Below are 54812 nucleotides of genomic sequence, written 5' to 3' on the forward strand. Positions count from 1 at the left end.
GGAGACGGACAGCACCCGGCCGGGGACGGCGTCGAAGCCCTGGAAGCCGGAGGCGGCGGTGCGGTTGACGTAGGCGATCCACTTGGCGTGGTCGGCGAAGCCGGGCACCACCCCGGCCTGTCCGCGCTCGCTGGGCACCGTCCGGGTGTAGGCGGGCTCGCCGGTCTCCGGGTGGCGGCCCCGGGAGGCCAGGTGCAGGCCGTCCTCGGTGACGGTGAGGTCGGCGTCGTCGGCGACCAGCTCGGGCGTGGCCCGGACGAAGCGCCAACGGGCGTCCGGCCCGGTGGCGGACAGGCCGTCCCGGAAGTCGTCCCGGAAGAGCACGGCGGAGCCGGCCGCGGGGGTGTCGGTCGCTGCGGTGTCCGGGGTACGGGCGGGCGGGTTCATCGCGGCTCCTCGGGTCGGGCGGTCGGTGCGGCCGGGACGAGCAGGAGGTCGACGACCTCGGCGAAGGAGCCGACGACCGGGTCCGCTCCGGCGGCGGTCAGTTCGGCGGCGGTCGCCGCGCCGTACGAGACGCCGATGACACGCATGCCGGCGGCGCGGCCCATGCCGACGTCGGCGACGCCGTCGCCGACCACCACGCAGGAGCCGGCCGGCAGGCCGAGGCGCTCGGCGGCGTACCGGGCCATCGCCGGGTGCGGCTTGCCGTGGTCGACGCTGTCGTGGCCGGCCACCACGGTGAAGGCGTCGGCGGCGCCCATCAGGGCGAGGATCTTCTCGGCGGCGCCGCGCGGCTTGGAGGTGGCGACCGCGAGCCGCAGCCCGGCCGCGGTGAGCCGGCGCAGGCCCTCGGGCACGCCCGGGTAGCAGAGGGCGGCGCCGGCGCCCGTCAGGTGGGCGCGGAAGCGGGCCTGGTAGTCGGCGGCGGCCCCGGCCACCTCGGGGCCGTCGGCCGGCCGGCCGAGCAGCCGGGCGAGGCTGGGCTCCAGCGGCAGGCCGACGGTCGCGCGCAGCTCGTCCGGGTCGGGGCGCACCCCGCGTTCGGCCAGGACGGCGGTGAGCAGGGTGGTGATGGCCCCCGGGGTGTCGGCGAGGGTGCCGTCGAGGTCGAACAGGACGCCGGCCGGCGCGCCGCCCGTCATGCCTGCTCCCCCGCCGGCCACCCGGCCCCGGCCAGGGCGGAGAGCGCGACCGACAGCTCGCCGGCCAGCGTGGCGGTGCTCAGCAGCAGGGAGCGGCCGGCCTTCGCGGTGCGGCCCTCGGTGGCCCGGGAGACCGCCTTCATCAGGAACGGGCTGACGGCGTTGCCGCTGACCCCGGCGGCGTCCGCCTCGGCGAGCGCCCGCTCGATCGCGGTCTCCACCACGACCGCGTCCAGCGCGTCCTCCTCCGCCACCGGCGTGGTGAGCAGGACCGTGCCGCCGCCGTTGACCTCCCAGTGCGCCCGGACGGTGCGCGCGGCCTGGCGGACGTCGTCCACCCGGTGGACCGGAACGTCGGTGGCGCGCGCGTAGAAGGCGGGCAGCCGGTCGGTGCCGTAGCCGAGCACCGGCACGCCGGCGGTCTCCAGGTACTCGGCGGTGAGCCGGGCGTCCAGGATGCTCTTGGCGCCGCCGCAGACGACGGTGATCCGGGTGCGGGTGAACTGGAGCAGGTCCGGCGAGATGTCGAAGGTCTGCTGCGCGCGGCGGTGCACGCCGCCGATCCCGGCGGTGGCGAAGACCGGGATTCCCGCCCGTTCGGCGATCACGATGGTGCCGGCCACCGTGGTGGCGCCGGCGCCGCCGCCGGCCAGCACCGGGCCGATGTCCCGGGCGCTGACCTTGGGCACGCCGGGGGTGGTGCGCAGCCGCTCGATCTGGTCGGCGTCGATGCCGACGAGCAGCCGGCCGTCGAGGATGCCGATGGTGGCGGGCACGGCGCCGCCGTCCCGGACCGCCTTCTCGATGGCGAGGGCGGCGTCGACGGACGGCGCGTTGGTGATGAGCGAGGACTCGAGCGCGACCACCGGCCGCCGCTCGGCCAGGGCGGTGCCGACTTCCTCGGTGATGGCGAGGAGCTGGTCCACGGCCATCGCCTCCTTTCTGGGCAGGGCTGGTCATCGTGGGTGTCCGCAGCCTGGCCGGGGCGGCTGGAGCAGTGGTCGAGCGGGCGTGGAGGGGGCGGTTCGACCGGTACTCGAGCGGGCGTGGACAGAGTGTGCGGCGCACCGCCCGCGGCCCTCTCGGCCGTTCCTCGGTGCTCAGTGATCCGATGCGCAGGGAGACGCGATGAACGGGAAAGTGAAGGCGGCGATCGGCGTCGCGATGACCGTGGCCAGCGTGGCCGGGGCCGGCGGGACCGCCGTCGCGGACACCGGCGCGGACACCGCCGACCGGCGGTCCGGTCAGGTCCTCTTCCACGACGAGTTCCGCGGCGGCTTCGACACCACCCAGACCTGGCAGCTGGGTTCGTCGAAGACCGCGACCGGCCAGACGCTGCCGCAGGGCGACGGCGTGATCACCGCGGGGCGCCGCGGCATCACCGTGGTGCCGACCGGCACCAACCCGGTGACCGGCCGGCCGGCCTTCGCCGCGACGACCGACCAGAACGCGACCGGCTTCGGCGGCGGCACCGGTGACCACCTCAAGTGGGTGGCGCAGCCGCGGCGTTCCTCCGCCAACGGTGTGCCGGTCCCGGACACCGGCGCGCTGGTCTGCTCCAGCAAGCTGTCCGTCCAGGCCGACTACGTCGACCACCATCCGTTCGGCAGCACGGTCGCCGACCCGCAGACCGATCCGCGGCTGGCCAGCGCGACGCTGATCTCGGTCGACCACACCACCCACACGGTGGCCAACCTGACGGTCACCAACGGCGAGATCCACGCGGTGTACGAGCGGCTGCCGATCCCCGGCAGCACGTACGCCGCGTACCACTTCTCCGTCCCGGTCGCCAAGCGCACCCCGGGCCGGACCGACACCCTGGAGATCAAGTTCGACCAGGGCGGACAGCGGGTCACCTGGCTGGTGAACGGCAAGGACGTGCTGTCCACCGACCGGATCGGCACGCCGGCCTTCGACCGCAAGTACCTGCGGCTGGACCACGGCGGCACGCCGGAGCAGGTCCGGGCGACCTCGGTGCAGTGCGGCCTGGGTACCGGCAACCTGCTGGACGGCGGCGGCGGCGTGAAGGACCGGGACAAGCGCGGCCTGGTCCGCCTCGACAGGGCGGAGGACTTCTACTACAAGCCGTCGCAGGGCGCGCCGGCCCAGCAGAGCTTCCTGGACGACAGCAGCCTGGAGCGCAACCGGCTCTGGGGCCAGGGCGTGACGCTGAACGTGCGCTCGTTCGACATGCGGTACGTGAAGTAGCGGGACGTGAAGTAGCCGACGGCGGCGGCCGGAAGGGGCCGCGGACCTCCTGGTCCGCGGCCCCTTCCGCGCGTCCTCGACGGTGTGCGGGCACGCGGACGGCCGGGGCCCGCCGGGAGGTACCGGCGGGCCCCGGCCGTCGGCCGGTGTGCGGTGTCAGCGCGCGGCGCTGCCGTAGAGGTCGTCGGCGACGGCGCGGCGGACCGTGGTGCGCCGGTCGTCGACGAGTTCCCACTGGTCGCCGTAGATCAGCCGGACCATCGCGGGGAAGCGCAGGAAGGCGTGCGGGAATCCGGCCGGCACCGCGCTGACCCGCTCCAGCGCGGCCAGTTGCTCGCCGTCGAGGGTCAGTTCGGCGGCGGCGAGGTTCTGCCGCAACTGCTCCTCGGAGGTGGCGCCGACCAGCGGGATCACCGTGCCGGGGCGCGAGCGCAGCCAGGCCAGCGCGACCTGCGCGGGCGGGCGGCCGACCGCCTCGGCGACGGCGAGCACCTCGCGGACGACGTCGTCGCCCTCGCCGCGGGCCCGGCCCCAGGCGACGGTGTCCAGCCGCCCGGTGCCGCCGGTCAGGTACTTCCCGGTGAGCCGGCCGTCGGCCAGCGGCCCCCAGGCGAGCACCGGGAGGTCGAAGGTGTGCGCCATCGGCAGGAGTTCGCGCTCGGCGGTGCGGTCGAGGAGGTTGTAGTGCAGCTGGAGGCCGACGAAGGCGGACCAGCCGCGCAGTTCGGCGAGGGTGTTGGCCTGGGCGACCTCCCAGGCGGGCCAGTCGGAGACACCGATGTGGAGCACCTTCCCGGCGCGGACGACGTCCTCCAGGGCGCGCATCACCTCGGGCACCGGGGTCAGGGTGTCCCGGGCGTGCACCCAGAGCAGGTCCAGGTGGTCGGTGCGCAGCCGGCGCAGGCTCGCCTCCAGCGAGGTGACGAGGTTCTTGCGGTGGTTGCCGGCCGAGTTGAGGTCCCCCGGCCGGGTCTGCATCGTGTACTTGGTGGTCAGCACGAAACGGTCGCGGCGACCGGCGAGGAGTTCGCCGAGCAGCGACTCGGCGGTGCCGTTGCCGTACTCGTTGGCGGTGTCGATCAGGTTTCCGCCGGCATCGGCGTACAGGTCGAGCAGGCGGCCGGGGACCTCGGGGGGCAGTTTCCAGTCGGTGCCGAAGGTCATGGTGCCGAGGGCGAGTTCGGAGACCCTCAGGCCCGACTTGCCGAGCAGCGTGTAGCGCATGTCAGCACGCTCCGTGGTTCGGGGGCCCCGGCCAGCCCGGGGCCCGGTCAGGATGGACGGGGCACGTCCAGCGCCGGGAGCAGGTGCTCCTCCTCGTAGGCGAAGTGCTCCTCCAGGCCGTTGATCGCCCGGTCGAGCTCCGCCCGGAGTTCGGCGACGTCGCCGCCCTCGGCCGCGAGAGCGCGCTCCAGCACCTCCTCCAGGCGGGCGAGCGCCTGCTCGACCACCTTGTGCTCCTCGCGCAGCCGGGTGATGGCGGGCGCGAGGTGCGGGAACTGCTGCTCGAAGGCGGTGAAGGAGCCGTCCTCGCGGGTGTGGTGCATCTGCAGTCCGTAGCAGAACGTGAGGCAGCGGCGGTGCAGTTGCCGGGTCAGGTCGGCGGCCGGACGGTCGGCACCCCCGCCGTCGAGCGCGGCCTCGACGGCGGCGCGGAGCTCGGCGAGCTCGGTGCGCAGCTCGTTGTGGTGGATGATCAGCTGACGGCCGATCATCTTGTTGCGCTCGTTGTCGGTGGAGAGGTCCAGCGGGTGCAGGGCGACCACCGGGATGACCCGGGTGGTCTTCTCCTGGTACTCGCGGAAGGCCGGGCTGATGGTGCTCTGCAGCTCGTACAGCCGGTCGCGCTCCTCGCCCTCCAGGACGACGGCGCGGGTGGCGAAGGGCTTCACGCGCCCCTCGTCGGTGCCGATCTCCAGGGTGACCTGGGGCGAGGCGACCAGGTTGTGGAACCAGTCGGGGTGCTCCGGGTTGCCGAGGTTGGAGGCGAACACCAGGTAGCGTCCGCCGTCGCGCAGGTAGATCGCGGGGTTGGTGTGCGGCTTGCCCGTACGGCGGCCGGCGGTGGTGAGCACCACCATCGGGGCGCCTTCGAACATGCCCCCCACCTTCCCGTTGTTCTCCCGGAACTCCTTGATGATCCGTTCGTTCCAGCTCATGAGGGCACTCCCATCGTTTGCTTTGAAAGCAAAGGTAAGCTAACGGGGCCGTCGCTGCCTGTCAACACCCGGCCGCGCCGTCACGCGTTCCCGCGCACCGTCAGCTCACGCACCCTCAACTCGGCTCCGGCCCCGAACAGTCGGCTCTCCGGGCGGCTGTGCTCGTCGACGAAGGCCTGCGCCACCGGGGCGCCGGCCCGCACGTCGGCGTAGAAGCCGGGCTCGGCGTCCAGCCGCACCAGCCCGCGCCCGTCCGGGCCCGCACCGTCCAGCAGCGTCAGAACCGCGAGCCCGGCGGCCGCCCCGCCCAGCCGCACCGGCTCGCCCGGCTCGCCACCGTGGTCCAGCAGCAGGTGCCGGCGCCCCGGCAGCCGGTGGCCGATCCGGTCCACCGCGAGCACCTCGGCGCCGTCCAGCAGCCAGGTCACCCGGCTGCCGGAACGATCCACCCGGACGGCGCAGTGGTGCCAGGACCCGGGCGTCCGCTCGGCCACCGGCACGGCGTGGCTGAACGCGGCGGGACGCGGGGCGTGCGGATCGGCGCCGGGCGGCGGCGGCAGGCACTCGTACAGCGCGTACACCCGGGTGTCGGTGAGCAGGAAGTCGAAGACCGTCCGGCTCACCGGGTCGAGAACCACCAGGCCCGCCGCCGCCAGCCGAAGGTCCGCCGCCGGGTCGGCCACCGCCGCGCCGAACGGGTGCCCCCCGGTGCCCGGGAAGCGCGCCGCCAGCACCGCCCCGACCGTCAGCGCGCCCCCGGCCGGCAGGTCGAACCCCGGCAGCGCGGAACGGGCGGTGTGCCGCACCAGGGCCGTCCACTTCAGGTGGTCGCCGCGGCCACCGCCGGGCGCGTCCGGGGCGCGGGTGGCCGTGAAGACCGGCTCGCCGGTGGCCCGGTCGGTGCCCGAGGAGCGCACCGCCAGGCCGTCCGCCGAGGCCGCGGCGACCCCGTCACCGCCGGCCTGCCAGAGCGCCCCGGTGTCGAACCCGGCGCGGAAGTCGTCGTGGAAGAGCACATCCGTCACACCGTCACCCTCGCGGCGGGGCCAGGATTCTGGCTTGAGTCCCGGTCCACCCCGGGTCAAGGCGCCCCCCGCACGCTCCCGACGACGACCAGCGGCCGACGGCCGACGACCCACCGGAGACGACCATGACCGAGCACCGCCGGACCGTGCTGCTGCTGCCCGGCCAGGGCGCCCAACGCGAACGCATGGCCGCCGGCCTGTACGGCGGCGAACCGGTCTTCACCGAGCACCTGGACCGGTCGTTCGCCGCCCTCGGCGCCCGCGGCGAGCAGCTGCGGCGGGCCTGGCTGCGGCCCGCCCCCGACCCGGCCATGGACGACGCCGCGACCGCCCAGCCGCTGCTGCTGGCCGTCGGCCACGCGCTCGGCCGGGCCGTCGAGGCCGCCGCCGGCCGGCCCGCGCTGCTGCTCGGGCACAGCGTCGGCGAGCTGGCCGCCGCGGCCCTCGCCGACGTCTTCCCCGCCGACCGGCTGTCCGTCCTCGTCGACGCCCGCAGCGGCGACCTCGGCCCGGGCACCCGCGGCGGCATGCTCGCCGTCGCCGCGGCCCCCGCCGACCTGCCGCCCCGGCTCGGCCCCGGCGTCGCCCTCGCGGCCGTCAACGGCCCCCGGCAGACCGTCCTCGCCGGCCCGTCCGCCGCCCTCGGCGCCACCGCTGAGCGGCTGCGCGCGGCCGGCCGCACCGTCCGCGCCCTGCGCTCCGCCCACGCCTTCCACTCCCCCGCCCTGGCCTCCACCGCCCACCGCTTCGGCACCGCGCTCGCCGGACTCGGCCCGCAGCCGCCGCGCACCCCCGTGCTCTCCGCGTGCACCGCCGCCGAGGTCCGCCCCGAGGAGGCCCGCGACCCGCGGTTCTGGGCCGGCCAACTCGCGCTCCCGGTCCGCTGGTGGCCCGCGCTGTCCGCCCTGCTCGACCGCTCCGGCACCAGCCCCGGTCTGCTCCTGCTGGACGCCAGCCCCGACCGCAGCCTCTCCACCCCCGCCCGTCACCACCCCGCCGTCCGCTCCGGCGCCACCGTCATCGCCCCCCTCCTCGCCGCCCCCCTGCGCACCGGCACCCCCGCCGACCTCACCGCCTTCCACGCCGCCCTCGCCCAGGTGCCCCGGACCGCCTGAGCCCGGACCGCCCGAGCCCGGGCCGGGGGCCCGCGTCCGGAGCCGGGCCGGCGACCGGTGCTCCAGCGGGGGTGGAGGGGGGCTCCAGAGCGGGGCCGGAGGGTGGGGGGTATGACAGCTGAGCCGTATCGGGAGAGCGTGCTCTGGTCGGTGGTGCTGCCGGTGCGGCCCTTCGGGGTGGCGAAGCAGCGGCTGGCCCGGCACAGCGGACGTCACCATGCCGAGCTGGCGCACGCGTTCTTCCTGGACACCCTGCGGGCCGTACGGGCCACGCCCGGGGTCGGGCTGGTCCTGGTGGTGACCGACGACCCGCTGGCCGCCCGGCAGGCGCACACACTGGGCGCGGCGGCGGCGCCCGAGGGACGGCACGCCGGGCCGGACGCGGCCGCCCTGGCGGGGGCCGCCACGCTCGCCCCGGACAGCCCGGTGGCCGTGCTCGCCTCCGACCTGCCCACCCTGCGGCCCGAGGAGCTGGCCGAGCTGCTGGCGCGGGCGCGGCGCCACCGCCGGGCCCGGGTCGCCGACCACACCGGCGCCGGCACCACCGCGGTGACCGCGCTGCGGGCCGCCGAGCTGGTCCCGTCCTTCGCCCGGGCGGCCGGCGCCGGGGAGCCGGCGCTGGCCGCCGGACCCGGTCTGCGGCTGGACGTCGACACCCCGGCCGACCTCGCCCGGGCCCGCGCCCGGGGGCTGGGGCTGTTCTCCGCCGCCGTCCTCGACACCTGGGTCCGCCCGCCGGCCGCCCGCGCCCGCCGCACGGGTGCACCGGTCTGACGCACCGCCACCGCGCCCCGGGCACGCGAACGGCCCCGGCCTTCCCCGGCCGGGGCCGTTCGCACGCGGGCGGGCGTCAGGCGTAGCACTCGGGCAGACGTCCGCCGTTGTGTTCGACCATCTCCCCGAAGATCCGCACCACGTCCAGGGCGGCGCCCTCCGCCGCTCCGGTCAGCTCGGCGAAGGCGCGGTGCAGGTTGCCGACCACCCGTTCGCCGTCCAGCCAGTGCGGGAAGGGGCCGGGGCCCGCGTCCCGGGCGGTCTCCAGCGGGGTCAGCCCGGCGGCGAGGCCCGCCTCGGCGGTGCTCAGCAGCCACTCCAGGTAGCCGGCCGTCTCGTCCAGCAGCTCCGGTCCGGCGACCGGACCGTGGCCGGGGACGACCGTCCGGGGGGCGAGTTCGCGCAGCCGGTCCAGGGTGCGCAGGGTGCCGCGCACCGAGCCCATCAGCAGGAACGGCGTGCAGCCGGAGAGCAGCACGTCCCCGGCGAACAGCACGCCGTCCTGCGGCAGCCAGACCAGGGTGTCCCCGGTGGTGTGCGCGGGCCCGAAGTGCAGGAGCTCGACGGGCCGTTCGCCGACGTGCACGGTCAGCCGGTCCCGGTAGGTGAGGTGCGGCAGCCGCACCTCGACGCGGCCCCAGTCCACGGCCGGCCACAGCCCGGTGAGGCCGAGGCCGGCCTCGGCCATCTCGCGGCGGGCGTTCTCGTGGGCGACCAGGGCCGCCTGCGGCGCCGCGACCCCGGCGCCGAAGACGTGGTCGCCGTGGAAGTGGGTGAGCACCAGCAGCCGGGGCGGCACGGCGGTCAGGCCGGTCAGGGTGGCGCGCAGCCGGCGGGCCCGCCGTTCGGTCGCGGCGGTGTCGACGAGCAGGCTCTCGCCGCCGCCGAGCACCACGCCCGCGTTGCTGAGGCACCAGCCGCCGGGGTCCTGGACGTGGGCGAAGACCCCGTCGGCGACCTCCTGGAGGCGGATCCGGTCGGCGTCCGGGACGCCGCCGTGCGGGGCGGCCGGCCCGGTCATCGGGCCGCCCCGGAGGCGGGGGCCGCGGTGCCCTCGACGAAGGAGCGCGCCCACTCCAGGGTGCGCAGGCTGTTGCCGCCGAGCGCCGCCCGCACCCGTGCGCGCACGGCCGCGAGGTCCGGGTCGGGCCCGAACAGCCGGGGCAGGGCCGCCGCGTCGAGCGCCACCCGGTGCACGGCGGTGACGGCGGTCCCGGCGCCGTGCGGGGTGAGGATCCACGCGCCGCTGTGGCCGAGCAGTCCGGCCGGCGGGGTGGTCTGCTTGTAGACGATCCGCCGGTGCGGGAAGCAGAGCCGCACCGAGCGGGTCCGGTGCTCCGAGCCGTCCTCGGCGCGGGTGTCCATGGTCAGCCGCTGGACCTCGGCCCCGCCGGTGACCGGCGTCGCGGCGGCGGTCTCCAGGTCGACGGCCGCCACGTGCGGCAGCCGGTCCGGCCACAGGTCGGCCCGGTGCAGGACGTCGTACACCGCCTCGGGCGGACCGGCCACCTCCACCCGGTCCTCGAAGGAGAACACCAGCTCCTCCAGCGGTTCCGGGCGTTCGGCCCAGGAGCGGACGGCGCCGATCTCCTGCCCGCTGTTGCCGTCCAGCGCCCGGGCGATCCGCTCGGACTGCTCGGGCGCCCCGACGGTGGCCCACTCGTGCCCGAGCACCAGCCGGGTGGTGCGCTCGCCGTCGACGCCGGGCGCGAACTCCCAGTGGCCGCCCATCCAGGTGACCGGGGGGCTCGGGGCCTCCTGGCGGAAGTCGATCCGCAGCCGTTCGCGGTCGAGGGTGCGCAGCGACGTCCAGCTGCGCACCTCCTCGCCGACGACGGCCCACAGCCGGATCCGTTCGGAGTCGAGGTCGGACTCCAGCACGTCGGCGGCGACGCAGGGCGGGAAGAGCAGCGGCCAGCGGGTGACGTCGGCGATCAGCCGGAACGCCCGGTCGGCGGGGGCCCGGAGGTCGGCGGTGTGCTCGGCGGTGCGGCGCAGCGGTGTCGCCGGTGCGGGGGGTGGTGCGGGCGGTGGCGTGGTCATGGGTCTCTCCGTCGCAGGGGTCGTTCCGTGGTCGGGGCTGCTAGTAATTACCCAGGCCGCCGCAGATGTTGAGCGCCTGGGCGGTGATCGGGGCGGCCTCGTCGCTGACCAGGTAGCCGACGAAGGCGGCGACCTCGGCGGGCTCGGTGTAGCGGCCCAGCGGGATCTTGGCGAGGAACCGCTCCAGGACCTCCTGTTCGGTGACGCCCCACAGGGCGGCGAAGCCCTGGCGCACGCCCTCCGCCATCGGGGTCTCGACGTAGCCGGGGCAGACCGCGTTGACGGTGATGCCGCTCTTGGCGAGCTCCAGGCCGAGCGCCTTGGTGAACCCGACCACGCCGTGCTTGGACGCCGAGTACGGCGCCCCGTAGAGCACGCCCTGCTTGCCGCCGGTGGAGGCGATGCTGACGATCCGCCCGCTCGCGCGCTCGCGCATCCGGCCGGTGGTGAGCACCTCCCGGGTGATGAGGAAGACGCTGTTCAGATTGGTGTCGATGACGTCGTACCAGGTCTCGTCGGGCAGGTCGGCGGTGACCCCGCCACCGCCCCGGCCGGCGTTGTTCACCAGCACCTCCACCGGGCCGTACCGCTCGACGGCGGCCGCGACCCAGCCCCGCACCTCGTCGCGCGAGCGCACGTCGCAGGCGGCGCCGTCCGCCGTCAGGCCCTGCGCACGCAGCTCCTCGACGGTGGCGGCGACCTGCTCGGCGTCCCGGGCGGCGAGGAAGACGGGGTGGCCGCGGCGGGCCAGGGTCTCGACGACGGCCCGGCCGATGCCCCGGGTGGCCCCGGTGACCAGGGCCGCTCCGCGCTGTTGCTCCGCCATGGCGGCGCTCCTCTCTCGAACTCGGATGGGTGGGCGTTCGCTCAGGCCGCTTCGGCCATCGCGCTGTTCACCAGGTCGAGCAGCTGACGCGGGGTCTCCACGGTCGCCACCACGTCGTCCGCGAGGTCGGTGCCGTAGCGGCGGGTGATCACCGCGGCCGTCTCCAGCAGGGCCAGCGAGTCGTAGCCGAGGTCGGTGAACGGCAGATCCAGGGCCTCGGGGTCGATCCGGGTCTGCTCGTCCTCGCCCGCGCACTCGGCGAGGATGCCGCGCAGGTCGTCGAAGGTCAGGCGGCTCATGGCCGGTCCTCCCGGGTGGTGTCGGGGTCGGGTTGGCGGGTCGTCCGGGGGGCGTCCGGGCCGGGGGCGGGCCGGACGGCGGGCCGGGTGTCCGGGCCGGGGGCGCGCACCACGAGGGCGGAGTTGAAGCCGCCGTGGCCGCGGGCCAGCACCAGCGCGGCCCGCACCCGGGCCGGGCGCGGTTCGCCGCGCACCAGGTCGAGCCGGTGGCCGGGCACCGGCCGGGTGATCCGCGCGGCCGGCAGCACGCCGTCGCGGATCGCCAGCAGGGCGGCGGCGGTGTCCAGCGGCGGCCCGCCCCCGGTGAGCCGCCCGGTGAGGGTCTTCGGCACGCTCACCGGGACGCCGTACGGGCCGAACAGCGCCTCGACGGCCGCCGCCTCGGCGTCGTCGCGCTCGCGGACGCCGGCCGCGTCGGCGAACACCACGTCGATGTCCCCGGCGGCGAGGCCGGCGTCGGCGAGCGCGAGCCGGGCGGCCCGTTCCAGCCCGGGCGGGCGGCCCGAGCCTGGCGCCGGGTCGAAGGTCGCCGCGTAGCCGGCGATCTCGCCGTACACCTGGCGGGCCCCGCGCGCGGCGGCGGCCGTGCCGCTCTCCACGATCAGGACGGCGCCGCCCTCGCCGGGCACGTGGCCGGCGGCCTCGGTGTCGAACGGCAGGTACGCCCGCTCCGGGTCGGCGACCAGGGAGACCCCGCCGCCGGACAGGTGGGCGACCAGCCCCCAGGGATCGAAGGCGGACTCCACCCCGCCGCTGACCACCAGCGCGCCGCCCCGGCGCAGGGTGCGCCGGGCGTGGCCGAGCGCGTCCAGGCCGCCGGCCTGGTCGGCCACCAGGACGCTGCTCGGGCCGCGCATGCCGTGCCGGATCGAGATCTGGCCGGTGTTGGCGGCGTAGAACCAGGCGAACGACTCGTAGACGCTGACGTGCTGCGGGCCCTTGGTCCACAGCTTGCGGGCCTCGCGGTGGGTGAACTCGAAACCGCCGGTGGCGTTGGAGGTCACCACGCCCATCCCGTACTCGGGCAGCGCGGCCGGGTCGGCCCCGGAGTCGGCGAGCGCCCAGTCGGCGGCGGCGACCGCGAGCCGGGTGACCCGGTCGGTCTGCGGCAGCAGCCGGCCGGGCAGGTGCGCGGCGGCGTCGAAGTCGGGGATCAGCCCGGCCAGCCGCACCGGGTACCGGGAGGCGTCGTAGCGGGTGATCGGGCGGATCCCGCTCTCGCCGCGCAGGGTCGCCGCCCACCAGGCCTCGGTGCCCAGGCCGTTGGGCGCGGCCACGCCGATGCCGGTGACCACGGCGGTGTCCGGCGTGCTCGCGCCGTCGGCCGGCCGGTCGGTCGCGACGGCCGCTCGGGTGTCGGGGCCGCTCATGCCGCGTCCGCCCGGGTCAGCACCATCGCGCTCTGGAAGCCGCCGAAGCCGCTGCCGACCGACACCACGGTGTCCAGCCGGGCCTCCCGGGCCTCGTTGGGCACGTAGTCGAGGTCGCACTCGGGGTCGCGCTCGTGCAGGTTGGCGGTGGGCGGGACGGCCCCGTACTCCATCGCCAGCGCGCAGGCGGCGATCTCGATCGAGCCGATCGCGCCCAGCGAGTGGCCGACCATCGACTTGATCGAGCTGACCGGCACCCGGTAGGCGTGGTCGCCGAGCGCCAGCTTGAAGGCCATCGTCTCGTGCCGGTCGTTCTGCTTGGTGCCGGAGCCGTGGGCGTTGACGTAGTCGACGGCCTCGGGCGCGCGGCGCGCCTCGGCCAGCGCGAACCGGACCGCCTCGGCCATCTCCCGGCCGTCCTTCTTCAGCCCGGTCATGTGGTAGGCGTTGCAGCGCGTGGCGTACCCCGACAGCAGCCCGTAGACGTGCGCGCCGCGGGCCCGGGCGTGCTCCAGCTCCTCCAGGACGAACATCGCGGCGCCCTCGGCGATCACGAACCCGTCGCGGCCGCGGTCGAAGGGGCGCGAGGCGTGGGCCGGGTCGTCGTTGCGCACCGAGGTGGCGCGCACGGCGTCGAAGCAGGCGACGGCGATCGGCGAGATCGGGGTGTCCGCGGCGCCGGCCAGCATGACGTCCGCGCTGCCCTCGGCGATCAGGTCGCGGGCGTGGCCGACGGCGTCCAGCCCCGAGGTGCAGCCGGTGGAGACCACGGTGGCCGGGCCCTCCGCGCCGGCCGTCCAGGCCACCTCGGCCGCCAGCGAGCTGGGCACGAAGGCGTCGTACAGGTGCGGCGACAGGTACGCGCCGTCGACCTCCCACTTCCGGCCGCTGTCGCTGAGGACCAGGTACTCCTGTTCCAGGGTGGTCGTGCCGCCGACGGCGCTGCCGACGCTGACCCCGACCCGGTGCGGGTCCAGGGCGGCGAACTCCAGCCCGCTGTCGGCGATGCACTCACGGGCGCTGACCACGGCGAACTGGGCCGCCCGGTCGAGCCGGCGGACCTCCCGGGGGGTCAGTCCGTGCAGCGCGGGGTCGAAGTCCACCTCGGCCGCCATCCGCGAGCGGAAGCGGCCGGGGTCGAAGAGCGAGATGGTCCTGGTGGCGGTGCGCCCGGAGACGAGCAGGTCCCAGAACGCCTTGCGGCCGATCCCGCCGGGTGCGACCACCCCGATCCCGGTGATGGCGACGCTTCGGTTCACAGCCGGTCCTCCTTCCTTCCGTCGGCCCTCGACACCGTCAGTTCGCGGCGGGGACGCGGGCGTCGACGTACGCGATGAAGGCGGCCGGCGTCTTCAGGTCGTCGAGGTCCTCGTCGGGGATGGCGACGGCGTAGTCGTCCTGGATCCGCACGGCGATCTCGTAGACCACGATGGAGTCGAAGCCGAGGTCGCCGAACTCGTTGTCGACCGAGGCCGCGTCGAGCTCGCCGCCGTCGGTGCCCTCGAAGCACTTCGCCACGATCTGCTGGAAGTCGGTGAGCGTGAAGCCAGCCATGGGGTTTCCGTTTCCTTCCGTCCGGTGAACACCGCCACCGTCGGCGCCCCGGCTGGGGCTGCGGTCGAGCCGCGCTGGACAGCACCGGGGGCGCACGGCTCCAGCCGGGTTCCAGGGGCCGCCGGGAGGCTGGCCGCGGAGTTCCGACGCGAGCGGCGTGAAGGGGAGTCGACGATGGCCGAGCAGGGGACGGGGCGGGGTGCGGGACGGCCCGGGCGGCCACGGCCGCAGGGGTTGCGGGCGGCGCCGGCGGGCCACAGCCGGCTGCTCGGGGTCGGCGGGTACCGGCCGCACCGGGTGGTCGGCAACGCCGAGCTGGGCCGGATGATCGGGCACCCGGAGGAGTGGATCACCGGCCGCAGCGGCATCGTCGAACGCCGGTTCGCCGGGCCGGACGAGACCCTGGCGGTGATGGGCGCGGCCGCCGCCGAGAAGGCGCTGGCCCGGGCCGGGGTGCGGCCCGCCGACATCGACCTGGTGCTGCTGGCGAGCACCTCCAACATGCTGATGACCCCGCCGACCGCCGTCCGGATCGCCCATGAGCTGGGCGCGCACGGCGCCACCGGGATCGACCTCTCCGCCGCCTGCGCGGGCTTCTGCCACGCGCTGGCGCTGGCCGCCGACTCGATCGGCTCCGGCAGCGCCGGGCACGTCCTGGTGGTGGGCGCCGAGCGGATGACGGACATCGTCGACCCGACGGACGACTCGATGGCCTTCCTGTTCGCCGACGGCGCCGGCGCGGCGGTGGTCGGCCCGGCGGAACGGCCCGGGATCGGGCCGGTGGCACGGGCCGCCAACGGCCGGTTCTTCGACTCGCTGCGGATGTCGCGCGGGTGGGACGCCTACGCCGGCTCGCCCGGCACGACGGAGCGGCCCTGGCTGCGGATGGACGGCCGGCGGGTGTTCCGCTGGGCGATGGAGGAGGTCTGCCCGGGGGCGCGCCGGGCGCTGGACGGCGCCGGGGTGGCGCCCGCGGAGCTGGACGTGTTCGTGCCGCACCAGTCCAACGCCCGGATGATCGACCTGATGGCGCAACGGCTGGGACTCGGCCCGGACACGGCCGTCTCCTACGACGTGGCCCGCACCGGGAACACCTCCTCGGCCTCGGTGCCGCTGGCCCTGGAGGCCCTGCTGGAGGCCGGCGCGACCGGGCCGGGCGACACCGCCCTGCTGGTCGGTTTCGGCGCCGGCCTCAACTACGCGGGCCAGGTCGTCCTGCTGCCCTGACCGCCCGTGGGGTCCGGCGGGTCAGCCTGTGCGGCGGTCCTCGGCGTCGAAGTGGGCGAGGGTGTGGGCGGCGGGGGTGAGGGCGTGGTGGAGGGCGTGGCGGGTGGTGGCGGGGAGGCCGCCGAGGGCCTCGGCGAGTTCGTCGGTGAGGTCGTGGGCGATCTCGGCGGCGACGGCGGCGGGCGGGGTGCGGGGGCCGAGTTTGCTGACGGCGGCGGCCGCCCGGGTGGGGGTGAGCAGGGCGGCGGCCCGGACCAGGAGCCAGGCGGGGACGCCGGCCGCGCCGTCCGGCGGCGGCAGGTAGGGGCGGGCGCCGTCGAAACGTTCGTCCTCGGCGAAGGCGGGCTGCTTGACCTTCAGCAGCGGTCGCGGCCCGGCCTCGGGCGGCCAGGCGCCGGCCGGTTTGAGGACGTAGCCCTCGGCGAGGTTGCCGGGCAGGCCGGGCAGGCCGAGCAGGGCGGGCAGGCGGGTGGGGAAGGTGGCGGGCAGGTCCTGGAGCGTGGTCAGGGCGCCGTGGCCGAGCGCGGGGACGCAGACGAGCCCGGCGGCGGACGCGGCCTCGCGCAGGGCGCGGTCGGCGAGCCAGCGGCGGCCGTCGGCGCCCTCGACGGTGGCGTCGAAGGGCAGCCAGTGCAGGCCGGGCGCGTACCAGACGCCGGTCTGCACCGGCTGGACCCCGTCGGCGGCGGGCACCTCGGGGTGCGGGTAGCCGCCGCCGGCGAGTTCGCCGTAGACGGTCACCACCGCGCCGGGGTCCGCCGCCCCGCGCACCGCCGCCGCGAACCGGGCCGCCGCGACCGCGAGCGCCGGCCAGATCCGGCTGACGCCGAAGAAGTCGTCGAGCGCGTCGTCGCCGAGCAGTTCGCGCCGCTTGGCGGGCCGCACGCCCTCCCGGTCGCAGACGACGGCGAAGTGCGCCCCGTGCACCTTCTCCACCGCGACCCACGCGCGGGCGCCGCAGGCCGCGACGCCTCCGCGGGCCGGGATCTTGGGGTAGGGGTGCAGGGCCCGGTCGACGGTCATGCCACGGATCATCACCGGCCCGCCGCCGCCCGCGCAACGGGATTGCGGGCGGCCCGGGCGCCGGCGCGGGTCAGCCGGCCGTCCGGTGGGCGTCGATCCAGGGGCGCAGCGCGCCGATCCGGGTGTAGACGCCGGCGTTGCCGGGCCGGCCGCAGCCCACGCCCCAGGAGATGACGCCGATCAGGACGCCGCCCTGGACGAGCGGGCCGCCGCTGTCGCCCTGGCAGGCGTCCTTGCCGCCGGCGTCCTCCCCCGCGCAGATCATGCGGTCGGTGACGACGGAGGGCCCGTACTCCTGGCGGCACCCCTCGCGCCTGATCAGCGGGACGGTGACGATGCGGGCGGCCGCGGACAGCTGGCCGTCCTCGGCCGTGGCGCCCCAGCCGGAGGCCTGGGCCCTGCCGGAGGAGGGGTCGTTGCCGGTGGCGGCGAGCGGGAGCGCGGCGATGCCGCTGCCGCCGAGCGGGGTGGCCAGGCGCAGCAGGGCGAGGTCGTTGTCGAGGGTCGCGGAGCTGTAGGAGGGGTGCAGGAGGACGGACGTGACCTTGACCCGCACCCCGCCAAAGGCGTGCTGGAGGCTGCCGGCCCGCACGGTGAGCGCGCCGGCGTCCCCGGCCGCGACGCAGTGGGCGGCGGTGAGGATCGTCGTGGGGTCGAGGACGGTGCCGCCGCAGAAGTGCGAGCCGCGGGCGAGGGAGACGAGGTAGGGGGTCTGGCCGGCGGTCGCCGCGGTGCCGCCGACGATGGCGTGCGCCGGGGCCGCGGCGGTCAGGGCCGCCGCGGCGGCGAGCAGGGTGGTGACGAGGACGACGAGGGTGTGCCTGAGGCGGGTTCGCATGGTCGGTGCTCCGTCTCTGTCGTGGTGGGCCTCCGTTCGCAGGCAAAGGGTAGTGACGGCACGTCAGGCGATGAAGGGAGAAAGAGACAGTCAGATCATCCGACCATCCTGGCGAGGTCCAGGAAGAGCGCCGCGGACCAGCCGAAGCCGGAGGTGGCGCGGGACGCGCGGGCACCGGTCAGCGGGTTCCAGTACTCGTAGAGGCCGCCCGCGTCCCGGACCATGGCGAGGGTGCGCTCGCGCAGCTCGGCGGCCGTCTCCGGGAATCCCGAGCGCTCCAGCCCCTCCACCAGCAGGTAGTTGACGTTCAGCCAGACCGGGCCGCGCCACATCGCCTCCGGGTCGAAGGCGGGGTCGTCGAAGGCCACGGTGGGCACCGGCCGCTCGCCCCAGTAGGCCGGTGAGCGCAGGGTCCGCTCCAGCGCGGCGGCGACCTCGGCGGGCAGCCGGCCGGTGAACAGGGGCATCAGGTCGAGCGCGGTGCGCACGGGCACGGGGGCGCCCGCCGCCAGGGTGGTGAAGCGGGTGCCGTCCCAGCGCCGGTCCACCAGCAGCCGGGCGTGGGCGGCGGCGCGCTCGCGCCAGCGGGCGGCCTCGGCGGGGCGGGCGAGGACGGCCGCGATGTCGGCCAGCCGGTCGGCCTCCAGGACGAGGTAGGAGTTGAGGTCGGGCGGCTCGGCGCGCGGCCCGTAGTCCCAGACCGGGCTGTCGTCGAGCCCGGAGGAGTAGGGGTGCAGGTACTCGGGCAGGCCGTCGCCGTCCGGGTCGGAGGCGGCGAACCACCACGCGTGCGCGCGCACCAGCCGCGGGTAGACGGCGGCGAGGAAGGGGATGTCCGGGTCGGTCTCGTGGACCTTCCAGACGGCCCAGGCGGCCAGGGGCGGTTTGGTGACCGGGACCGGCGCGCGCTCGGGGCGCGCGCCGTTGGCGCTGCCGACGTGCTCGGCGAGGCGGGCGTGGTCGGCGCGCGGCAGATCGGTGGTGTCGGCCAGCACGCCGTGGTCGTGCACCACGTCGGGCAGCCGGCCGTCGGGCAGCTGGTGGTCCAGGAGGAGCAGGATCTGGTCCCGGGCGAGCGCCGGGTCGCCGTGCCGCAGGGCGACGGCGTGGAACAGGGCGTCCCAGTTCCAGACGCCGACGTAGCCGTACTTGGAGGGGACCAGGCCCTCGCGCCCGGCGATCGGCAGCAGGTTGACGGCCAGGGTCCACCAGGCCGTCCGGGCCCGCCCGGCGAGGTCGGGGCGGACGGCCGGCATCCGGGCGAACCAGTCGGCCCAGCGGGCCTCGGCGGCGGCGCGCACGGCGGGGGCGGACCACTCCCCCGGCGGGCCGACCAGGACGTGGCAGCCGTCGAGCGCGAGGCCGCGCGCCGTGCCGTCCGGCAGCCGCCAGGAGGCCCGCGCGCCGTGCCCGGCGAGCACCAGGGTGGCCGGGTCGGCGAACAGCAGCGACACCCCGCCGGCGAAGGCGACCTCGACGGGCGTGGCCGCGACGACCGGCAGCGGGGTGCCGGCGGCGTCGTGCACCAGGAGCCCGGTGAGCTCGGTGGTGGCGGCGAGCGGGGTCTCGTACTCGGCCCGGGCGACGCGCAGGCCCTCGCCCCGGTCCGCTCCCGCGGTGACCAGCAGCCGGGCGCCGCGTTCGGTGAACGGCCGCTCGACGAGGTCGAGTTCCACGCCGTACGCAGGAGATCGGGACATCAGCGGCCTCCCAGGCCCGAGGAGGCCATGCTGTTGAGGATCTTGCGCTGCCCGATCAGGAAGGCGATCAGCATCGGCACCACGGTGATCGCGGAGAGCGCCGCGGTGAGGCCGTAGTCGATGCCGCCGCGCTGGGAGTTGAAGGAGTCGAGCAGCAGCGGGACGGTGAACAGCTCGGAGCTGTTGAGGAACACCAGCGGGAAGAAGTAGCTGTTCCAGCTGGCCAGGAAGACGATGATGCCGAGCGTCCACAGGCCGGGGCGGATGTTCGGCAGGACGATCCGCCAGAAGATCGTCCAGCGGCCGGCGCCGTCGATCCGGGCCGCCTCCTCCAGTTCGACCGGGACGGCCCGGATGAACTGGCGCAGCAGGAACACGGCGAAGGGGTTGGCGACGGCGGGCAGGATCAGCGCCAGGTGCGAGTCGATCAGCTGGAGCTTGGCCAGCATGATGTAGAGCGGCACGATGGTGACCTGCGCCGGGACCATCTGGGTGGCCAGGAAGAGGCCGAACAGCGGCCCGGAGCCGCGGAACGGGATGCGGGCGAAGGCGTAGGCGGCCATCGCGCCGGTGAGCAGGGTGGCGGCGACGGTGATCGCCGCGATGTACATGCTGTTCCAGTAGGCCCGGCCGATCGGCACCCCGCCCAGCACGTCGGGGTAGTTGCGCGTGCGCCAGGGCGAGGGCAGCCAGGCCAGCGGCTCGTTGATCATCTGGCTGACGCCCTTGAAGGAGGTCAGCACCATCCAGACGAACGGGAACAGCATCAGCAGGCCGCCGAGGACGAGCGCGGTGTGCAGGAGGAGCTGCCGGGGGGCGGTGGTGTGGCGGACGGTCATGGCGGCGCCTCAGGACTCGTAGTGGACGAGGCGCTTCTGCGCCTGGAACTGGACCGCCGTGACGACCAGGGTCAGCAGCAGCAGGAGCAGCGCGGCGGCGCTGGACAGGCCGAAGTGGAACTCCCGGAAACCCTGCTGGTAGACCTTGTAGACGATGGTCTGGGCGCCCTCGTTGTGGTCCGGGTTCACCAGCACGTAGACGAGGTCGAAGGCCTGGAACGAGCTGATCACCGACACCACCACGGTGAAGAAGACGGTGGGCGACAGCAGCGGCAGGGTGACCGAGCGCAGGGTCTGCCACGGCCCGGCGCCGTCGATCCGGGCGGCCTCCAGCAGGTTGACCGGGACGGTGGCCAGGCCGGCCAGGAAGATCACGACGTTGAGCCCGAGGGAGGACCAGATCGTCACGACCGCCACGGCGACCACCACCCAGTCCGGGTCCGCCAGCCAGTCGGGCAGGGTGACGCCGAACAGGTCGTGGACGGTGCCGTTGAGGATGCCGTCGGCGCCGCCGCCGAGGATCATCTGCCAGATCACCGAGACCGCGACCGAGCTGGTGACCACGGGCAGGAAGTAGACCACCCGGTAGGCGGTGCGCCCGCGCACGCCGTGCAGGGCGAGCGCGATCAGCAGGGCGAGGACCAGGCCGCCGGGCACGGTGATCAGGCCGATCTTGAGGGTGTTCCACACCGCGCGGCCGAACTCGGGGTCGGTCAGCTGGGTGCGGAAGTTGTCCAGGCCGACCCAGGTGGCGTCGCCTAGGCCGTCCCAGCGCAGGAAGGACAGGACCACGGCGAAGCCGAGCGGGCCGACCAGGAAGACCAGCAGCCCGAGCAGTTGGGGGGCGAGGAAGACCAGCGCCCAGCGGCGGTCGCGGCGGCGCCAGAGCGGCTCGCGGCCGCCGCGCGCGGCGGGGGCGGCGGGGGCGGGCCCGGCGGCGGAGCGCTTGCGCCGCCGGGCCGCCGCCTGGGTGACGGCGCTCACCCCTGCTTCCCCTTCATGCCGTCGACCAGGCTCTGGAGCTGGGTCATGCCCTCGTCGAAGCCGACCTTGCCCTCCCAGATCTTCATCAGCTGGTCGTTGATCGCCTTGGTCAGGCCGGGGACGGCGACCTCGTCGGGGTAGTTGGCGAAGCCGCGGTCGCGCACGTCCAGGAAGGTCCTGGCGTGCGGCGGGTAGGCGCCGTCGGTCACCACGTTCTCGGCGCCGCGCACGGACGGGACGCCGCTGCCGCCCTTGAGCCGCAGCTGCTGGCCCTCCTTGCCGACGAACTCGGTCAGGAAGGTGAAGGCCTCCTTCTGGTGCTTGCCGTCCTTGTTGATGGCCAGGTAGGAGGCGGCGACGGCGCCCGGGATCGGCTGCCCGGACTCGGAGGGGAACGGCACGATGTCGTAGCCGGTGCGGTCGCCGCCCTTGTCGATGCCCTCGATCACCCAGCGGCCGCCGGCGTAGAAGCCGGCCTTGTGCTTGATGAACTGGGTGGCCGCGCCGTTGCCCTCGGGCAGCAGGTCGGCGGAGGCGAAGGTCTTGGCCCGGTAGCCGTCGGCGAGGGCCTTGAGCGCCTGGCGGGTCTTCGGGTCGGTGGTCGCGACGAACTTCCCGCCGTCCCAGACCTTGCCGCCGAAGCCGTTGACCATGCTGTAGTTGGCGCCGTACCAGTTCCAGAAGATCGTGCCGGTCTTGTCCGCGGCCTTGAGCTTGGCGTTCATCTCCTGGAACTTGGCCATGGTCCACTGGCCGGCCTCGTTGAGCGCGGCCGGGTCCTCGGTGATACCGGCGGCGGCCAGTACCTTCTGGTCGAACCAGAGCACCTCGGGGTTGGTGTCGTTGGGGACGCCGTAGGTGACGCCGTCCTTCTTGGCGCCGCCGTAGATGCCCTCGAAGAAGTCGGCGGGCCTGCTGCGGCTGTCCGGTCCGGCCAACTGGGCGTCCAGCGGGGCGAGCACGCCGTCGGCGACCAGCTTGCCGATGTAGTCGTCGCCGACGTAGAAGACGTCGGGGGCGGTGCCGGAGGTGAGCTGGGTGAGCAGCTTGGGCTGGTAGTCCTCGTAGGAGGCGACCTGCTCCAGCTTGAGGGTGATGTTCGGGTGCTTCTTGGCGAACTCGTCGGTGAAGGCCTTGAAGACCGCCGTGTCCTCGGCCGAGCCCCAGGTCGACCAGCGCAGGGTGACCTTGCCGCCGTCGGCCTCGGAGCCGCCGGCGCCGCCCGCGCCGTTGGTGCCGCTGCACGCGCAGACGGTGGTGGCCAGCGCGAGCGCGGCGGCGGCCAGGGCTGTTCTTCTCGTGAAAGCGGACAACGGGTGCCTCCTGGGCCTTCGTGAGGGGATGGGGGTGTGAGCGTCGGACCTGCGGGGGTCAGGCGAGGCCGCCGCCGTCGACGACGAGGGCGGAGCCGGTCATGTAGCTGCTGGCGTCGCCGGCCAGGAACAGCACGGCGGCGGCGATCTCCTCCGGCGAGCCGGCCCGGCCCATCGGCCGGTCGGCGGCGTCCTTCTCGAAGGCCGCCCACTCCTCCTGGAGCTGGCGCGCCTCGTCGCGGAGCATCGGCGTCACGGTGTCGCCCGGGTTGACCGAGTTGACCCGGATCCCGGCGGCGGCGTGGTCGATCGCCAGGGCGCGCGTCATGTTGACGACCGCGGCCTTGGAGGCGCAGTAGGAGAGCGCGTTGGCGCCGCCCTTCAGCCCCCAGCCGGAGCCGGTGTTGATGATCGACCCGCCCTCCGTCATCGCCGGGACGGCGAAGCGGCACATCAGGTAGACCGAGCGCACGTTGACGGCCATCACCCGGTCCCATTCGTCGGCGGAGATCTCCAGCGCCGTCCGGCGGAGGATGATCCCGGCGTTGTTGAACAGGACGTGCAGGGCGCCGTAGGTCTCGACGGCGATGGTGACGATCCGTTCGCAGTCGGTCTCGGAGGAGACGTCGGCGCGCACCGCGACCGCCCGCCCTCCCGCCGCCTCGATCTCGCGGACCACCTCGCCGGCGTCCGCGAGGTCGGCCACGACCACGGCGGCGCCCTCGGCGGCGAACAGCCGGGCGGTGGCCCGGCCGATGCCGGAGGCGCCGCCGGTCACGACGGCGACCTTGTTGCGCAGGGTGGTGCCGGAGGTGGTTCCGGTGGGGTTGTTCATAGGAGCTCCTCACTCGCCGACTGGATGCGGTACAGCACGGATTCGCGGTGGCCGGTGACCACCCGGACGTGGCCGGCGAGCGCGGCGTCGGCCAGCGGGTCGCCGCTGTCCACCAGCAGCGGACGCCCGCCGAGCGCGGCGAGCTTCTGCGGGGTGGCGAGCACGACGATCTCGGCGAGCGCGTCCAGCACCCGGGGGCTGAACTGCTGGTTGCCGCGCCCGACCACGAAGCCCTGCCCGCCGATCACCGACAACACGCCATGCGTCACCTGTGACATGGCAAGGGTGAGCAGCTGCCGCTCCGTGACATCACGGCCGAGCACGGCGCCGTCCCGCACGACGTCCACGCCCAGCGGCGTCAGTTCCAGGCCGAGCGCCCGCCCGACGGCGAGCGTGGTGGCGCCGGGCCCGAGCGCGTACGCGGTGCCCGGCCGCATGGCCGCCACCACCGCCCGGGCGATGGACTCCGCCGAGCCCGGCGCCGCCGCCGAGGAGCCGGTCTTGCGCCCGCTCAGCCGGGCCCGCCCGGCCGGCACCCGCAGCGTCCCGTACAGCCGGGCGCCGAGACCGCCCGCGCGGTGGGCCTCCTCGTCGAGGTCGACGACCTCCGCCTCGGCGGTCCGCCCGTCGAAGACGGCGGCGGCCGCGCCCGCCGCGGCCGGGCTCACCGCGAAGCAGCCCGAGTAGACCTTCACCCCGGCCGGCACGCCGAGCACCGGCGGGCGCGGCCCGGCGTCCAGGACGTCGCGCGCCGTCCCGTCGCCGCCCGCGAACAGCAGCAGGTCCACCGTCCCGAGCGCCGCCACCGCCGCCCGGGTGTCGGCCGCCTCCGTGTGCGACGCGGCCGGCCGGTGGGCGAGTTCGTACCGGACGCCCGCCGCGAGCGCGCTGTCCTCCCCCATCGGCCCGGCCACCGTGCGGACCACGGCCTCCGGGCGGCGGGCGTGCAGGGCGCGCAGCGCGGCGGCGGCGCGGGCCCGGGCCCGGGGGACGGCGCCCAGTTCGAGCGCCCGGGCCTGGACGTCCAGCCCGTCGCTGCCCTTGAGGGCGACCGCCCCGCCGAGGCCCGCGACCGGGTTCACGATCAGGCCGACGATCATCCCGGCCGCTTCGCGCCGTGCTTGCGCAGGTAGGCGCGCCAGCTGGGCGACCACTGGGCCGGGTCGTCCAGCGCCGTCGGGTCGATCCGGTGCACGGTCTGCCGGTAGGGCGCGCCCCGCACGAACTCCGGGTCCTTGCGGGCCTCGTCGGCGACGTGGGCGAGGATCGCCGCGTACTCGTCGAGGTCCTCCCGGGAGTAGGACTCGGTCGGCTCCAGGGTGAACGGCTCGGGCACCACGTACGGGTGATGGCTGGTCCAGTAGTGCACGCCGAAGTCCGCCGCCCGGATGCCGATCTCCTCCGAGTGCACGCCGGTCTCCTCGGCGAGCCGCTGCCAGGAGTAGCGGACCTGCTCGACCCGGCGGCGCCGCGCCCACGGCACCGAGGCGCCGGGGATCCGCGCGACCTTGGCCAGCAGGTAGTTGTTGTTGAGCACGGCCGTCTCGGCGACCTCGCGCAGGCCCCGCGCACCGAGCGCCATCACCCAGGCGTAGGCGCGCACCACATTGGGCGTCACCCCGAGGAAGGGCCGGATCTTGCCGACCGAGCGCTCCGGGACGGTGAGCGTGAAGGAGTCGCCGGCGCGGTCGACGACCGGCCCGGGCAGGAACGGCACCAGCGCCTCGGAGACGCCGCACGCCCCGGCCGCCGGACCGCCGCAGGCGTGCGGGGTGGAGAAGGTCTTGTGCAGGTTGAAGTGGCACAGGTCGAAGCCGGCGTCCCGGGCCCGGGTGATGCCGAGGATGCCGTTGGCGTTGGCCTGGTCGTAGCAGGCCAGGCCGCCCGCCGTGTGCACCAGCTCGACGAACTCGCGGATCCGCGGGTTGAAGATCCCGGTGTCCTCCGGGTTGGTGATCATCAGGGCGGCGGTGCGCGGGCCGACGGCCGCGCGCAGCGCCTCGATGTCGGGATTGCCCTCGGCGTCCGGCATGAGGGTGATCACCTCGTACCCGGCGACCTTGGCGCAGGCCGCGTTCGAGGGGTGCGAGAACATCGTGGTGATCACCTGGTCGCGCTGCTCCCCCTCGCCGCGGGCGGCGTGGTAGGCGCGGATCATCGCGATGTTGGCGTAGATCGCGGCCGAGCCGGCGCCGGGCTGCAGCGAGACCCGGGCCATGCCGGAGATCTCCCTGAGGATCTGCTCCAGCCGCCAGTAGATCTCCAGCACGCCCTGCACGGTGTCCTCGGGCTGCAGCGGGTGCAGGGCGGCGACGCGCGGGTCCCGGGCGAAGGAGTCGTTGACCTTGGGGCTGTACTTCATGGTGCAGGTGCCCTGGCCGACGTCGATGGTGAAGTCGGCGCCGAGGGTCTCCTGGGAGAGCCGCAGGTAGTGCCGGACCACCTGGTTCTGGGAGAGCTCGGGCAGCGCGGGCGGGGTGCGCCGGGCGACGCCCTCGGGCAGCTCGACCAGGGGCGCCTCCGGGGCGGGCACGCCCACGCCGCGCCGGCCGGGCCGGGACAGCTCGAAGACGATCTCCTCGTCCCAGCGGGCCTGGTGGAAGCGGCGCAGGCCGGGCTTGGGCGCCACCGGCAGGGTCGCGAACGGTTCGGGGGCTTCGTGCGCACTCACGTGGCGGCTCCAGGGGCGGCGGGGGCGTCGGGGGCGGCGGGGGCGGCGGGGGCGGGGGCGGGGGCGGCTGCGGCGAGGGCCGTGAGGGCGTCCCGCACGGCCGCCGCGAGGGTGTCGATGTCGGCGACGGAGTGCTGTTCGGTGACGCAGACCAGCACCTCCCGGGGTCCGAGCCGCACCCCGCCGAGGATGCCGCGGCCGCGCAGCGCGGCGAGCAGCGCGTCGGCGTCCGGCACCTCGACGGCGAACTCCCGGAAGTGCACGGACTCCTGGTGGCGCACCACGGCCCCGGCGGCGGCCAGCGCGCGCATCGCGTAGCGGGTCCGGGCGAGGATCGTCTCGCCCAGCTCGCGCATGCCCTGCGGGCCCATCAGCGCGAGGTAGACGCCGGCCGTGATGCCCCACAGGGCGGCCGCGGTGCCCACCCACTCCTTGCCCTCCTCGCGCAGCGCGAAGGAGGTGCGGTCGTAGAAGACGTCGCCGAAGCCGTACTCGCCGGGGACCTCGGTCGGGGCGATGCCGAACAGCCGGGACGGGAACTCGGCGACCAGCCGCTCGTCGTCGTGGCTCGCGATGAACCCGGCCTGCCCGCCGCCGTACTGGGGGTGCATGCCGAGCGACTGGATGTCCCCGCAGACCAGGTCGGCGCCCCAGGAGGCGGGCGGGGCGAGCACGCCGAGCGAGATCGGGTCGGTGCCGACCACCAGCAGGGCGCCCACGCCGTGCGCCAGTTCGGCGAGTTCACGGCCGCGGGTCTCGACGACCCCGTGCACCGTGGGCGTCTCCAGGTAGAGGGCGGCGAAGGTGTCGTCCAGGCGGACCTCGCCCAGCTCGCCGGAGTCGGCCACCGGGGCGAGCAGCACCTCGACGTCCGGGGCGAGGTAGTCGCGGATCTTGGCCAGCTTGTCGGCCGCCGTCGCCCCGCTGACCATCACCCTGGCCCGGCCGGTGCGGCGGGCGGCCATCCGCAGCGCCGTGCCGGCGGCCTGGTAGCCGTCGTAGGTGGGCACATTGACGACGTCCATCTCCAGCAGCTCGGCCATCATCGAGACGTACTCGAAGAGCGCCTGGAAGCGGCCGTGGTCCGCGTAGGGCTCGCCCGCGTAGGCGGTGAGGAACTCGCCGCGGCCGTTGACCTCGTCGCAGACCGCCGGGACGTAGTGCGGGTAGCAGCCGTGGCCGAGGAAGCTCAGCAGCGCGGCCGGGTCGGTGTTGCGGGCCAGCAGGCCGCGCAGGTGCCGGGTCAGGCCCTGCTCGTCGGCGAACGGCTCGGGCAGGTCGAGCGGGCGGTCGAGGCGCAGGTCGGCGGGGATGTCGCGGTAGAACTCCGCGACGTCGGGGGCGCCGATCTCGGCGAGCATCGCCGCCCGTGTCTCGGGCCCCGCGTTGGGGATGTAGGGGTGGGTCACGCACGCTCCTCGGGAGTCGGTCGGGGCTTGAGGACCACGGCGTCGCGCGGTGCGACGGTCACGGGGCCGCCGGGCAGCGGACGGCCGGTCAGCAGGTCGGTGAAGCGGTCGTCCTCGGGCAGGGGCACCGTGGCGGGCGCCGTGCCGTGGTTGAGCAGGAAGAGGTAGGGGCCGCGCCGGCAGGCCTCGACGCCGACGGGCAGGCCGGGACCGGTGACGCCGGTGATCCCGGCGGCGGCCAGCAGCTCGTCCAGGAAGGGGGCCGGGTCCTCGGGCAGGCAGCTCAGGTAGGTGGCGGCGGCGCGCCGGGTGACGGCCGGGCGGCCGTCCAGCGGGCCGCCCCGGTAGCGGGCCAGCACCTCGACGGCGTCGGAGGTGTCCAGCCACTCGGTCCAGGTGCGGGCGAGCAGCACGGTCCCGTCCGCCGTGACGACCTCCTGGGTGACGCCGTCCGGCAGCGGGCGCCACTCCTCGACGCCCACCCCGAGCAGCTCGCGCAGCGGGCCGGGCGCGCCGCCGTCGTGCACCTGGTCGGCCGCGTCGACCACGCCGCTGAACGGGCCGACCACCAGCTGCCCGGGGAAGGCGGCCAGCGCGGCCGCGTGCCCGGCCGTGCACAGGTAGAGGTTGGGGGCGATCACCAGCCGGTAGCCGGAGAGGTCGCGGCCCGGCGGGGCGAGGTCCACGGCGACGCCCCGGGCGTGCAGCGGCGCGTACCAGGAGAGCAGCAGCTCGTGCAGCCGCAGCCGGTCGGTGGGCATCGACTCGGGGGCCTCAAGACCCCACCAGCTGTCCCAGTCGAGCAGCAGCGCGACCTCGGCCCGGGTGGTGCTGCCGGCCACCTCGGCCAGCCGCCGGACGTCCGCGCCGAGCGCGAGCGTCTCGCGCCACCGGCGGGTCCCGGTGCCGCCGTGCGGGAGCATCGCCGAGTGGAACTTCTCCGGGCCGTACCTGGCCTGGCGCCACTGGAAGAACATCACGCCGTCCGAGCCGTGGGCGAGGGCCTGGAGGCTGTCCAGCCGCATCACGCCCGGGTCCTTGGGGAGGTTGACCGCGCGCCAGCTGACCGCGCTCGGCGCGGACTCCAGGAGCAGCCAGGGCTGCCGCTTCAGCGAGCGCATCAGGTCGTAGCTGAGCGCGGCCTTCACCGGTGCCCGCGGGTCGGCCGGGTCCGGGTAGGCGTCGTCGGTGACGACGTCCTCGCCCTCGGCCCACGTCCAGTAGTCGAGGTCGCGCAGCACGCTCATGAAGTTGGTGGTCACCGGGACGTCCGGGGTGACCTCCTTGAGGGCGGCGCGCTCGGCCTCGAAGCAGGCGAGCAGCGCGTCGCTGGAGAACCGCCGCCAGTCCAGCAGCTGGGCCGGGTTGACCGGCCCGGGGGCCTTGCGGGGCGGTTCGACCTGCGTCCAGTCGGTGTAGTGCTGGCCCCAGCAGGACGTCCCCCAGGCGGCGTTGAGGCCGTCGAGCGAGCGGTGGCGGGCCTGGAGCCAGCGGCGGAAGTCGCGGGCGGACTCCTCGCAGAAGCACTCGGCGGTGTGGTCGGCGTACTCGTTGCTCACGTGCCACATCGCCAGCGCCGGGTGCTCGCGGTAGCGCTCGGCCATCGCCCGGGCCAGCCGGACGGTGGCGGCGCGGAACACCGGGGAGGACGGGCAGTAGCCCTGGCGCGAGCCGAACTCCAGCCGGGTGCCGGCGGCGTCGACGGGCCGGACCTCCGGGTGGGCGCGGACCAGCCAGGGCGGCGGGGTCGCGGTCGCGGTGGCGAGGTCGACGGCGATGCCGTGCGCGTGGAGCAGGTCGAGCACGCGGTCGAGCCAGCCGAACTCGTACCTGCCGGGCCCGGGTTCGAGCCGGGACCAGGAGAACACCGCGACCGTGACCAGGTTGACGCCGGCCTCGGCCATCAGCCGGACGTCCTCCTGCCACACCTCCTCGGGCCACTGCTCGGGGTTGTAGTCACCGCCGAACAGCAGACCCGGTACCCGTGTCAGGCCCATGCTGCGCCTCCCCCGGGGTCGAGGAAACCCCGTTCCGCCTCGTTTCGCATTTTGTATTCAAAATGCATAGTGCAGTACACTGGGGCGGGTCAAGAGGTGTGCTTCACTCCGGAAGTCAGGGGGACGCGATGGCGATCGAGCGCCGTCCGCTGCGCGAGCAGATCCGCGACGAGCTGATGGACCGGCTCACCCGCGGCGAGTTCGCGGCGGGAACCGATGTCAACGAGGCCGTGCTGGCCGCCGAACTCGGCGTCAGCCGCACCCCGCTGCGCGAGGCGCTGATCGCGCTCGCGGGCGAGGGCGTACTGGAGAGCAGCCAGGGCCGCGGCTTCCGCTTCGCGCCCGTCAGCCGCAAGGAGTTCCGCGAGCTGGTCGCCATCGTCGCGGCCCTGGAGGCGCTGGCGCTGGAGTCCTCCGACCCCGGGCACCTGCGGACCATCGCCCCCCGGCTGCTGGACCTCGCCCAGGGCTTCCCCGACCAGGTGGCCGCGCACGCCACGGTCGACCGGCGCGACGACGAGTGGCACGGCCTGCTGCTCAGCGGCTGCGCCAACGAGCGGCTGCTGGACCTGCTCACCCGGGTCAAGGCCGGGATGCGGCGCTACGAGAACCTGATCGTCGCCGAGGACGAACCGGTGGCCCGCGAGTCGGAGGAGCACTGCGAGATCGCCCGCCGGCTCCTGGAGGACGACCTGCCGGGCGCCATCACGGCGCTGCGGGCCAACTGGGTCGGCGGCATGGAGCGGATGCTCGCGCACCTGCCGGCGGACTGAGCCCGCACCGCGCGGCCGAGCCCGCCGCCCGGGGTGCGGGCGGCGGGCCGCGGTTCGGGCCGCGGTGTCCGGGTGTCAGGACCGCGGGACGTGCAGGCGGGCCCAGGGAGGAGGCGCCGGGCCAGCCGTCCACATCGGCGCCCGCGTAGCCGAGCTTGCGCTGCCAGCGGGCGTAGCTCCGGCGGTCGGCCTCGCTCCACTGCGGGCCCGGGCCCTGCCGGTAGGCGCCGCAGCCCTCCTCCAGCAGGCGGCGGCCCATCGCGGTGATCAGCGGGCTGCGGGGGCCGGTGCGGAACCACTCCGCCCCCGGGAACGGCGCCCAGCCGCCGTCCGCCGGCCCGGAGCCCGCGCCCGGCTCCAGCGCGCCGGAGGTGACCAGCTGGTAGAGCGGCGCCCCCGGGCAGTGCAGTCGGTGGCGTAGCCGTCCCGGTGGCCGCGGATCTCCCGGCCCGCGCCGTTGGCGCAGCGTGAGCGGCAGAGCGGGCGACGACAGCGCGGACGGCAGAGCCGATGGCAGAGCGGACGGCAGGACGGACGGCGGGGCGGGCAGAGTGGCGGGGGCCTGGGAGCCGTGCGCACTCGGGCCCCTGGAGGTCCGGTTCGACGGCGCGAGCCTGCCGATCGGCGGTACCCGGCAGCGGGCGGCGCCGGCCACCCTGCTGCTCTCCCCCGGCCGCCCGGTGCCGGTCGGGCCGCTGATCGACAACGTCTGGGGCGGGCGGGAGCCCGCGAGCGCGCTCAACACCCTGCAGAGCTACGTCTCCCGGCTGCGCACCGCCCTGGCCCGCCCGGGCGACACCGGCGGATCGGCGCCGCGCCTGCTCGGCGGCCCGTCCGGCTACCGGCTCGTCGTCCGGGACGAACAGCTCGACCACCGGCGCGCCGAACAGCTCCTCGACGCCGCCCGGGCCGTGCTCGCCGCCGACGAACCGGCCGCCGCCCGCGCCTCGGCCCGGGAGTCGCTGGCGCTCTGGCGGGGCCCGGCCCTGGGCGAGCTCCAGCGGCTGCCCGCGTTCCAGTGGGAGGCCGCCCGGCTGGACGAGGTCCGGCTCGGGGCCGAACAGCTGGTCGCCGAGGCGGACTTCGCGCTCGGCCGCACGGAGGAGGCGGTGGCCCGGCTTCGGCGACTGACCTCCGGCCAACCGCTGTGGGAGCAGCCGCAGGCCCTGCTGATGCGGGCGCTGTACCGCACCGGCCGGCAGGCGGAGGCGCTCGCGCTCTATCAGCGGACCCGCCGCCGGCTCGTCGACGAACTCGGCATCGAGCCCGGCGCGGAGCTCGCCGGCGTCCACCGTGCCGTCCTGCGCCAGGACCCGTTGCTGGGGCGGGTCTGAGACCCCGCGCCCGGCGGGCGGTCTGCCCGTTCGGGCAGTGTGGAACGGCACGGCGGGGACCGTGCGGGCGGCCCGCGTTGACACCCCAGTTGGTCTAGTCCACCGTAGTCGGAAGGCCGGGCCTCCACCCGACGGAGGCCTGGTGAACGCGCTTGTCAGCAGCGCGAATTCACCGCGCCCCGGGTCCGCGCCGCCCCGGCGGGCCCGGGACGCGGCGATGTGGGGGCGGTCCGGACCCGCCGCGGGCCGACGCCCCCTCGGGGCCCGGCGCAGCATACCCTCGGGACCCGACGACCACTCAGCTCACCCATCGGAGAAGCGGCATGAGAAGAATCTGCCTCGCCCCGCCCACCAACCGGGCGTGCGGCGGGATGATCACGGCCACCGGCGCGGAGGCCGGGTACGCCGCCGAGCGCTCCGACGTCGAGGCGCACCTGCTCGCGCCGCACTCCTCCGACCCGGCGGACCGCGCCGAACACGCCTTCCTTGCGGCCGAGTTGACGCCCGTCGAGCGCGTGGTCACGCACCACCCGGACAAGACGCGGCAGCGGGACTTCCTGAAGCCGCTGATCGACGCCCGGGCGCCACTGACGGCCGCCGCGCGGACCGAGGCGGTGCGCGGATGACGGCCGACACCGGCGCGGGCCCGCGCGTCACGGAGGCGGTCACCTTCCGCCGGCTCGCGGAGGACGACTGGGACACCGTGGTGGAGCTGGAGTCCGCCGCGTACGCCGCCGACGGCCTGTCGGAGGGGCGCGAGGCGCTGTACTCCCGGGGCCAGGCCTCGCCCGACACCTGCTACGTCGCCGAGCACGACGGCCGGGTCGTCGGCTACCTGCTGAGCCTGCCGTACCCGCTCTACCGCTGCCCGGACCTGAGCAGCCCCGAGGAGGCCGTCTTCGAGTCGACCAACCTCCATGTGCACGACCTCGTCATCACCGAGGAACTGCGCGGCCGGGACCTCGCCCTGCGGTTCATCCGGCACCTGCGGGAGGAGGCGCGTCAGCGGGGCTTCGAGCGGCTCTCGATGGTCGCGGTGCGCCGCACCGACATCCTGCTCGCCCTGCTCGGCTACCGCGCGCACCGCGAGGTGGCCGTCCCGGAGTGCTACGGCCCGCGCGCCGTCTACATGTCGATGCCGGTCGACCGGTAGTCACCGGTCCGCGCGGGGCCGGAGGCGCCCTGTTCGTACGCCTCGATGGTGCGCACGAACAGGGCGCGCTCCTCCGGCGCGAGCGGCTCGAAGGCGCGGCGCCAGGCGGCCGCGCCGTTGGCCAGCCAGCCCTCGATCGCCGCCCTGGTCTCGGGCTCCTCGGTGATGGTGACGATCGTGCGCCGCCGGTCCGCCGGGTCGACCCCGCGCTCCACCACCCCCTGCCGGGTGAGGTCGCTGACCATCAGGCTCACCGTCGTCGGGGCCACCTCCAGGCGCGCCGCCAACTGGTTCACCGGCATCGGCCCGTCGAACAGCAGGAACGAGAGCATCGACAGGTGACGGGGCGCCAGGTTCGCCGAACGGAGCCGCGCGGGCACCGGCGTGCGCTTCAGCCGCGCCGCCACCCTCGGCATGAAGAGCAGCATCGCGCGAACCGCCTCATCGGCGCTCAGACCGCCCTCGGGCCCTGTGGACATCCGCTCCGCCCCCCTCTCCTCGCCCACACCGTACCGGACCCGCCCCGCCGGCCCCGCGCCGAGGGCCGGTCACCGTCGCCGCTGGTCAGTGCGGCTAGGGGTGGGCGGTGATGTCGGGGACGGAGGTCGGCGCGGGCACCGCGTCGAAGCGGAACACCTGGCCGGACTCGGCCGGATCGCAGGCGAGTTGGACCACCGGGGTGCTCGCCGTCGTGGCGGCCCCGCCCGGTACCGTCAGACAGGAGCCGCTGTGCTGCGGCACGATCCGGAAGCCGCCGCCCGCGGCCGGCTCCAGGCGGAAGCGCTCCGAGGTGCCGCGCCCGCCGCAGTAGTCGTCCGCCGCCTGCGCGGCCGACCGGGTACTGCCCTTCTCCACTCCGAGACAGCCGTAGCCGAACACCGGGTGCAACGACCTCAGCCGGAACAGCCCGCCGTCCAGCGGCTCCAGGGAGTACACCGGGACGGCCGCGGCGCAGTCCGCCTGGTAGACGTGGCCCTTGCCCTCGTCCTCGCGTTCGGAGAAGCAGAGGCCCGAGGCGTCCGAGCGGATCCGGTAGGTGCCGGACGGCGGGGCGCCGGGGTCCGGGGCCGCCCGGTCCGCCGTCCCCTCGTCCGACGCCAGCAGGTAGGCGCCACCGCCCAGCAGGGCCGCCGCTGTGACGGTGGCGAGGGCGAGCAGCCACGGGTGGGACCGGCGCGCGGGCGAGGCCTGGTCCGGTGTCGGCGCCGGGGCCGGCGTCGGTGCCGGTGCCGGGTCTGCCGCGAGCCGGTGCCACGCCGCGAGCCAGGCGCCGGTGTCGGCGTCCTCCCCGCAGGCGCGCAGGAAGGCCAGCAGGACCTCCTGCCTCGGCAAGGTGTCGCGCCGCAGCAGATCGGCGGTCGTGCTGCGCGGCAGCACCTCGCCGCGCTCGGCCGCCCGCTCCTCCAACTGCCGGAAGGACAGCCCCGACCGCTCCTTCAGCCCGCGCAGCAGAGCGGCCAACTCCGCGGCGTCCCGGGCGTCCTGCGGCTTCGCCCCGCCCCGCCCGGGGTCCTTCCCGTGTGATCCGTCCCCGTTCTGGTCCCGCATGCGGCCGATCCTCCCCGAGCCGCGCCCGGCCCGGCAAGAGCACCGTCGGCCGGACGGCGAATCGCCGCGCACGCTGATGCGGCGGAGCGTAGTCTCGGCATCGACCGCGACCCACCCGACCCACGACGTTCTTCCGGTGATCCGATGAGCACTGTCAACGCCCATGAGACCGTCCTGGGCATCGAGTCCTTCGGTGCCGACGACGCACCACTCGTCCTGCTCGCGGGCGGGACGACCATGCTCTCCTGGCCCGACGCGCTGTGCGAGCGCCTCGCCGCCGGCGGACGCCGTGCGGTGCGCTACGACCTGCGCGACAGCGGGGAGTCGACGACGAAGGATCCGCAGGCGCCCGCTTACACCCTGCGCGGCCTCGCCGCCGACGCGGCGGCCCTCGTCGACGCGCTCGGCGGGAGGCCGGCGCACCTCGCGGGGATCGGCGTCGGCGGAATGGTCGCCCAGGTGGCCGTGCTCGACCACCCGGGCGCGTTCTCGGCACTCACCCTGGTCGGCACCCGCGCGGTTGCCCCTGGCCCACCCGACGACGACCTCCCCGACCACGACCGGGCGACGATGAGCCGGCTGTTCGCGCGCCCCCTGCCCGACTGGACCGACCGCGAGGCGGTCGCGGAGTTCGCCGCCTCCGGCGCGGAGATCCTCGGCGACGACCCCGCCGCCGCGCGCGCACTCGCCGCCCGCATCTGGGACCGCACCCCCGGCACCGCACCCCCGGTCCAGATGGCCAACCAGATGCGCCTGGTGTTCGCCCGGCTCGACTGCCAACCCCGCTGGCGCGAGCGCCTCCCCGAGATCGAGGTCCCCACACTCGTCGTCCACGGCCGCCACGACCGCTTCTTCCCCGTCGGCAACGGCGAGGCGCTCGCGCACGAGATCCCCGGCGCACGACTGCTCGTCCTCGACGACGCCGCCACCGCGATCCCCGACGCAGCGGTCGACGCGATCACCGAGGCAATGCTCACGCTCGGATAGCCCACAGCCGATGCCGCCCGGCCCCGGCCACCACACAACAGCAGAAACGCTTCCTCCCCGGAGTGGGAAGTCGGCCCACCCGACTTCCCACTCCGCACGCGCGGCTTTCGCGTTGGAGAAACGTCCCTTCTCTCGGGCGGGGCCTCCCTTGAGCGAACATCCCACCCCACCACCCCCACACCCGGCGCGCGCGAAAAGTCGGCCCGACCGACTTCCCACACCGCACGCGCGGCTTTCGCGTTGGAGAAACGTCCCTTCTCTCGGGTGGGGCCTCCGTTGAGCGAACATCCCACCCCACCACCCCCACACCCGGCAGGCGCGAAAAGTCGGCCCAGCCGACTTCCTACTCCGCGCCCACCTTGCACGCGCGGGCTTCGAGATGAGGAAACGTTTCCGCCCTGAAGTGAGGAGCCCACTGGAAGGACTCCCCCACCACCCCAACACCCGGCACGCGCCAAAAGTCGGCCCGGCCGACTTCCCACTCCACGCCCACCTCGCGCACGTGGGCTTCGAGATGAGGAAACGTCACTTCTCCTGGCTGGAGCCTCGGCTGAGCGAACACCCCGCCCAGCCACCCCAACACCCGGCGCGCGCGAAAAGTCGGCCCGGCCGACTTCCTACTCCGCCCACCTCGCACGCGCGGGCTTCGAGATGAGGAAACGTTTCCGCCCTGAAGTGAGGAGCCCACTGGGCGGACTCCCCCACCACCCCAACACCCGGCACGCGCCAAAAGTCGGCCCGGCCGACTTCCCACTCCGCACGCGCGGCTTTCGGGGTGAGGAAACGTCACTTCTCCTGGCTGGGGACTCGGTTGAGCGAACATCCCGCCCCACCACCCCAACACCCGGCGGGCGCGAGAAGTCGGCCCGGCCGACTTCCCACTCCGCGCTGACCTCGCGCGGGTGGGCTTCTTGGGGTGGGGAGTCGGCTATGGGTGGGTAAGGAGGTGGCCGGTGGGGGTGGTGGAGAGGAGGTGGCCGGTGTGGGAGGTGAGGGTGTGGGTCGGGGGGAAGGGGGTGGTGGGGGTGAAGGGGGGATCGGGGGTGGTGGTCGGGGGGCGGGTGGTGAGGCCGGTGGGGGTGGTGGCGTGGAGGCGGCCGTTGAGGACGGTGAGGGTGGTGGCGCCGGCCGCGTGGCAGAGGGGGCGCCAGGGGGCGTCCGGGTCGGTGGCGGGGCGGTGGTGCAGGGTGTCGTCGTGCGGGGTGACGGCGAAGAGGGTGCCGTCGCACATCGCGAGGGCGCACGTGCCGGGCGGGGTGCGGCCGGCGGGGGTCCAGGGGGCCGGGCCGGGGACGGGGTCGCGGACGAGGAGGCGGTCGTCCTCGGTGACGGCGAGAAGGGCGCGCGGGATCGGGCCGGCGGCCTCGCGCGGGGCGGTGAGGCAGCGGATCCGCGGCGCGGGCGCCGGGCCCGCGGCCGGCGGGCACGGCGTCCAGGAGAGGTTCTGGTCCGAGGGTTCCCGGTGCAGCAGGGTGGTGCCGTCGGCGGCCACCGCGAACAGCAGGCCCTCGCAGGCGGCGAGCGCGCGGACGCCGTCCGCCCGGCCGACGGTGTGCCAGCGCGGCGCCGGTGCGGCGCCGCCGAGGCGGTCCAGCACGTTGCGGGTGATCCGCTCGACGACCGGATCACCCAGCGCCCGGCCCCAGTTGATGGTGGCGGCGTTGAAGACGGTGCCGACGCCGAGCCGGAACACGCCCATGGTCGCCCAGCCGCCCTGCCCGTAGCGGCGCCAGTGCCGCAGGTCGGCGGTGGCGAGCACGGCGAAGGAGCGCGGTGTGCCGTCCCGCCCGGTGGCGCGCGGTACACCGGCGGACCAGTCGAGTTCGGCCGCGTCGGTCTCGTAGCCCAGCGAGCCCCGCGCGAAGCCGTCGCCGTCGGCGAGTCCGGTGCCCGCGAAGACCCAGTGGTCGGCGAAGCGGACGGTGTAGGACTCGCGGCCGATCACCGCCATGCCGTCGCCCCAGGCGCCGGCGCCGTTGCGGAAGCTGACGCCGGTCATCCCGTTCTCGGGCCGTTCCACCGGGGAGCCGGACCATTCGACGGTCGCCCGGCGCGGGTCGGTGGCGGTGACCGGGTCGGCGGCGGCATCGCGGTGGCAGACCATCGAACGGCCGCCGTCGGGCTCGTCCTCGACCCGGATCTGCCACCACGCCGTGTTGGCCGCGAAGAACGCCAGGTTCCCGCCCCGGCGGGCGAACTCCTCGACGCTGTCGCGCATGCCGGCGGACCAGTACTCGTCGTGCCCGTTGACCACCAACAGCCGGTACTGGGAGAGGGATCGGGCGAAGGAGCGGTCGTCCAGGTCGAAGCCGGAGCAGTACTCGACGGGGTACCCGGCCCGGGGCAGCCAGCGCAGCAGCGGCTCCTCCCAGCGCTCGGGCGGCGGCCCGCCGCCGGGGGCGTCGAGCCGGACCCGGGTGGCGCGGTCGGGCTGCTCGGCGTAGTAGAGGCCCCGGCCGGGCTGGCCGGCCCGGTGGTAGGCGCGCCAGGTGGCGAACGGGATCGAGACGAGGATGCCGGAGCCGGCGCCGGGGCGGGCGGCCCGCACCACGAACCACACCTCGTGCTCGGCGTCGCGCTCGGGCGCCGGCTGCTCGGGGCGCTCGTCGTGGAAGCTCGCCCGGTACAGCGAACTCGGCCAGTGCGCGGGGACGTCGAGGTCCCACCGGGTGACGCCGGTGAGGGCCGCCTTCAGCCGCACCTCCCCGCTCACCTCGTCGGTGACGACCACCCGGCCGCGCAGCGGGCGGCCGGCGGTGCCCCGGGCGCCGAGGCGGAAGCGGAGCCGGCCGCCCTGGACGCAGGAGGTCGCCTCGGCGCCGGCCAGCGGACGCGCGACGCCGTCGGGGCCGGCCGCCGTCACGACGCCGCGCCTCGGTGGTCGGCGGACCGGCGGTCGGCACACCGGTCATCGGCACACCGGTCGTCGGCGAACCGGCCCAGCAGGCCGGGCAGCGCCGCGATCCGGGGCGGGGCTCCGGCGGCGGAGGCGACCACCACCTCCTCGATCGCCCGCAGATGGGCGTGGATCGCCGCCGGCGGCAGGTGGGCGGTGTCGGCGGTGAGCGTGACGGTGAGCGCGGAGTCGTCGCCGGTGAGGTGGAGGCAGTACCGGCAGGCGACGAGCTCCTGGGTGGCCGGGAAGTCCAGCACGGTCCGCCGCCGCAGCCCGGCCAGCTCCTGCGCCGTCGGCAACTCCGCAGCCGACAACGGACGTTCGACGAGCCGCATGTCGTTGAAGCAGCAGTACGGGTGCACCTCGGTGCCGCGCTCGCGGGCGATCCGGGCGAGCAGGGCGTCCCACTCCACCGGGTCGTAGGCGGCCGCCCGGTAGCCGGCCAGCGCGGCCCGCCAGGCGGCGGGCAGCAGGTCGGTGAAGACGGCCCCACCGTCGAGGTCCACGGGCAGGTCGAGGACGACCAGGGCGTCCTGGGAGAGCGTGCCGACCAGGTCGCGGTGGTCGGCGGCGGCCCGGTTCCCGGCGATCGGCATGACGGCCGCCGACGGGTGGCCCCGGTCGGCGGCGACCAGCGCGGCCGCGGCGGCCAGCAGCACGGTGGAGCCGCTGACCCGGTGGACCGCCGCGAGCGCGTCCACCGCCCGGGGCAGCGCCGCCGACACCAGCCGGCCGGTCCAGAACCGGGGCGCGCGCGGCTCGGCGACCGGCTCGGGGAACATCGTCGGCGGCATCCGCCGCAGGTCCGCCTCCCAGCGGGCCAGCGCCGCCGCGCCCCGGCGGCGCCCGGCCGGGCCGTGCTGCCGGTGCGCGAGGTCGTACGGGGTGACGTCGACGGGACGGCCCGCCGAGCCGCGCCGCACCAGCAGCCGCAGGTCGCGCACCAGCACCTCGGCGCCGTGGCCGTCCGAGGCGAGGTGGCACAGGGCGAACACGGCGTGGGTGATCCGCCCGCCGCAGCGCACCGCGCCGAACCGCACGGGCCACTCCCCCGCGTAGTCGAAGCGCCGCCCGGTGAGGCCGGCCAGCAGCTCCTCGGCGGCCCGGTCGGCGCGCGCGGGGTCGGGCTCGTCGCGCACCTCGACGGCGATCTCCCCGGCGGCGGCGAGGAGTTGGCCGGGTTCGCCGTCCTCGTCGAGGACCAGCCGGGTGCGCAGCGCCTCGTGCCGGTCGAGCAGCGCGGCGACGGCGACGGCCAACCGCGCCTCGTCGACGGGCGCGCCGCGGTCGGCGAGCGGGAGGATCCGGCCGAGGTTGAAGTAGTGGTCGTTGGGCGCGGTGCGGCCGATGGCGTGCCAGATGGCGCGCTGGCCCCAGGTCAGCGGGGCGCGCCCGGCCCGGGCGCCGGTGAAGGGGACGGTGAGGGCCGTCGCGGGGCCCGCGACGGTGGTCGATCCGCTCATCCGGCCGGCTCCGCGACCGGGGCGGCGGGGGCGTGATCGTGCAGCCGGGCGGCGAGGGCGGTCAGGCCGCCGGCGTGCAGGGCGGGGTCGCCGAGGTCGATCAGCACCTCGAACTCCTCCTCCAGGCCGTCGGCGAGCCGCAGCAGGGCGAGGGAGGAGACCCCGAGAGCGGTCAACGACTCCTCGGAGTCCAGGAGTTCGGCGACGGTGAGCTGACCGTCGGTGGCGGCGGACACCAGCTCGGCGAGCCGGTGGCGCAGGCCGGGCGGGCGGATGTCCGGCCAGGCGCGGTCGACGTGGGCGGCGCGCTGCTCCTCGTCGTCGACGACCACCTGGTACGGGGCTTCGGCGCCCAAGGAGTCCAAGGGATCCGAGGGGGCCGAGGGGGCCGAGGGGGCCGAGGGGCCAGAGGGGTCCGAGGGCTCCAAGGGGTCCACGGTGCTCACGGGGTTCACTCCTGACGCAGATCGGTGCCGGCGGCGGCGACGCCGCGGGCGGTGGGGGTGTCGAGAAAGACGTCCAACGGGACCGCGACGCCCGGCTGTTGGCGGATCCGGGCGGCGATCGCGGAGCAGCTGGTGCCCGCCGAGGCGGCTCCGGCGTCCAGGGTCTGCCCGGTGGGCCGGATGCCGCGCCGGGCAGGACTGCGACGGATGCTCATCGGACGGCCTCGCCGCTGGTGGGGGTCCGGCCGCCAGCGGGGGGCACGACCGGGCCGTCGCCGGTCACCAGGCGGCGCAGCTCGCGCTTGAGCACCTTGCCGCCCTCGTTGCGCGGCAGCGCGTCGCGGAACAGCACGGTGGCCGGCAGTTCGTGCGCGGCGAGGTGGCCGAGCAGGAAGGCCCGCAGCGCGGCGGCGGTCGGCGGCTCGGCGCCCGGCGCGGGCACCAGCACGGCGGCGACCACCGCGCCGAGCACGGGATGCGGGACGCCGAAGGCGGCGGCGTCGGCGATCAGCGGATGGGCGTGCAGCGCGTTCTCGACCTGGAGCGTGGAGACCTTGTGGGCCCCGGACTTGACCACGTCCTTCTCCCGGTCGAGCAGGTGCAGGAAGCCCTCGGCGTCGATCCGGCCGAGGTCGCCCATCCGCACCCACGGGCCCTGGAACACCGCGCCGTCCCGCTCGCCGAGGTAGCCGCGCGGTGCGGTGGGCGAGCGCAGCCACAGCTCGCCCGCCTCGCCGGGCGGCAGCGGGCGGCCGTCGGCGTCGGTGATCCGCAGGTCGGCGAGCGAGGCGGGCCGGCCGGGCGAGTCGGGGCGCCCTGGGTCGAACAGCAGGGTGATCTGGGCGGGGGCGGCCTCGGTGGAGGTGTAGTAGTTGGCGACCTGGGCGTGCGGGAAGGCCCGGCTCAGCGCGAGCGCGACCGGCTGGGGCAGCGCGGCGGCCGTGGAGCCGACCAGTCGGACGCCGCTCACGTCGGCCTTGGCCAAGGCGGCCGAGGCGAGCAGCTCGATCGCCATGGCGGGGACCACGAAGACGCTGCCGACGCCGTGTTCGGCGATCAGCCGGACGAACCGCAGCGGGGTGAACTGCGGGGCGGCGACGCAGGTGGCGTGCGCGTTGAGCGCGTTGACCAGCATGGTCTGCCCGGCGTTGGTACCGACCGGGAAGGCGTGCAGGAAGGCCTGCGAGTGGCGCAGCGGGCGGCGGCGCTCGTCGAAGGTGCAGCCGTACGCCAGGTTGGCGTGGGTGGCGGTGACGCCCTTGGGGGTGCCGGTGGTGCCGGAGGTGTAGAGGATCTGGGCGGGCGCGCCCGGGTCGACGGGCGGCAGGTCCGGCTCGGCGGGGTGGCCGGCGGCGTCGACCTCGGTGAGCGTGCGCACGCCGGCGACGTCCGGGGCGGTTCCGGTGTGCAGCAGGAGCGCCGCGCCCGAGTCGGCGATGGCGTGCGCGGTGACGGCGGGGGCGAGCCGGTCGGAGAGCGGGACGGCGACGCCGCCCGCCCGCAGCACGGCGAGGTGGGCGACGGCGAAGGCCGTCCAGTCGGCGGTGCCGTGGCGCAGGCCGACCCGGTCGCCGGGGCGCAGGCCGGCGGCGCGCAGGGCGGCGGCGAGGGCGCCGGAGCGGGTCTGCCAGGTACCGAAGTCGAGCCGGTCGGCGCCGCTGACGACGGCGGCCCGATCGGGGTGGGCGGCGGCCCGGTGGGCGAGCAGGTGGGGCAGGCTGGTGGGGACGGCGCGGTTCACACGGCCTCCCGGGTGGCGTCCGAGCACGGGCAGGCCGCGGCGACGGTGAGGGACCGGGGGAACCGCATGGGCTGGGGGAACCGCGCGGGCTGGGGGAACCGTGCGGGCCCGGCACCCCGGCCGGGTCGGTGGGCGGACTCCTGGGCGGTCGCGGGCATGGCACTCCTAGGCACTCGCCTCACGGCGGGACGGCGGGCAACTCGGACAACGCCAGGCCACATGCCCGCAGGGTGGGAGGGAGCGGCGCGCTCGGCGGATCGGCGGCGGGCCCCCGTTCGGCCGCCGCAACGCGATCATGCTAGGAAGCCCCCGCACGGAGCGTCAATGGTATGGACCACTTTGACTCCTGGGGCCAGGGTGACCAATGGGACGAGCGGGGACGCCCCGGGACAACCGACCCGCGTCGGGGACGGCATACCTCTCGCGGAGGAGGACCGCGGGCCCGCTCTCCGCCAGCGGAACGATCATGAACACGACCTCCCGCCGATCGGACGGCCGCGACCGGACTCCTAGGCTCGAAGCCGATCACCGGGCACACCGCCGGTGACCAGCGACAACGGGCCGGCCACCGGCCGTGCGACGAGACCGGGAACGATGACCACCTACCGCCACACCCTCGCCGAACTCCGCGGGCAACTGCGCCAGCTCCTCCTCAGCGGAGCCGCCATCGCCCTCGGCGTGGCCTTCCTCATCGCCTCGGTCAGCGGCAGCGGCGCCCTGGTCGACTCCTTCAGCCAGAGCGCCGCGGCCGAGGTCGGCCCCGGCGACGTCCAGATCACCCGCCCGCTCGCCGGCGGCGGACTCGACACCGCCACCGCCGAGCGGGCCCGGCAGGTGCCCGGGGTCGCCGCGCTCGCCCCGCGCCTCACCGGCCGCGGCGGGCTGCTGACCGGCGACGGCCACCCGCTCGACGCGGACGCGGTCGTCAGCGCCGTCGCCGCCGACCCCGGCCTGCGCTGGCAGCTGCTCGAGTCGGGGCAGTGGCCCGCCGGGCCGGGCGAGGTGCTGCTCGACGCCGACACCGCGCAGCGCCTCGGCGTCCGCCCCGGCGCGGACCTCCGACTCACCGGGGCCGACGGCGCCCCCACCACCGCCCGGCTCACCGGCACCCTCGACGGCCGCGGCGCGCCCAGCCTCTCCGGACACCCCGTCATCGGCGTCCCCGAGAGCGCCGTCACCCGGTACGCCGCGGGCGCCGCCGCGGAGCGGCTCGACCTGCGCCTGGCCCCCGGCACCTCCGCGACCCGCACCGTCGACGCCCTGCGCGAGGCGCTCGGCACCGGCGGCCCCGCCCCCGAGGTGCACACCCGGGAGGCCTCCGTGCGGAACGCCACCCGGGAGAGCGGCACCCTGTACGGCGTGGTGCTGGTCGCCGCGCTCTCCTTCGTGCTGATCGCACTCGCGGTCGCCCGGATGGTCGTCGGCAACACCTTCACCGTCGTGCTCGCCCAGCGCACCCGCCGGCTGGCGCTGCTGCGCTGCGTCGGCGCCGACCGCACGCAGGTCCGCCGGATGATCCGCCGCCAGGGCCTGCTGCTCGGCGCGGGCGCCTCCACCGCCGGAGTGCTGCTCGGCCTCGGCGTCTGCGCCGCCGGCCAGGCCGTCGCGGCCACCGCCGACCTCGGCCCGGTCCACCTCTCGCTCACCCCCTCCCCGCTGGTCTGCGCCCTCGCCGCGCTGTTCGGCGTCCTGCTCACCCTGCTCGCGGTCCGCTCTCCCGCCAAGGCCGCCTCCGCCGTCCCGCCGATCGCCGCGCTCGACGCCGGCGGGCACGGCCCGGCGGGCGGCACCGGCACGCGCCTGCGCGCCACCGTGTGGGCGGTGTTCCTGCTGGTGGCGGGCACCGCCCTGGTCGTGCTCGGCGCGCTCGCCGCACCGCCGCTCTCCCTGCTCGCCGTCACCGTCGGCGCCATCGCGAGCTTCTTCGGCGTCCTGCGGCTCGCCCACCGGCTGCTGCCCGCCACCGTCGCCCTGCTCGGCGCCCCGGCCCGCCGCCTCGGCGGCACCGCCGGCCGGCTCGCCACCCAGCAGCTGCGCCGCAACCCGCTGCGCACCGGCGCCACCGGCTCCGCGCTGCTGCTCGGGGTGACCATGATGGTCGGCGCGGTCACCGCCCTGGACGTCACCTCCAACTCGCTGGTGCCCGTGGTCTCCGCCCGCCAGCCCGGCGTGTTCTCGGCGACGAGCGCCGCCGGCGGCGTCGTGCCCGCCGGGGCGCTCACGGCGCTCACCGGAGAGCGCGAACTCTCCGTCACGCCGGTCCGCTCGGCCACCGTCCGCGTCGACGGCCGCGACACCCTGGTCGCCACCGTCGACCCCGCCCGGCTCAACCCCACCGCCGACGACCTCGACCGCGCCCGCACCCTGACCGACGGCACCGCCCTCGGCGGCCTCGACGGCGGCCGCACCCTCACCGTGACCGGCGCCGCCGGCCACCCCGACACCACCCTGCGCGTCGAACCCGGCCGCAGCCCCCTCCCGTTCACCCTCCAGAGCGGTGCCACCCTGCTGGTCACCCCGGCCGCCCTCGACCGGATCGCCCCCGGCGCCCCCGCCACCACCGTCTGGGTCACCCCCGCCCCCGGCACCGACCGCCCCACCGCCCGCCGCGCAATGGACCGCGCCCTCGCCGCCCACCCGCAGCTCACCGTCACCGACACCGCCGCCCAGGCCGAGACCCTGCGCTCGCTGCTCGACCGGATGATGCTGATCTCGATGGCCCTGCTCGGCTTCTCCGTCGTCATCGCCGGCCTCGGCGTCGCCGCCGCGCTCGTCCTCGGCATCAACGAACGCGCCCGGGAGATCGGCATGCTCCGTGCCATCGGGATGACCCGCACCCAGCTGCGCCGGATGCTCACCCTGGAGGCCCTGCTGCTCTCCCTCGCCACCGCCCTGCTCGGCACCGCCCTCGGCCTCGGCTACGGCTGGGCCGGCGCCCGTTCCGTCACCGCCACCCTCGGCACCCTCGGCGGCCCGCCCGTCCTCCCCGTCCTCGGCGCCCTCGCCCTCACCGTCCTCACCGGGCTCGCCGCCGCCGTCCTCCCCGCCCGCCGCGTCGCCCGGATGACCGCCGTCGCCGCCATGCGCACGTCGTAGGACGCGGGGCCGTCGGCGGGCCGCCGCGCCGTACCGGGAGCCGGGCGACGCACGGGCGAGGCGCCGCCGGGCCGGGACGGCCGAGGCCACGGCCCCGCGCCGGGTCACCGACGCCCGCAAGGACCGCGACCTCCCCTGACGGCGGGTCCGTCAGCTGCCCTGGTAGGCGAACGCCGCCCAGACGTCGAGCGCGCCGGGGTCGCGGCGGGCCAGCGAGACGAGTTCGGGCGGCGCGCCCGGCGGCAGGCCGCGGTCAGGGTCCAGCGCCCACAGCTGGGTGCGCCGCAGCGCCTCGGCGGGCGGGTCCCCGGCGGCGAGACGGCCGTGGAAGACGTACATCAGCACGCACACCATGTCGTCCACCACCTCCCAGCGCGAGCCGACCACCCCCGTCGCCCCGGCGGCGAGGAAGGCACTGGAGAGCGTGAGCGCCTCGTCCACGTCGCCGCCGGTGTGGTCGCTGACGCAGGCGTCGAGCACGACCAGGCCGCCCGGGGAGCCCGGCGGGCGGCCCTGGGCCTGGCGCAGGATGTCGCCGACCGGCAGCCGGCCCGGCCGGTCCCCGGCGCGCGGGTCCGGCGCGAGGCCGAGGTAGGCGTCCAGCGGCGACCGCCCCGACGGCAGCGCGTGGCAGGCCAGGTGGAGGACGGACGCCCCGGCCCGTCCGGGCGCGGGCAGCGCGGCCAGCACCTCCGCCGGGGTACCCGCCCCCTCGGCGCCCTCGACGTAGCCGAGCAGCGTGCCGTGCGGATAGTGGTCGGCGTGCAGGTACTCGGCCTCGGCCTCGGCGAACATCAGCTCCCGGGTCGGGTCCCCGACGATCACCGGCCGCTCCGCGAGCGGCAGCCGGGGCCGCCGGACCACCTCGCAGAACTGCCGCGCGGAGGCCGCGTACGAGATCACCGCCCGCTCCACGGCCCGCACCGGCCGGCCGCCGTCCCGCAGCCCGCTGCTGAGCAGCGCCGCGTGCCAGGGGATGCCGCCGAGTTCGCCGAACGGCACCAGGACCAGCCGGGGCGGCGCGTCCGGCCCGCGGCGGGCGGCGGCCCGCAGGGCGGGGTGGCGCAGCAGCGGGCGCAGCGCCACCGTGCCCGCCCAGTCGCAGAGTTCGGCGAGGGTGGCCTGCCAGCGGCGCCGCGCGGCGACCCGCTCCGGGTGGCGCGGCGGCAGGGCGTCCAGGGTCGCCTGCCGGTCGCCGTGCGCCCGCCGGTAGGCGGCGAGCGGTGCGAGCGCGTCGGAGTGGACCGCGTCGGAGTGGACCAGGGTGAGCGGCAGCAGGTGGAGGGCGCCGGCGCCGTCCTCGCCGGGCGTGACCAGCACCGCCTCGCCGCTGCGCCCCGCACCGGGCGGCAGCAGGTAGACCAGGGCGTCGGCGCCGGCCGCGCGCAGGCTGCGGGCGATCTCCTCCAGCGGCAGCGGTCCCATCAGCGCCTCCCCGGCCGGGGAGGCGGCGAGGGCGGTGAGGGCACGGCGGCGCAGGTCGTCCGGGACGGGGATGTCGGCGCCGCCGGGCAGCGAGTCGAGCAGGGTGCCGGGCAGACCGAGCAGTGCGTCGAAGTCGAACGGGTCGGCGGCCGGGCCGTCCTGGGGGGTACCGCCGGACAGCCAGGCGTCGGCGAGGTCCGGGTGCCCGGCGGTGCGCAGCAGGTCCGGCACGTCGGTGGTGGCGGTGGAGGCGTGCAGCACCAGGCCCCGGCCCAGCTCCAGCGCCGCGACGGCGGCCCGCAGGTCGGGCCCGGGGACGTCCCCCGGCGCCTCGGCCCCGTCGGCGAGGCACCAGCGGGCGATGGTCAGCGCACGGGCCGCGTTCTCCCGGGCCACCACGAGGGCCGGGGCGGCCGCCGCCTGGAGCAGGGTGGCGGCGGCCGTCCCGCGCAGCGTGGCCAGCCCGGCCTCCCGGGCGGCCCGCCGGTCGCCCGGGCCGAGCCGCGCGCGGTGGGCCTCGGCGATGATCCAGGTCGCCACCGCCAGCAACTGGGTCGGTGCCCCGTGCCGCAGCCCTTCGCGAACGGCGCCCGCGGTGGCCAGCGCCTCGGCGGCGTCCTCGGACCGGCCCGCACGGCGGTAGCGCGTCAGCAGCAGGATCGCCCGCATCAGGTAGGCGCGGGACCCCTCCAGGCCGGCTGGGCCGGCACCGGTGTCGGTGAGGAAGTCATCGAGGTACCGCAGGGCGGCCGCGGCCAGGCGCTCGGAGAACGAGGCCTCCGTACGGCCGATGGCGAGCGCACCGAGGGCGGCGGCGGCCCGCAGGCTCAGGAAGGACTTGTACAGGTGCCCCGCCGGGGTCCGCTCCGCCGCCTCCGTCATCAGTCCGAGGGCCCTCGCCAACAGCTCCGACCGCCCGTGCAGCGCGAGGACGAACAGGGCCGCGCCCAGGTCGCCGAGGGCCGGCAGCCGCAGTGGGTCGTCCTCGGGCACCGCCGCGACCAGCTGCTCCAGCGCGTCCACCGCCCGGACCATCTCCGGGACGTCACCGGCCGTCACGGCCGCCTGGAACTCCAACAGCACCCGGGTCCGTTCCAAGACCGGCCGCTCGGTGGCCACGAGCCTTTCCAGGCCCGCGAGTTCGGAGACCGAGAGATAGGCGAGGACCTCCTCGGTGTAGCGGCGGCTGGCCTCCAGGTCCCGCTGGTCACCGGCGACGACGTAGCGCTGGTAGAGGTTGACGGAGAGGTTCTCCAGGTAGACCACCCGGTTGGCGTCGTCCGGGGCCGCCCGGCGGAACGCGGCGCGCTGATGGCGGATCGCGGTGTCGAGGTCGCCGACGGAGCCGGTGAGCGCGAACCGCTTGCCCATCGCCGCCGCCAGCGAGCCGTCCGGGTGGTGGCCGGGTCGGCGGCTGTCCGGCGAGGACCGGGCACGGGCGGCGTCGAGCAGGTCGATCACCCGGTCCAACTCGGCCCGGTCGGTGGAGAATTCGTCTTTCGCCAGGGTGGCGTGGGCCAGATGGTGGAGGATCTCGCTGCGTTGGAGGCCGCCCAGCTCCTCCTCCTGCATGGTGTCCAGCGCCCGGGTCAGGTGGTGCAGGGCCTCCTCCACGCGGTACGTCTGCGGCTCGTGCTGACGCATCGCGTTGACGAGCGTGCCGAGCACCCCGTGCGCGGCGGGCCGCACCCGGTCGTCCTCGGCCATGCCCGCCACGCCCTCGCGCAGCACCTCAATCCCCTCGCGGGCCTCGGCACTGGCGGTGTACCCCTTGCGCTGGGAGAGGCCGGAGAGGGTGTCGCCGAGCAGCCAGCGCACGACCCCGCCGAGCGGGTGGTCGGGCGGGACCAGCCGGCGCAGCTCGCGCAGGCGGGCGAGCCGGCGGGCGGCGTCGTCTTCGCCTCTGGAGCAGTACAGGTCGACGAGGCGCAGGGCGGAGGTCAGCCGGTGGGGGGAGTCCGGGGCGGTGGCGGCCACGACCCGCTCCAGGTGGGCGACGGCCCGGTCGGCGTCCCGCGCGTCCGCGCCCCCGTCCTGCTCGTCCAGCAGCAACCGGACAAGGCGTCCGCGAACCTCCAGCTCGATCGGTTCCGCGAAGTCCTCCGCCGCCGGGGACAGCCGGTCGAGGACGCCCTGCAGCACGGCATCCGCGGCCGCCCGTTCGGCGGGAAGGTGGTCACGCCCCGCTCGATCGGCGAGGGCGCAACCGAGGGTGGCGAGCGCCCCGGGGTCCTGCGCGTCGTACACGGCCTGCGCCTCGTCGGCCGCGTCGTTCCCTGCCACCGCCCGCCAGGGGCCGGGCGGCACCGGGACGGGGCAGGCGAGCCGCAGGGCCCCGATCGCCCGGTCCAGGTCGTCGGGGCGGGCCGCCGGGTCGGGGACGCCGGCGGTCGCACCGTCCTCGTAGCGCGCGTGCAACAGCAGCCCCAGCCGACGCGTAGCCTCGGCCCACTCCGGCGCGTCCCGGCCGTACACGGCCACGGTGATCGTCAACAGCGCGGCCGCCTCGGCGCGTTCGGCGAGGACAGCGGCGCGGATCGCGTCGTCCTCGCCGAACTCGGGCTGCCCGACGGCCTTCCAGTAACGCACCGAGAGCGTCAGCCCGACCAGGAACCGCACCTCGGCGAGCGCCCCCGCCGGCCCACCGGCGCCCGCCTCCTCCAGCAGCGTGCGCGCCGCCGAGAACGCGGTGAGCGCCCCGGACAGCGCCAGCGCGGCCCGCCGCGGATCGGCCGCCTCGTCGTGCTCCTCCAGCAGCCGCCGCCCCCGCCCGACCAGCGCCCGCGCCTCGTCCTCCACCGGCTCTCCCCTCCCCGCGTCCTCGCCGTCCCACTCCCTCGCCGCCCCTCGTTCGAGCGGACCGAAGGCCCTGACCGGTCCACGGCGGCCCCGCCGAGCCTACGGCGCCGGAGAGCGCTCCGGGACAGCAACTCCGCCACGGACGGGACCACTTCACGGCCACCGCGCCCCCGGCATCCCGCCCGAACCCCGGCCGCCCCCGAGGAGGCGGAAATCCGCTGGTCGCACCGCCTGCCGACCGCTACCGTGCACGGACGACACCGAGGGGGTGCACAGGTGAGGCCACTGCTGTTGGTGGACGTCGACGGACCGCTGAACCCGTACGCGGCGAAGCCCCACCGGCGGCCCGAGGGGTACGGCACGCACCGGCTGCTGACGCCGCATTGGGAGGCCGCCGAGCGCCGGCGGCTGACCGCGTACGGGCTGCCCGGCAGACCGGCCAAGCCCCTGCGGGTCTGGCTCAACCAGGAGCACGGGCCGGCCCTCACCGCACTGCCGTTCGACCTCGTGTGGGCGACGACGTGGGAACACGAGGCCAATGACTTCCTCGCGCCCCTGCTGGGGCTGCCCGTGCTCCCCGTCATCACCTGGTCCGAACCCCGGCCGCGGCCGGAGGGGGGTGTGTTCTGGAAGACGCCCGACATCGTCGCGTGGGCGGCCGGGCGCCCGTTCGCCTGGGTCGACGACCAGATCACCGACGCGGACCGCGCATGGGTCCGCGCGCGCCACGACGGCCCGGCGCTGCTGCACCGGGTCGACCCCCGGACCGGCCTGACCGCCGACGACTTCACCGCCCTCGCGGCCTGGGCGGCCTCGGCGGCCGCTCCCGGGACGTGAGGGCCGCCGTCAGGGCGGTGGCGGTGGCGAGGACGGCCCAGGCGGCGTAGCCGCCGGTCGTGTCGCGGAGCAGGCCGAGGGCCAAGCCGGTGCGCCCGGCGGGGCGGCCTCGGCGGGGTGGGCGACCCACGGGCCGTACCCGCCGATGCCGAAGAAGCCGAGCCGGGTGAACAGGGCAGTGGCGCCCACCGGGTGGTGGCCGAGCGGGGTGGTGAGCGCGAGGAGGCCGCCGACGGCCGCCACCATGCTCGTCAGGATGCCGCGGTAGCAGCCCGCTCGGCCCTTACGGCGAGGACGGCGTCCACCTGGCCGCCGCGCCGGCGAACCCCCGCCCGGAGAGCGCCGGAGAGCTCGTGGCCCGCTGCTGGACGCCTGGGAGGCCGTGGTCGACGCGGCGGACGGGCGCGGAGCAGCTGAGGCGGCGGCGGGAGCGGTGGCAGGGCCGATCGGATGGATCGTCAGCCGTTTCACCCGGCCCGGGCATCGGACGGCCGGTCGGCCGGACCCTCGTCGCCGACGATCGGATCAGCAGACCTCCTCCGAACCGCAGAGAGGCCCCGCACCATGAGAAGACGCTCACCGACCCGCACGCTCGCCGCGGCCGCGCTCGCCGTCGCCGCGCTCTTGCCGCTGACGCTCGGCGCCGCACCGGCCGCCGCGCCCGCGGCCACGACCACCGCCACGACCATCGCCGAGGACGCCGCCGGATCCCCCGAACTGAGCCCGGAGCTCCAGGCGCGGCTCGACGAGGCGATCCAGCAGGTGATGCAGCAGGCGGGCATCCCCGGCGTGCAGGTCGGCCTCTGGATGACCGGCCGGGGCACCTACCTCCGGGCCTTCGGCGTCGCCGACAAGGAGACCGGCGCGCCGATGACGGACCGGCTGAACATGCGGATCGGCAGCGAGACCAAGACCTTCACCGCCACCGCCGTGCTGCAGCTGGTGGACGAGGGCCTGATCGGCCTCGACGACCCGATCGCGGCGCATCTCGACGGCGTCCCCGGCGGCGAGGAGATCCGGGTGCGCGACCTGCTCGATATGCGCAGCGGCCTGTTCCCGTACAGCTCGGACACCGACTTCGTCAACGCCTTCCTCGACGACCCCGACCGGGTCTTCACGCCCGAGGAACTGCTCGCCTACGGCTACCGGCACGAGAACGAGTTCGCGCCGGGCTCGCAGTTCCAGTACTCGAACAGCAACTACATCCTGCTCGGCCTGCTGGTCGAGCATGTGAGCGGCCGGAGCCTGGAGGACTTCGTCCGCGACCGGATCACCGGGCCCAGCGGGTTGCGGCACACCCTCTTCCCGCACGGCACCGAACTCCCCGCGCCGTACGCCCACGGCTACACTGACCAAACGCCCAGCGGCGCGGTCGCCGACTCCACGCACTGGGACCCGTCCTGGGCCTGGTCGGCGGGCGCGCTGGTCTCCGACCTGCGCGACCTCCGCCACTGGGCGACGGACCTCGCCACCGGCACCCTGCTGTCGCCCGGGACCCAGGCGCAGCGGCTCGACGTCCTGCCGACCGGCATTCCCGGCGCGGGCTACGGGCTCGGCATCTTCAACATCAACGGCTGGATCGGCCACAACGGCTCACTGCCCGGCTACGAGAGCCTCACCATCTACCTGCCGGAGGAGTGCGCGACCCTGGTCGTGCTGCTCAACACCGACATCATGTCCGAGGAATCCGAGCCCAGCACCCTGCTCGGCCGGGCCATCACGAGCGTGGTCACACCCGACCACGTCTACGACATCCCGCCGGGCAAGTAGCCCGCTGACGGCCGGCGCGCCGGAGGGGGACGTCGGACGGGCCGACTTCCCCCTCCGGCCCCGCGCCGGCCGGCCGGGGCTGGCAAGCTGGGCGGATCGGGTGCCGCCGGGGCACCCGACGGGGGCGAGGGGGCGTTCATGGGGAATGGTGCCGACGGTCGGACTGCGGGCGGCCGGGCCGCGGCTCCCCCGCCGTTCGATCCGGAGCTGCGGGCCGCGCTGACGGCCGCAGGGGCGGCGGCGCGGGAGCCGGTCACGCCGGAGAACCTCGCCGCATGGCGGGAGCGGGACGCCACCACCCGCCCCAGGCCCACGGTGGAGGCGCTGCGCGACTGCGTGGCGAGCCGTTCGAAGTCGTCGGCGGCCGACCAGCCGATGTTGTCGGGAATCCCGCGCAGGCCCGGCAGTCCGTCCGGGCCGGGCACCGCAGCCTGCCCCAGGAACGTGTACTCGGCGCGCCACCGCTTGCCGTCGGGGTCGAAGCTGCCGGGGCCGGAACTGTCGCTCATGGGGGTGTCCCTGGGGGTCGGGAGTGCGGGTTCGAAAAGGGAGCCGCCGACCGTTCGCGCCGGCCGGACGACGTATGTCAGGCAGTCGATGTGCTCGCCGGACGGAACGAATCCCGCTTTGAGGAGGACGCGACCGGAGGCCGGGTTGTCAGGATGGTGCTTGGCGTGGACCTCCGGCAGGCCGAGGCGGCCGAACGCCAGGGCGAGGATGCTGTGCACCCCCTCGGTGGCGTAGCCCCGGCCCCAGGAGTCGGGGCGCAGGATGTAGCTGATGGCGGCGGCGGAGCGGTCCAGGTGGAGCTTGAGGACGCCGAGCAGGTCACCGTCCACGACCAGGCCGAGGGTGTGGAGCGTGCGCGGGCTCTGCTTCGCCGCAGCGACGGCGTCGGCCACGAACTCCTGCGCGTCGCGGAGTTCCATCGGGCCCCGCCCCAGGTACCTGACCGACTCCGGGCCGTAGATCCGCTGCACCGATTCGGCGTCATCGGGCTCCAGCTCCCGCAGCTCGATCACGCGTCCGCTGCCTTCACGAGCATGGTCAGCTCGGCAGCACTCGGCCTGTGGTCGGGGGCGGCCAGCAGGACGTGCCGCAGGCGGGCCTGGAGGGACGGCCACGGCAGGCGGGTGGTCAGCGGGACGGCGCGGTGGGCGATGGCCTTGCGCAGGGCGTCCAGCGGCGTTCCCTTGGCGAGCCCGGCCGTCTCGTAGTCCAGCGGCCAGGTGCCGGTGACGCAGGTCCACAGGGTGCCGGCGAGAGCGTAGACGTCGGCGCTCTGCGTGGTCTCGACGGGTTGGGGTCCGTTGATGATCCGGGCGGCCAGCTCGGGCGCGGTGAGGTGGATCATCGTGCCGTCGAACGTCGACCACGGCGTGATGCCGAGCCGGCGGGACCACGCGAAGTCCAGCAGCCGAACACCCTGCTCGGTGTGGATGCCGTGCTGGGGCTGGAGGTCGCCGTGCACCCATCCGGCCTCGTGCAGGTCGGTCACCGCCCGGCACAGATCGACCGCAGCGGCGAGGGCTTCGACCCGCCCGCCCTCGCCCGTGCGGACCGGGCGGAAGACGTCCCAGGTGGACGGTCCGGTCAGCCACGGGGTGACGAACCAGACCCGGCCGTCAAAGCGGCCGACGGTCACGGTGTAGCCGGGGAGCTGGTCCAGCACGGAGGCTTCGCGGGCGGTGACCTCGGCGGCCTCGCCGGTGCCGAGCTTGATGCTCACCACGCCGCGCGGCCCGCTGGCCTTCCACACCGCCGAACCCCGGCGGTCGCTGATCTCCTCCAGTTCGACCGGCCCACAGACGGCCTCCGCGGCCTTCAACGCCGCTGCGGCATCGGAAGCGAACTCGCCCATTCTCGTACTGCCTTCCATTCGCAAGGGATGTGCTCGAAGACGTCCCGGCCGTCGTCCACCGCCACGGACAGCGCCGTGGCGAGGTCGGGCGTGTCTTCCAGGAACTTCGGGTCCAGCGGCCGGACGCCCGCCCGCACCGGCAGGAACGAGAACGGCGGCGGCGGGATGCTCTGCCCGCGCCGGCCGGTCTCGACCGCCCCCTGGGCGAACTTCCCGAACATCACGCCGACCGGGGCGTAGAGGTTCTTGAGGGCCCAGTGCGGCCAGGCCATCAGCTCCCGGTGGTCCGCCCCTTCGCAGTGCCCGACCAACACCACGTTCTCGCACGCCAGGAGGCCGTACGGGCGGCCCATGAGCGGGCGAACCCACTCCGCGGCCTGGACCCCGGCGTAGAACAACTCCGCTTCCACGGCGTAGCGGTGGCTGCCCGGGGCGACCTCGTAGACTGTCCACCCGGTCATGCCCCGGCGGGCGGAGGGCCGCAGGAACGGGCAGTGCTCGGTGAGGTGGGCGAGGTAGCCGTCCACGTCCACGCTGACGGGGTTCTCCGTGCGGGCCTCGGTGAGACGGAGCGCCCCGGCGGTGAGCCGGGACGCCCCGTCGTGTGGTGCGGTGATCACAGGTAGGACGCCGCCGGGGCCACGTCGTCGCCGTCGCCGCCGGTGGGCGAGCAGTCCCACTCCGCCCAGACCTGGCCGGTGTCACGGTAGCGGGCCAGGGCCTCGGTGTTGACGGTGCCGTTGGCGTCGGTGAACCACGCCTCCGGCAGGGGGCCGTACGCTTCCTCGTAGGCGCTCACCCACGAGATGAAGCCGCTGCCCGCGCTCTCGGCGTGGGCCAGCTTGCGGCCGGCGTGCCGGAGGGTGAACGCCTCGTGCGCGGCCGGGTCCGCGACGAGGGTGTGCCACGCCGCGTCGATCGCGCCGGAGAACATCTGCGGGGCGATGTCGCCCGCGTCGATCCGGCGGGCGGTGATGGTGAAGAACTTGCCCAGCTCGTCCAGCTCCACGGTGGAGCTGGGGGTGGTGGCGGTGCTCACGTGCCTCTCCAATCGGGTTGGCTCTGCTCGCCCGGGTGCGGGCGGGCAGTCGTGCGTGGTGCCCCGGCCCGTCATGGGGTTCACGACGAGCCGGGAGTTCACGGGGCGCCCGGGGGCGTGGGTCGACGGTCAGTAGCGGCCGGAGGCGATGAGCGCGGTGGCCACGACCGCGAGCAGGACCAGCGCGACCGTCTGCGCGATGGCCACCGGCAGCGGGGTCGGGAGTCCTCGGGCGGCCCGGTCGGCGGCCTCGCGGTACTCCTCCTGTCCGTCGTCCACGGCGGCCTACGCCGGGCGCTTGTCGAGCGCGGCCCGCATCGCGGCGCGGCGGCGGGGCCGACGGGCGCGGG

The 54812-nt window shown here is 75.7% G+C and carries 52 protein-coding genes (2 of these 52 cut by a window edge); 12 read left to right on the forward strand and 40 right to left on the reverse strand.

The window, feature by feature from the left end; genetic code table 11:
• The 3 genes in view from ACFCLZ_RS05730 to ACFCLZ_RS05740 are tightly spaced (each overlapping or abutting the next) and all read right to left on the reverse strand, a layout consistent with a single transcriptional unit that may run on beyond the window.
• Window positions 1-387: the 5' portion of a DUF6081 family protein gene (locus ACFCLZ_RS05730; protein ID WP_380283599.1), read on the reverse strand. Its footprint begins 645 nt before the window's first position; the window shows 387 of its 1032 coding nt (coding positions 1-387); the start codon lies at window positions 385-387; the stop codon falls past the left edge of the window.
• Window positions 384-1085 carry an HAD family hydrolase gene (locus ACFCLZ_RS05735; RefSeq protein ID WP_380283600.1) on the reverse strand — a complete coding sequence of 234 codons (702 nt, stop codon included), beginning with the start codon at window positions 1083-1085 and terminating at the stop codon, window positions 384-386. The genes ACFCLZ_RS05730 and ACFCLZ_RS05735 overlap by 4 nt, the downstream gene beginning before the upstream one ends.
• Window positions 1082-2017, reverse strand: coding sequence for a pseudouridine-5'-phosphate glycosidase (locus tag ACFCLZ_RS05740; RefSeq protein ID WP_380283602.1), 936 nt, complete (start codon window positions 2015-2017; stop codon window positions 1082-1084). Before ACFCLZ_RS05740 ends, ACFCLZ_RS05735 begins: the two co-directional genes overlap by 4 nt.
• A gap of 196 nt (window positions 2018-2213) precedes the next feature.
• Between ACFCLZ_RS05740 and ACFCLZ_RS05745 the strand changes: the two genes are divergently transcribed.
• Window positions 2214-3293, forward strand: coding sequence for a DUF6081 family protein (locus ACFCLZ_RS05745; protein WP_380283604.1), 1080 nt, complete (start codon window positions 2214-2216; stop codon window positions 3291-3293).
• A 156-nt stretch (window positions 3294-3449) separates the two neighbouring features.
• On the opposite strand, the gene ACFCLZ_RS05750 is transcribed toward ACFCLZ_RS05745, so the two are convergent.
• From ACFCLZ_RS05750 to ACFCLZ_RS05760, 3 genes are all read right to left on the reverse strand, one after another.
• A complete protein-coding gene (locus ACFCLZ_RS05750; protein WP_380283605.1) occupies window positions 3450-4517 on the reverse strand; it encodes an aldo/keto reductase in 1068 nt (355 codons plus the stop codon).
• Between the two features lie 47 nt (window positions 4518-4564).
• Window positions 4565-5452 carry a nitroreductase/quinone reductase family protein gene (locus ACFCLZ_RS05755; RefSeq protein ID WP_380283606.1) on the reverse strand — a complete coding sequence of 296 codons (888 nt, stop codon included), beginning with the start codon at window positions 5450-5452 and terminating at the stop codon, window positions 4565-4567.
• An 80-nt stretch (window positions 5453-5532) separates the two neighbouring features.
• Window positions 5533-6477 carry a DUF6081 family protein gene (locus ACFCLZ_RS05760; RefSeq protein WP_380283607.1) on the reverse strand — a complete coding sequence of 315 codons (945 nt, stop codon included), beginning with the start codon at window positions 6475-6477 and terminating at the stop codon, window positions 5533-5535.
• A gap of 125 nt (window positions 6478-6602) precedes the next feature.
• Between ACFCLZ_RS05760 and ACFCLZ_RS05765 the strand changes: the two genes are divergently transcribed.
• Together ACFCLZ_RS05765 and ACFCLZ_RS05770 are read left to right on the forward strand one after the other, a co-directional pair.
• The gene (locus ACFCLZ_RS05765; RefSeq protein ID WP_380283608.1) at window positions 6603-7592 is read left to right on the forward strand and encodes an acyltransferase domain-containing protein; all 990 of its coding nucleotides are present in this window, start codon (window positions 6603-6605) and stop codon (window positions 7590-7592) included.
• A gap of 111 nt (window positions 7593-7703) precedes the next feature.
• The gene (locus tag ACFCLZ_RS05770) at window positions 7704-8366 is read left to right on the forward strand and encodes an NTP transferase domain-containing protein (protein ID WP_380283609.1); all 663 of its coding nucleotides are present in this window, start codon (window positions 7704-7706) and stop codon (window positions 8364-8366) included.
• Between the two features lie 76 nt (window positions 8367-8442).
• Here the strand turns inward: ACFCLZ_RS05770 and ACFCLZ_RS05775 are convergent, their stop codons facing one another.
• Genes ACFCLZ_RS05775 through ACFCLZ_RS05805 form a run of 7 tightly spaced genes read right to left on the reverse strand, consistent with a single transcriptional unit; the run spans window position 8443 to window position 14458 of the window.
• Window positions 8443-9387 carry an MBL fold metallo-hydrolase gene (locus ACFCLZ_RS05775; protein ID WP_380283610.1) on the reverse strand — a complete coding sequence of 315 codons (945 nt, stop codon included), beginning with the start codon at window positions 9385-9387 and terminating at the stop codon, window positions 8443-8445.
• Window positions 9384-10409 carry an aromatase/cyclase gene (locus ACFCLZ_RS05780; RefSeq protein ID WP_380283611.1) on the reverse strand — a complete coding sequence of 342 codons (1026 nt, stop codon included), beginning with the start codon at window positions 10407-10409 and terminating at the stop codon, window positions 9384-9386. The genes ACFCLZ_RS05775 and ACFCLZ_RS05780 overlap by 4 nt, the downstream gene beginning before the upstream one ends.
• 40 nt (window positions 10410-10449) lie before the next feature.
• The gene (locus ACFCLZ_RS05785) at window positions 10450-11235 is read right to left on the reverse strand and encodes an SDR family NAD(P)-dependent oxidoreductase (protein WP_380283612.1); all 786 of its coding nucleotides are present in this window, start codon (window positions 11233-11235) and stop codon (window positions 10450-10452) included.
• 41 nt (window positions 11236-11276) lie between these two features.
• Window positions 11277-11534, reverse strand: a complete 258-nt coding sequence (locus ACFCLZ_RS05790) for an acyl carrier protein (RefSeq protein ID WP_380283613.1) — start codon at window positions 11532-11534, stop codon at window positions 11277-11279.
• Window positions 11531-12904 (reverse strand): ketosynthase chain-length factor, encoded by a 1374-nt coding sequence (locus ACFCLZ_RS05795; protein ID WP_380283614.1) that lies wholly within the window; start codon window positions 12902-12904, stop codon window positions 11531-11533. Before ACFCLZ_RS05795 ends, ACFCLZ_RS05790 begins: the two co-directional genes overlap by 4 nt.
• The gene (locus tag ACFCLZ_RS05800) at window positions 12901-14163 is read right to left on the reverse strand and encodes a beta-ketoacyl-[acyl-carrier-protein] synthase family protein (RefSeq protein ID WP_380283615.1); all 1263 of its coding nucleotides are present in this window, start codon (window positions 14161-14163) and stop codon (window positions 12901-12903) included. Before ACFCLZ_RS05800 ends, ACFCLZ_RS05795 begins: the two co-directional genes overlap by 4 nt.
• Window positions 14164-14200: 37 nt before the next feature.
• Window positions 14201-14458: an acyl carrier protein gene (locus tag ACFCLZ_RS05805; protein WP_380283617.1), complete on the reverse strand. Its 258-nt coding sequence runs from the start codon at window positions 14456-14458 to the stop codon at window positions 14201-14203.
• 174 nt (window positions 14459-14632) lie between these two features.
• Between ACFCLZ_RS05805 and ACFCLZ_RS05810 the strand changes: the two genes are divergently transcribed.
• Window positions 14633-15685, forward strand: coding sequence for a beta-ketoacyl-ACP synthase 3 (locus ACFCLZ_RS05810; RefSeq protein WP_380283618.1), 1053 nt, complete (start codon window positions 14633-14635; stop codon window positions 15683-15685).
• A 21-nt stretch (window positions 15686-15706) separates the two neighbouring features.
• On the opposite strand, the gene ACFCLZ_RS05815 is transcribed toward ACFCLZ_RS05810, so the two are convergent.
• From ACFCLZ_RS05815 to ACFCLZ_RS05865, 11 genes are all read right to left on the reverse strand, one after another.
• Window positions 15707-16708, reverse strand: coding sequence for an RNA ligase family protein (locus ACFCLZ_RS05815; RefSeq protein ID WP_380283619.1), 1002 nt, complete (start codon window positions 16706-16708; stop codon window positions 15707-15709).
• 70 nt (window positions 16709-16778) lie between these two features.
• Window positions 16779-17546, reverse strand: coding sequence for a serine protease (locus tag ACFCLZ_RS05820; protein WP_380283620.1), 768 nt, complete (start codon window positions 17544-17546; stop codon window positions 16779-16781).
• A gap of 95 nt (window positions 17547-17641) precedes the next feature.
• Complete coding sequence (locus ACFCLZ_RS05825; protein WP_380283621.1) at window positions 17642-19246, reverse strand: amylo-alpha-1,6-glucosidase; 1605 nt, start codon at window positions 19244-19246, stop codon at window positions 17642-17644.
• Window positions 19246-20085, reverse strand: a complete 840-nt coding sequence (locus tag ACFCLZ_RS05830; protein ID WP_380283622.1) for a carbohydrate ABC transporter permease — start codon at window positions 20083-20085, stop codon at window positions 19246-19248. Before ACFCLZ_RS05830 ends, ACFCLZ_RS05825 begins: the two co-directional genes overlap by 1 nt.
• 9 nt (window positions 20086-20094) lie before the next feature.
• Window positions 20095-21069, reverse strand: coding sequence for a carbohydrate ABC transporter permease (locus ACFCLZ_RS05835; protein WP_380283623.1), 975 nt, complete (start codon window positions 21067-21069; stop codon window positions 20095-20097).
• Window positions 21066-22382, reverse strand: coding sequence for an ABC transporter substrate-binding protein (locus tag ACFCLZ_RS05840; RefSeq protein ID WP_380283624.1), 1317 nt, complete (start codon window positions 22380-22382; stop codon window positions 21066-21068). Before ACFCLZ_RS05840 ends, ACFCLZ_RS05835 begins: the two co-directional genes overlap by 4 nt.
• A 58-nt stretch (window positions 22383-22440) precedes the next feature.
• Window positions 22441-23217: an SDR family NAD(P)-dependent oxidoreductase gene (locus tag ACFCLZ_RS05845; protein WP_380283626.1), complete on the reverse strand. Its 777-nt coding sequence runs from the start codon at window positions 23215-23217 to the stop codon at window positions 22441-22443.
• Window positions 23214-24317, reverse strand: coding sequence for an ATP-NAD kinase family protein (locus ACFCLZ_RS05850; protein WP_380283628.1), 1104 nt, complete (start codon window positions 24315-24317; stop codon window positions 23214-23216). Before ACFCLZ_RS05850 ends, ACFCLZ_RS05845 begins: the two co-directional genes overlap by 4 nt.
• Entirely contained in the window at window positions 24314-25888 is a 1575-nt protein-coding gene (gene gcvPB, locus ACFCLZ_RS05855; RefSeq protein ID WP_380283629.1) for an aminomethyl-transferring glycine dehydrogenase subunit GcvPB, read from the reverse strand. The genes ACFCLZ_RS05850 and gcvPB overlap by 4 nt, the downstream gene beginning before the upstream one ends.
• Entirely contained in the window at window positions 25885-27297 is a 1413-nt protein-coding gene (gcvPA, locus tag ACFCLZ_RS05860) for an aminomethyl-transferring glycine dehydrogenase subunit GcvPA (RefSeq protein ID WP_380283630.1), read from the reverse strand. The genes gcvPB and gcvPA overlap by 4 nt, the downstream gene beginning before the upstream one ends.
• Window positions 27294-29294, reverse strand: coding sequence for a beta-galactosidase (locus ACFCLZ_RS05865; protein WP_380283631.1), 2001 nt, complete (start codon window positions 29292-29294; stop codon window positions 27294-27296). Before ACFCLZ_RS05865 ends, gcvPA begins: the two co-directional genes overlap by 4 nt.
• Window positions 29295-29422: 128 nt before the next feature.
• Here ACFCLZ_RS05865 and ACFCLZ_RS05870 point away from each other — a divergent pair, with 128 nt between their 5' ends.
• Window positions 29423-30067, forward strand: coding sequence for a GntR family transcriptional regulator (locus ACFCLZ_RS05870; protein ID WP_380283632.1), 645 nt, complete (start codon window positions 29423-29425; stop codon window positions 30065-30067).
• Here the strand turns inward: ACFCLZ_RS05870 and ACFCLZ_RS05875 are convergent.
• The gene (locus ACFCLZ_RS05875; RefSeq protein ID WP_380283633.1) at window positions 30000-30326 is read right to left on the reverse strand and encodes a peptidoglycan-binding protein; all 327 of its coding nucleotides are present in this window, start codon (window positions 30324-30326) and stop codon (window positions 30000-30002) included. The genes ACFCLZ_RS05870 and ACFCLZ_RS05875 overlap by 68 nt on opposite strands.
• A gap of 292 nt (window positions 30327-30618) precedes the next feature.
• Between ACFCLZ_RS05875 and ACFCLZ_RS05880 the strand changes: the two genes are divergently transcribed.
• The 3 genes from ACFCLZ_RS05880 to ACFCLZ_RS05890 all read left to right on the forward strand — a co-directional run bounded on the left by ACFCLZ_RS05880 (window position 30619) and on the right by ACFCLZ_RS05890 (window position 32554).
• A complete protein-coding gene (locus tag ACFCLZ_RS05880; RefSeq protein WP_380283635.1) occupies window positions 30619-31401 on the forward strand; it encodes a BTAD domain-containing putative transcriptional regulator in 783 nt (260 codons plus the stop codon).
• Between the two features lie 323 nt (window positions 31402-31724).
• Entirely contained in the window at window positions 31725-32027 is a 303-nt protein-coding gene (locus ACFCLZ_RS05885) for a DUF6271 family protein (protein ID WP_380283636.1), read from the forward strand.
• On the forward strand, window positions 32024-32554 hold the full coding sequence (locus ACFCLZ_RS05890; RefSeq protein ID WP_380283637.1) for a GNAT family N-acetyltransferase: 531 nt from the start codon (window positions 32024-32026) through the stop codon (window positions 32552-32554). The genes ACFCLZ_RS05885 and ACFCLZ_RS05890 overlap by 4 nt, the downstream gene beginning before the upstream one ends.
• Here ACFCLZ_RS05890 and ACFCLZ_RS05895 read toward each other — a convergent pair.
• Both ACFCLZ_RS05895 and ACFCLZ_RS05900 read right to left on the reverse strand, forming a co-directional pair.
• A complete protein-coding gene (locus ACFCLZ_RS05895; RefSeq protein ID WP_380283638.1) occupies window positions 32527-33033 on the reverse strand; it encodes a MarR family winged helix-turn-helix transcriptional regulator in 507 nt (168 codons plus the stop codon). The genes ACFCLZ_RS05890 and ACFCLZ_RS05895 overlap by 28 nt on opposite strands.
• A 94-nt stretch (window positions 33034-33127) precedes the next feature.
• On the reverse strand, window positions 33128-34102 hold the full coding sequence (locus ACFCLZ_RS05900) for an RICIN domain-containing protein (RefSeq protein ID WP_380283639.1): 975 nt from the start codon (window positions 34100-34102) through the stop codon (window positions 33128-33130).
• A 144-nt stretch (window positions 34103-34246) separates the two neighbouring features.
• On the opposite strand from ACFCLZ_RS05900, the gene ACFCLZ_RS05905 reads away from it, so the two are divergent.
• Window positions 34247-35089 carry an alpha/beta fold hydrolase gene (locus ACFCLZ_RS05905; RefSeq protein ID WP_380283640.1) on the forward strand — a complete coding sequence of 281 codons (843 nt, stop codon included), beginning with the start codon at window positions 34247-34249 and terminating at the stop codon, window positions 35087-35089.
• A 928-nt stretch (window positions 35090-36017) separates the two neighbouring features.
• On the opposite strand, the gene ACFCLZ_RS05910 is transcribed toward ACFCLZ_RS05905, so the two are convergent.
• From ACFCLZ_RS05910 to ACFCLZ_RS05930, 5 genes are all read right to left on the reverse strand, one after another.
• On the reverse strand, window positions 36018-37952 hold the full coding sequence (locus ACFCLZ_RS05910) for a N,N-dimethylformamidase beta subunit family domain-containing protein (RefSeq protein WP_380283641.1): 1935 nt from the start codon (window positions 37950-37952) through the stop codon (window positions 36018-36020).
• A complete protein-coding gene (locus ACFCLZ_RS05915; protein WP_380283642.1) occupies window positions 37949-39448 on the reverse strand; it encodes a condensation domain-containing protein in 1500 nt (499 codons plus the stop codon). The genes ACFCLZ_RS05910 and ACFCLZ_RS05915 overlap by 4 nt, the downstream gene beginning before the upstream one ends.
• Window positions 39445-39804 (reverse strand): acyl carrier protein, encoded by a 360-nt coding sequence (locus ACFCLZ_RS05920; RefSeq protein ID WP_380283643.1) that lies wholly within the window; start codon window positions 39802-39804, stop codon window positions 39445-39447. Before ACFCLZ_RS05920 ends, ACFCLZ_RS05915 begins: the two co-directional genes overlap by 4 nt.
• A gap of 95 nt (window positions 39805-39899) precedes the next feature.
• Window positions 39900-40109 carry a hypothetical protein gene (locus tag ACFCLZ_RS05925; protein WP_380283644.1) on the reverse strand — a complete coding sequence of 70 codons (210 nt, stop codon included), beginning with the start codon at window positions 40107-40109 and terminating at the stop codon, window positions 39900-39902.
• Window positions 40106-41635, reverse strand: coding sequence for an AMP-binding protein (locus tag ACFCLZ_RS05930; protein ID WP_380283645.1), 1530 nt, complete (start codon window positions 41633-41635; stop codon window positions 40106-40108). The genes ACFCLZ_RS05925 and ACFCLZ_RS05930 overlap by 4 nt, the downstream gene beginning before the upstream one ends.
• A gap of 594 nt (window positions 41636-42229) precedes the next feature.
• Between ACFCLZ_RS05930 and ACFCLZ_RS05935 the strand changes: the two genes are divergently transcribed.
• Window positions 42230-44731 (forward strand): ABC transporter permease, encoded by a 2502-nt coding sequence (locus ACFCLZ_RS05935; RefSeq protein ID WP_380283646.1) that lies wholly within the window; start codon window positions 42230-42232, stop codon window positions 44729-44731.
• A 150-nt stretch (window positions 44732-44881) separates the two neighbouring features.
• Here ACFCLZ_RS05935 and ACFCLZ_RS05940 read toward each other — a convergent pair whose 3' ends face one another.
• Window positions 44882-48955 carry a CHAT domain-containing protein gene (locus tag ACFCLZ_RS05940; protein ID WP_380283647.1) on the reverse strand — a complete coding sequence of 1358 codons (4074 nt, stop codon included), beginning with the start codon at window positions 48953-48955 and terminating at the stop codon, window positions 44882-44884.
• 285 nt (window positions 48956-49240) lie between these two features.
• Between ACFCLZ_RS05940 and ACFCLZ_RS05945 the strand changes: the two genes are divergently transcribed.
• Window positions 49241-49792 (forward strand): hypothetical protein, encoded by a 552-nt coding sequence (locus ACFCLZ_RS05945; RefSeq protein ID WP_380286089.1) that lies wholly within the window; start codon window positions 49241-49243, stop codon window positions 49790-49792.
• Between the two features lie 9 nt (window positions 49793-49801).
• Here the strand turns inward: ACFCLZ_RS05945 and ACFCLZ_RS05950 are convergent, their stop codons facing one another.
• The gene (locus tag ACFCLZ_RS05950) at window positions 49802-50038 is read right to left on the reverse strand and encodes a hypothetical protein (RefSeq protein ID WP_380283648.1); all 237 of its coding nucleotides are present in this window, start codon (window positions 50036-50038) and stop codon (window positions 49802-49804) included.
• A gap of 318 nt (window positions 50039-50356) precedes the next feature.
• Between ACFCLZ_RS05950 and ACFCLZ_RS05955 the strand changes: the two genes are divergently transcribed.
• A complete protein-coding gene (locus tag ACFCLZ_RS05955; RefSeq protein ID WP_380283649.1) occupies window positions 50357-51562 on the forward strand; it encodes a serine hydrolase domain-containing protein in 1206 nt (401 codons plus the stop codon).
• Here the strand turns inward: ACFCLZ_RS05955 and ACFCLZ_RS05960 are convergent.
• The 6 genes from ACFCLZ_RS05960 to ACFCLZ_RS05985 form a co-directional block, all read right to left on the reverse strand.
• On the reverse strand, window positions 51538-52584 hold the full coding sequence (locus ACFCLZ_RS05960) for a GNAT family N-acetyltransferase (RefSeq protein WP_380283650.1): 1047 nt from the start codon (window positions 52582-52584) through the stop codon (window positions 51538-51540). The genes ACFCLZ_RS05955 and ACFCLZ_RS05960 overlap by 25 nt on opposite strands.
• Entirely contained in the window at window positions 52581-53423 is an 843-nt protein-coding gene (locus tag ACFCLZ_RS05965; protein WP_380283651.1) for a hypothetical protein, read from the reverse strand. Before ACFCLZ_RS05965 ends, ACFCLZ_RS05960 begins: the two co-directional genes overlap by 4 nt.
• Window positions 53387-54043, reverse strand: coding sequence for a hypothetical protein (locus tag ACFCLZ_RS05970; protein ID WP_380283652.1), 657 nt, complete (start codon window positions 54041-54043; stop codon window positions 53387-53389). Before ACFCLZ_RS05970 ends, ACFCLZ_RS05965 begins: the two co-directional genes overlap by 37 nt.
• On the reverse strand, window positions 54040-54462 hold the full coding sequence (locus tag ACFCLZ_RS05975; protein ID WP_380283653.1) for a hypothetical protein: 423 nt from the start codon (window positions 54460-54462) through the stop codon (window positions 54040-54042). The genes ACFCLZ_RS05970 and ACFCLZ_RS05975 overlap by 4 nt, the downstream gene beginning before the upstream one ends.
• 129 nt (window positions 54463-54591) lie before the next feature.
• Complete coding sequence (locus ACFCLZ_RS05980; RefSeq protein WP_380283654.1) at window positions 54592-54741, reverse strand: hypothetical protein; 150 nt, start codon at window positions 54739-54741, stop codon at window positions 54592-54594.
• Between the two features lie 6 nt (window positions 54742-54747).
• Window positions 54748-54812, reverse strand: partial view of a hypothetical protein gene (locus ACFCLZ_RS05985; RefSeq protein ID WP_380283655.1) — the 3' end only. 136 nt of this gene lie beyond the right edge of the window; only the last 65 of its 201 coding nucleotides appear in the window; the start codon falls outside the window, past its right edge — the gene reads right to left on this strand; it ends in the stop codon at window positions 54748-54750.

The sequence above is a fragment of the Kitasatospora purpeofusca genome, from assembly GCF_042691725.1.
Lineage (GTDB): Bacteria > Actinomycetota > Actinomycetes > Streptomycetales > Streptomycetaceae > Kitasatospora > Kitasatospora purpeofusca_B.

Excerpts from the sequence above, each read along its gene's own strand:
- ACFCLZ_RS05735 (WP_380283600.1), bottom strand. The coding sequence starts at position 1,085 with ATGACGGGCGGCGCGCCGGCCGGCGTCCTGTTCGACCTCGACGGCACC.
- ACFCLZ_RS05740 (WP_380283602.1), bottom strand. The coding sequence starts at position 2,017 with ATGGCCGTGGACCAGCTCCTCGCCATCACCGAGGAAGTCGGCACCGCC.
- ACFCLZ_RS05745 (WP_380283604.1), top strand. The coding sequence starts at position 2,214 with ATGAACGGGAAAGTGAAGGCGGCGATCGGCGTCGCGATGACCGTGGCC.
- ACFCLZ_RS05750 (WP_380283605.1), bottom strand. The coding sequence starts at position 4,517 with ATGCGCTACACGCTGCTCGGCAAGTCGGGCCTGAGGGTCTCCGAACTC.
- ACFCLZ_RS05755 (WP_380283606.1), bottom strand. The coding sequence starts at position 5,452 with ATGAGCTGGAACGAACGGATCATCAAGGAGTTCCGGGAGAACAACGGG.
- ACFCLZ_RS05765 (WP_380283608.1), top strand. The coding sequence starts at position 6,603 with ATGACCGAGCACCGCCGGACCGTGCTGCTGCTGCCCGGCCAGGGCGCC.
- ACFCLZ_RS05770 (WP_380283609.1), top strand. The coding sequence starts at position 7,704 with ATGACAGCTGAGCCGTATCGGGAGAGCGTGCTCTGGTCGGTGGTGCTG.
- ACFCLZ_RS05775 (WP_380283610.1), bottom strand. The coding sequence starts at position 9,387 with ATGACCGGGCCGGCCGCCCCGCACGGCGGCGTCCCGGACGCCGACCGG.
- ACFCLZ_RS05780 (WP_380283611.1), bottom strand. The coding sequence starts at position 10,409 with ATGACCACGCCACCGCCCGCACCACCCCCCGCACCGGCGACACCGCTG.
- ACFCLZ_RS05785 (WP_380283612.1), bottom strand. The coding sequence starts at position 11,235 with ATGGCGGAGCAACAGCGCGGAGCGGCCCTGGTCACCGGGGCCACCCGG.
- ACFCLZ_RS05790 (WP_380283613.1), bottom strand. The coding sequence starts at position 11,534 with ATGAGCCGCCTGACCTTCGACGACCTGCGCGGCATCCTCGCCGAGTGC.
- ACFCLZ_RS05795 (WP_380283614.1), bottom strand. The coding sequence starts at position 12,904 with ATGAGCGGCCCCGACACCCGAGCGGCCGTCGCGACCGACCGGCCGGCC.
- ACFCLZ_RS05805 (WP_380283617.1), bottom strand. The coding sequence starts at position 14,458 with ATGGCTGGCTTCACGCTCACCGACTTCCAGCAGATCGTGGCGAAGTGC.
- ACFCLZ_RS05810 (WP_380283618.1), top strand. The coding sequence starts at position 14,633 with ATGGCCGAGCAGGGGACGGGGCGGGGTGCGGGACGGCCCGGGCGGCCA.
- ACFCLZ_RS05815 (WP_380283619.1), bottom strand. The coding sequence starts at position 16,708 with ATGACCGTCGACCGGGCCCTGCACCCCTACCCCAAGATCCCGGCCCGC.
- ACFCLZ_RS05820 (WP_380283620.1), bottom strand. The coding sequence starts at position 17,546 with ATGCGAACCCGCCTCAGGCACACCCTCGTCGTCCTCGTCACCACCCTG.
- ACFCLZ_RS05825 (WP_380283621.1), bottom strand. The coding sequence starts at position 19,246 with ATGTCCCGATCTCCTGCGTACGGCGTGGAACTCGACCTCGTCGAGCGG.
- ACFCLZ_RS05830 (WP_380283622.1), bottom strand. The coding sequence starts at position 20,085 with ATGACCGTCCGCCACACCACCGCCCCCCGGCAGCTCCTCCTGCACACC.
- ACFCLZ_RS05845 (WP_380283626.1), bottom strand. The coding sequence starts at position 23,217 with ATGAACAACCCCACCGGAACCACCTCCGGCACCACCCTGCGCAACAAG.
- ACFCLZ_RS05850 (WP_380283628.1), bottom strand. The coding sequence starts at position 24,317 with ATGATCGTCGGCCTGATCGTGAACCCGGTCGCGGGCCTCGGCGGGGCG.
- ACFCLZ_RS05865 (WP_380283631.1), bottom strand. The coding sequence starts at position 29,294 with ATGGGCCTGACACGGGTACCGGGTCTGCTGTTCGGCGGTGACTACAAC.
- ACFCLZ_RS05870 (WP_380283632.1), top strand. The coding sequence starts at position 29,423 with ATGGCGATCGAGCGCCGTCCGCTGCGCGAGCAGATCCGCGACGAGCTG.
- ACFCLZ_RS05875 (WP_380283633.1), bottom strand. The coding sequence starts at position 30,326 with ATGGGCCGCCGCCTGCTGGAGGAGGGCTGCGGCGCCTACCGGCAGGGC.
- ACFCLZ_RS05885 (WP_380283636.1), top strand. The coding sequence starts at position 31,725 with ATGAGAAGAATCTGCCTCGCCCCGCCCACCAACCGGGCGTGCGGCGGG.
- ACFCLZ_RS05890 (WP_380283637.1), top strand. The coding sequence starts at position 32,024 with ATGACGGCCGACACCGGCGCGGGCCCGCGCGTCACGGAGGCGGTCACC.
- ACFCLZ_RS05895 (WP_380283638.1), bottom strand. The coding sequence starts at position 33,033 with ATGTCCACAGGGCCCGAGGGCGGTCTGAGCGCCGATGAGGCGGTTCGC.
- ACFCLZ_RS05900 (WP_380283639.1), bottom strand. The coding sequence starts at position 34,102 with ATGCGGGACCAGAACGGGGACGGATCACACGGGAAGGACCCCGGGCGG.
- ACFCLZ_RS05905 (WP_380283640.1), top strand. The coding sequence starts at position 34,247 with ATGAGCACTGTCAACGCCCATGAGACCGTCCTGGGCATCGAGTCCTTC.
- ACFCLZ_RS05915 (WP_380283642.1), bottom strand. The coding sequence starts at position 39,448 with ATGAGCGGATCGACCACCGTCGCGGGCCCCGCGACGGCCCTCACCGTC.
- ACFCLZ_RS05925 (WP_380283644.1), bottom strand. The coding sequence starts at position 40,109 with ATGAGCATCCGTCGCAGTCCTGCCCGGCGCGGCATCCGGCCCACCGGG.
- ACFCLZ_RS05935 (WP_380283646.1), top strand. The coding sequence starts at position 42,230 with ATGACCACCTACCGCCACACCCTCGCCGAACTCCGCGGGCAACTGCGC.
- ACFCLZ_RS05950 (WP_380283648.1), bottom strand. The coding sequence starts at position 50,038 with ATGGTGGCGGCCGTCGGCGGCCTCCTCGCGCTCACCACCCCGCTCGGC.
- ACFCLZ_RS05955 (WP_380283649.1), top strand. The coding sequence starts at position 50,357 with ATGAGAAGACGCTCACCGACCCGCACGCTCGCCGCGGCCGCGCTCGCC.
- ACFCLZ_RS05965 (WP_380283651.1), bottom strand. The coding sequence starts at position 53,423 with ATGGGCGAGTTCGCTTCCGATGCCGCAGCGGCGTTGAAGGCCGCGGAG.